Annotated in this window: 53 protein-coding genes, 6 tRNA genes and 1 pseudogene (2 of these 60 only partly in view); 34 read left to right on the forward strand and 26 right to left on the reverse strand. The window is 68.5% G+C overall.

Going from position 1 to position 56,076, the window contains the following annotated elements; translation table 11 throughout:
- Positions 1-356, forward strand: the 3' portion of a protein-coding gene (locus ACOOGH_RS11470; protein WP_420449046.1) for a TIR domain-containing protein. 100 nt of this gene lie to the left of the window's left edge; the window shows 356 of its 456 coding nt (coding positions 101-456); its start codon lies off the left edge, out of view; its stop codon occupies positions 354-356.
- 79 nt (positions 357-435) lie between these two features.
- The gene (locus tag ACOOGH_RS11475; protein ID WP_420449047.1) at positions 436-1,470 is read left to right on the forward strand and encodes a hypothetical protein; all 1,035 of its coding nucleotides are present in this window, start codon (positions 436-438) and stop codon (positions 1,468-1,470) included.
- Here ACOOGH_RS11475 and ACOOGH_RS11480 read toward each other — a convergent pair.
- The 12 genes and pseudogenes from ACOOGH_RS11480 to ACOOGH_RS11535 all read right to left on the reverse strand — a co-directional run.
- A pseudogene (locus ACOOGH_RS11480) lies at positions 1,462-1,914 on the reverse strand (integrase core domain-containing protein); the annotation flags it as partial. The gene ACOOGH_RS11475 and the pseudogene ACOOGH_RS11480 sit on opposite strands and share 9 nt — an antisense overlap.
- A gap of 42 nt (positions 1,915-1,956) precedes the next feature.
- On the reverse strand, positions 1,957-3,189 hold the full coding sequence (locus ACOOGH_RS11485) for an IS256 family transposase (protein ID WP_420438216.1): 1,233 nt from the start codon (positions 3,187-3,189) through the stop codon (positions 1,957-1,959).
- Between the two features lie 48 nt (positions 3,190-3,237).
- A complete protein-coding gene (locus ACOOGH_RS11490; RefSeq protein WP_420447246.1) occupies positions 3,238-3,798 on the reverse strand; it encodes a DDE-type integrase/transposase/recombinase in 561 nt (186 codons plus the stop codon).
- Positions 3,795-4,259, reverse strand: a complete 465-nt coding sequence (locus ACOOGH_RS11495; protein ID WP_420447245.1) for a transposase — start codon at positions 4,257-4,259, stop codon at positions 3,795-3,797. Before ACOOGH_RS11495 ends, ACOOGH_RS11490 begins: the two co-directional genes overlap by 4 nt.
- Before the next feature lie 204 nt (positions 4,260-4,463).
- Positions 4,464-4,838 (reverse strand): hypothetical protein, encoded by a 375-nt coding sequence (locus tag ACOOGH_RS11500; protein ID WP_420449048.1) that lies wholly within the window; start codon positions 4,836-4,838, stop codon positions 4,464-4,466.
- Complete coding sequence (locus ACOOGH_RS11505) at positions 4,835-5,674, reverse strand: hypothetical protein (RefSeq protein ID WP_420449049.1); 840 nt, start codon at positions 5,672-5,674, stop codon at positions 4,835-4,837. Before ACOOGH_RS11505 ends, ACOOGH_RS11500 begins: the two co-directional genes overlap by 4 nt.
- 365 nt (positions 5,675-6,039) lie before the next feature.
- Positions 6,040-6,113, reverse strand: a tRNA-Pro gene (locus ACOOGH_RS11510).
- Between the two features lie 76 nt (positions 6,114-6,189).
- Positions 6,190-6,262: transfer RNA gene (locus ACOOGH_RS11515), tRNA-Gly, on the reverse strand.
- A gap of 61 nt (positions 6,263-6,323) precedes the next feature.
- A tRNA-Thr gene (locus ACOOGH_RS11520) sits at positions 6,324-6,395 on the reverse strand.
- A 76-nt stretch (positions 6,396-6,471) separates the two neighbouring features.
- A tRNA-Ala gene (locus ACOOGH_RS11525) sits at positions 6,472-6,545 on the reverse strand.
- A 23-nt stretch (positions 6,546-6,568) separates the two neighbouring features.
- A tRNA-Asp gene (locus ACOOGH_RS11530) sits at positions 6,569-6,643 on the reverse strand.
- Between the two features lie 17 nt (positions 6,644-6,660).
- Positions 6,661-6,734: transfer RNA gene (locus ACOOGH_RS11535), tRNA-Val, on the reverse strand.
- Positions 6,735-6,965: 231 nt separating this feature from the next.
- On the opposite strand from ACOOGH_RS11535, the gene ACOOGH_RS11540 reads away from it, so the two are divergent.
- From ACOOGH_RS11540 to ACOOGH_RS11570, 7 genes are all read left to right on the forward strand, one after another.
- On the forward strand, positions 6,966-7,775 hold the full coding sequence (locus ACOOGH_RS11540; RefSeq protein ID WP_420449050.1) for a cytochrome c3 family protein: 810 nt from the start codon (positions 6,966-6,968) through the stop codon (positions 7,773-7,775).
- Complete coding sequence (locus ACOOGH_RS11545) at positions 7,763-10,855, forward strand: molybdopterin dinucleotide binding domain-containing protein (RefSeq protein WP_420449051.1); 3,093 nt, start codon at positions 7,763-7,765, stop codon at positions 10,853-10,855. Before ACOOGH_RS11540 ends, ACOOGH_RS11545 begins: the two co-directional genes overlap by 13 nt.
- Entirely contained in the window at positions 10,855-12,222 is a 1,368-nt protein-coding gene (gene nrfD / locus ACOOGH_RS11550; RefSeq protein WP_420449052.1) for an NrfD/PsrC family molybdoenzyme membrane anchor subunit, read from the forward strand. Before ACOOGH_RS11545 ends, nrfD begins: the two co-directional genes overlap by 1 nt.
- Positions 12,209-12,718 carry a DUF3341 domain-containing protein gene (locus ACOOGH_RS11555; RefSeq protein WP_420449053.1) on the forward strand — a complete coding sequence of 170 codons (510 nt, stop codon included), beginning with the start codon at positions 12,209-12,211 and terminating at the stop codon, positions 12,716-12,718. Before nrfD ends, ACOOGH_RS11555 begins: the two co-directional genes overlap by 14 nt.
- Positions 12,715-13,332, forward strand: a complete 618-nt coding sequence (locus ACOOGH_RS11560; protein WP_420449054.1) for a c-type cytochrome — start codon at positions 12,715-12,717, stop codon at positions 13,330-13,332. The genes ACOOGH_RS11555 and ACOOGH_RS11560 overlap by 4 nt, the downstream gene beginning before the upstream one ends.
- A complete protein-coding gene (locus ACOOGH_RS11565; protein WP_420449055.1) occupies positions 13,329-14,609 on the forward strand; it encodes a hypothetical protein in 1,281 nt (426 codons plus the stop codon). Before ACOOGH_RS11560 ends, ACOOGH_RS11565 begins: the two co-directional genes overlap by 4 nt.
- A gap of 151 nt (positions 14,610-14,760) precedes the next feature.
- On the forward strand, positions 14,761-15,060 hold the full coding sequence (locus tag ACOOGH_RS11570) for a hypothetical protein (RefSeq protein ID WP_420449056.1): 300 nt from the start codon (positions 14,761-14,763) through the stop codon (positions 15,058-15,060).
- Between the two features lie 17 nt (positions 15,061-15,077).
- Here the strand turns inward: ACOOGH_RS11570 and ACOOGH_RS11575 are convergent, their stop codons facing one another.
- From ACOOGH_RS11575 to ACOOGH_RS11590, 4 genes are all read right to left on the reverse strand, one after another.
- Entirely contained in the window at positions 15,078-15,392 is a 315-nt protein-coding gene (locus tag ACOOGH_RS11575) for a hypothetical protein (protein WP_420449057.1), read from the reverse strand.
- Positions 15,393-15,543: 151 nt separating this feature from the next.
- Positions 15,544-18,351, reverse strand: coding sequence for a 2-oxoglutarate dehydrogenase E1 component (locus tag ACOOGH_RS11580; RefSeq protein WP_420449058.1), 2,808 nt, complete (start codon positions 18,349-18,351; stop codon positions 15,544-15,546).
- Positions 18,352-19,278: an MBL fold metallo-hydrolase gene (locus tag ACOOGH_RS11585; RefSeq protein WP_420449059.1), complete on the reverse strand. Its 927-nt coding sequence runs from the start codon at positions 19,276-19,278 to the stop codon at positions 18,352-18,354.
- A 102-nt stretch (positions 19,279-19,380) separates the two neighbouring features.
- On the reverse strand, positions 19,381-20,460 hold the full coding sequence (locus ACOOGH_RS11590) for a YncE family protein (RefSeq protein WP_420449060.1): 1,080 nt from the start codon (positions 20,458-20,460) through the stop codon (positions 19,381-19,383).
- 72 nt (positions 20,461-20,532) lie between these two features.
- Here ACOOGH_RS11590 and ACOOGH_RS11595 point away from each other — a divergent pair, with 72 nt between their 5' ends.
- A complete protein-coding gene (locus tag ACOOGH_RS11595) occupies positions 20,533-21,222 on the forward strand; it encodes a hypothetical protein (RefSeq protein WP_420449061.1) in 690 nt (229 codons plus the stop codon).
- A gap of 39 nt (positions 21,223-21,261) precedes the next feature.
- Here ACOOGH_RS11595 and ACOOGH_RS11600 read toward each other — a convergent pair whose 3' ends face one another.
- Together ACOOGH_RS11600 and ACOOGH_RS11605 are read right to left on the reverse strand one after the other, a co-directional pair.
- Complete coding sequence (locus ACOOGH_RS11600; protein ID WP_420449062.1) at positions 21,262-22,605, reverse strand: amidohydrolase family protein; 1,344 nt, start codon at positions 22,603-22,605, stop codon at positions 21,262-21,264.
- 1 nt (position 22,606) lies between these two features.
- A complete protein-coding gene (locus ACOOGH_RS11605) occupies positions 22,607-23,695 on the reverse strand; it encodes a mechanosensitive ion channel family protein (RefSeq protein ID WP_420449063.1) in 1,089 nt (362 codons plus the stop codon).
- A 167-nt stretch (positions 23,696-23,862) separates the two neighbouring features.
- On the opposite strand from ACOOGH_RS11605, the gene ACOOGH_RS11610 reads away from it, so the two are divergent.
- The 6 genes from ACOOGH_RS11610 (at position 23,863) to ACOOGH_RS11635 (ending at position 27,089) form a co-directional block, all read left to right on the forward strand.
- A complete protein-coding gene (locus ACOOGH_RS11610; RefSeq protein ID WP_420449064.1) occupies positions 23,863-24,402 on the forward strand; it encodes a DUF411 domain-containing protein in 540 nt (179 codons plus the stop codon).
- A 5-nt stretch (positions 24,403-24,407) separates the two neighbouring features.
- A complete protein-coding gene (locus ACOOGH_RS11615; RefSeq protein ID WP_420449065.1) occupies positions 24,408-24,887 on the forward strand; it encodes a YybH family protein in 480 nt (159 codons plus the stop codon).
- A gap of 133 nt (positions 24,888-25,020) precedes the next feature.
- Entirely contained in the window at positions 25,021-25,197 is a 177-nt protein-coding gene (locus ACOOGH_RS11620; protein WP_420450168.1) for a hypothetical protein, read from the forward strand.
- The gene (locus ACOOGH_RS11625; protein ID WP_420450119.1) at positions 25,194-26,099 is read left to right on the forward strand and encodes a cation diffusion facilitator family transporter; all 906 of its coding nucleotides are present in this window, start codon (positions 25,194-25,196) and stop codon (positions 26,097-26,099) included. The genes ACOOGH_RS11620 and ACOOGH_RS11625 overlap by 4 nt, the downstream gene beginning before the upstream one ends.
- A gap of 19 nt (positions 26,100-26,118) precedes the next feature.
- Positions 26,119-26,445 carry a hypothetical protein gene (locus ACOOGH_RS11630; RefSeq protein ID WP_420449066.1) on the forward strand — a complete coding sequence of 109 codons (327 nt, stop codon included), beginning with the start codon at positions 26,119-26,121 and terminating at the stop codon, positions 26,443-26,445.
- Between the two features lie 29 nt (positions 26,446-26,474).
- Positions 26,475-27,089, forward strand: a complete 615-nt coding sequence (locus ACOOGH_RS11635; protein WP_420449067.1) for a hypothetical protein — start codon at positions 26,475-26,477, stop codon at positions 27,087-27,089.
- 30 nt (positions 27,090-27,119) lie between these two features.
- Here the strand turns inward: ACOOGH_RS11635 and ACOOGH_RS11640 are convergent, their stop codons facing one another.
- Positions 27,120-29,393 (reverse strand): PBP1A family penicillin-binding protein, encoded by a 2,274-nt coding sequence (locus ACOOGH_RS11640; protein ID WP_420449068.1) that lies wholly within the window; start codon positions 29,391-29,393, stop codon positions 27,120-27,122.
- Between the two features lie 195 nt (positions 29,394-29,588).
- Here ACOOGH_RS11640 and ACOOGH_RS11645 point away from each other — a divergent pair, with 195 nt between their 5' ends.
- The gene (locus ACOOGH_RS11645; protein ID WP_420449069.1) at positions 29,589-31,943 is read left to right on the forward strand and encodes a TonB-dependent receptor; all 2,355 of its coding nucleotides are present in this window, start codon (positions 29,589-29,591) and stop codon (positions 31,941-31,943) included.
- A 42-nt stretch (positions 31,944-31,985) separates the two neighbouring features.
- Here ACOOGH_RS11645 and ACOOGH_RS11650 read toward each other — a convergent pair whose 3' ends face one another.
- The 3 genes from ACOOGH_RS11650 to ACOOGH_RS11660 are packed head-to-tail and all read right to left on the reverse strand — an operon-like array spanning position 31,986 to position 34,250.
- Positions 31,986-33,077 carry an ABC transporter substrate-binding protein gene (locus tag ACOOGH_RS11650; RefSeq protein ID WP_420449070.1) on the reverse strand — a complete coding sequence of 364 codons (1,092 nt, stop codon included), beginning with the start codon at positions 33,075-33,077 and terminating at the stop codon, positions 31,986-31,988.
- A 43-nt stretch (positions 33,078-33,120) separates the two neighbouring features.
- On the reverse strand, positions 33,121-33,252 hold the full coding sequence (locus tag ACOOGH_RS11655) for a hypothetical protein (protein WP_420449071.1): 132 nt from the start codon (positions 33,250-33,252) through the stop codon (positions 33,121-33,123).
- Positions 33,249-34,250 carry a threonine ammonia-lyase gene (locus tag ACOOGH_RS11660; protein WP_420449072.1) on the reverse strand — a complete coding sequence of 334 codons (1,002 nt, stop codon included), beginning with the start codon at positions 34,248-34,250 and terminating at the stop codon, positions 33,249-33,251. The genes ACOOGH_RS11655 and ACOOGH_RS11660 overlap by 4 nt, the downstream gene beginning before the upstream one ends.
- A gap of 281 nt (positions 34,251-34,531) precedes the next feature.
- Here ACOOGH_RS11660 and hisG point away from each other — a divergent pair, with 281 nt between their 5' ends.
- From hisG to hisD, 6 genes are read left to right on the forward strand one after another with little or no spacing between them, the layout of a single operon-like run.
- Entirely contained in the window at positions 34,532-35,395 is an 864-nt protein-coding gene (hisG, locus tag ACOOGH_RS11665) for an ATP phosphoribosyltransferase (protein ID WP_420449073.1), read from the forward strand.
- Positions 35,392-36,426, forward strand: coding sequence for a pyridoxal phosphate-dependent aminotransferase (locus ACOOGH_RS11670; RefSeq protein WP_420449074.1), 1,035 nt, complete (start codon positions 35,392-35,394; stop codon positions 36,424-36,426). The genes hisG and ACOOGH_RS11670 overlap by 4 nt, the downstream gene beginning before the upstream one ends.
- A complete protein-coding gene (gene hisB / locus ACOOGH_RS11675; protein ID WP_420449075.1) occupies positions 36,419-37,108 on the forward strand; it encodes an imidazoleglycerol-phosphate dehydratase HisB in 690 nt (229 codons plus the stop codon). The genes ACOOGH_RS11670 and hisB overlap by 8 nt, the downstream gene beginning before the upstream one ends.
- Positions 37,105-37,788 carry an imidazole glycerol phosphate synthase subunit HisH gene (gene hisH / locus ACOOGH_RS11680; protein ID WP_420449076.1) on the forward strand — a complete coding sequence of 228 codons (684 nt, stop codon included), beginning with the start codon at positions 37,105-37,107 and terminating at the stop codon, positions 37,786-37,788. The genes hisB and hisH overlap by 4 nt, the downstream gene beginning before the upstream one ends.
- Complete coding sequence (gene hisF, locus ACOOGH_RS11685; RefSeq protein WP_420449077.1) at positions 37,782-38,549, forward strand: imidazole glycerol phosphate synthase subunit HisF; 768 nt, start codon at positions 37,782-37,784, stop codon at positions 38,547-38,549. The genes hisH and hisF overlap by 7 nt, the downstream gene beginning before the upstream one ends.
- Positions 38,546-41,167: a histidinol dehydrogenase gene (gene hisD / locus ACOOGH_RS11690; protein ID WP_420449078.1), complete on the forward strand. Its 2,622-nt coding sequence runs from the start codon at positions 38,546-38,548 to the stop codon at positions 41,165-41,167. The genes hisF and hisD overlap by 4 nt, the downstream gene beginning before the upstream one ends.
- On the opposite strand, the gene ACOOGH_RS11695 is transcribed toward hisD, so the two are convergent.
- Entirely contained in the window at positions 41,118-41,567 is a 450-nt protein-coding gene (locus ACOOGH_RS11695; protein ID WP_420449079.1) for a hypothetical protein, read from the reverse strand. The two genes, hisD and ACOOGH_RS11695, sit on opposite strands and share 50 nt — an antisense overlap.
- 150 nt (positions 41,568-41,717) lie before the next feature.
- Between ACOOGH_RS11695 and ACOOGH_RS11700 the strand changes: the two genes are divergently transcribed.
- The 7 genes from ACOOGH_RS11700 to ACOOGH_RS11730 all read left to right on the forward strand — a co-directional run bounded on the left by ACOOGH_RS11700 (position 41,718) and on the right by ACOOGH_RS11730 (position 48,261).
- Positions 41,718-42,293 (forward strand): RNA polymerase sigma factor, encoded by a 576-nt coding sequence (locus ACOOGH_RS11700; RefSeq protein WP_420449080.1) that lies wholly within the window; start codon positions 41,718-41,720, stop codon positions 42,291-42,293.
- Complete coding sequence (locus ACOOGH_RS11705) at positions 42,286-42,756, forward strand: hypothetical protein (protein ID WP_420449081.1); 471 nt, start codon at positions 42,286-42,288, stop codon at positions 42,754-42,756. Before ACOOGH_RS11700 ends, ACOOGH_RS11705 begins: the two co-directional genes overlap by 8 nt.
- The gene (locus ACOOGH_RS11710; RefSeq protein WP_420449082.1) at positions 42,753-43,073 is read left to right on the forward strand and encodes a YbjQ family protein; all 321 of its coding nucleotides are present in this window, start codon (positions 42,753-42,755) and stop codon (positions 43,071-43,073) included. The genes ACOOGH_RS11705 and ACOOGH_RS11710 overlap by 4 nt, the downstream gene beginning before the upstream one ends.
- Before the next feature lie 2 nt (positions 43,074-43,075).
- Positions 43,076-44,482: an alpha/beta hydrolase gene (locus ACOOGH_RS11715; RefSeq protein WP_420449083.1), complete on the forward strand. Its 1,407-nt coding sequence runs from the start codon at positions 43,076-43,078 to the stop codon at positions 44,480-44,482.
- Between the two features lie 76 nt (positions 44,483-44,558).
- On the forward strand, positions 44,559-45,926 hold the full coding sequence (locus tag ACOOGH_RS11720; protein ID WP_420449084.1) for a M20/M25/M40 family metallo-hydrolase: 1,368 nt from the start codon (positions 44,559-44,561) through the stop codon (positions 45,924-45,926).
- Positions 45,923-47,293: an APC family permease gene (locus ACOOGH_RS11725; RefSeq protein ID WP_420450120.1), complete on the forward strand. Its 1,371-nt coding sequence runs from the start codon at positions 45,923-45,925 to the stop codon at positions 47,291-47,293. Before ACOOGH_RS11720 ends, ACOOGH_RS11725 begins: the two co-directional genes overlap by 4 nt.
- On the forward strand, positions 47,290-48,261 hold the full coding sequence (locus ACOOGH_RS11730) for an EamA family transporter (protein ID WP_420449085.1): 972 nt from the start codon (positions 47,290-47,292) through the stop codon (positions 48,259-48,261). The genes ACOOGH_RS11725 and ACOOGH_RS11730 overlap by 4 nt, the downstream gene beginning before the upstream one ends.
- Positions 48,262-48,276: 15 nt before the next feature.
- Here the strand turns inward: ACOOGH_RS11730 and ACOOGH_RS11735 are convergent, their stop codons facing one another.
- A complete protein-coding gene (locus ACOOGH_RS11735) occupies positions 48,277-48,663 on the reverse strand; it encodes a hypothetical protein (RefSeq protein ID WP_420449086.1) in 387 nt (128 codons plus the stop codon).
- 205 nt (positions 48,664-48,868) lie between these two features.
- Here ACOOGH_RS11735 and ACOOGH_RS11740 point away from each other — a divergent pair, with 205 nt between their 5' ends.
- The 4 genes from ACOOGH_RS11740 (at position 48,869) to ACOOGH_RS11755 (ending at position 54,472) form a co-directional block, all read left to right on the forward strand.
- A complete protein-coding gene (locus ACOOGH_RS11740; protein WP_420449087.1) occupies positions 48,869-50,341 on the forward strand; it encodes a serine hydrolase domain-containing protein in 1,473 nt (490 codons plus the stop codon).
- The gene (locus tag ACOOGH_RS11745) at positions 50,325-51,815 is read left to right on the forward strand and encodes a serine hydrolase domain-containing protein (RefSeq protein ID WP_420449088.1); all 1,491 of its coding nucleotides are present in this window, start codon (positions 50,325-50,327) and stop codon (positions 51,813-51,815) included. The genes ACOOGH_RS11740 and ACOOGH_RS11745 overlap by 17 nt, the downstream gene beginning before the upstream one ends.
- Before the next feature lie 81 nt (positions 51,816-51,896).
- Positions 51,897-54,206, forward strand: a complete 2,310-nt coding sequence (locus tag ACOOGH_RS11750; RefSeq protein ID WP_420449089.1) for a zinc-dependent metalloprotease — start codon at positions 51,897-51,899, stop codon at positions 54,204-54,206.
- A gap of 8 nt (positions 54,207-54,214) precedes the next feature.
- Complete coding sequence (locus tag ACOOGH_RS11755; RefSeq protein ID WP_420449090.1) at positions 54,215-54,472, forward strand: hypothetical protein; 258 nt, start codon at positions 54,215-54,217, stop codon at positions 54,470-54,472.
- 30 nt (positions 54,473-54,502) lie between these two features.
- On the opposite strand, the gene ACOOGH_RS11760 is transcribed toward ACOOGH_RS11755, so the two are convergent.
- Positions 54,503-55,849 (reverse strand): YfcC family protein, encoded by a 1,347-nt coding sequence (locus ACOOGH_RS11760; RefSeq protein WP_420449091.1) that lies wholly within the window; start codon positions 55,847-55,849, stop codon positions 54,503-54,505.
- Positions 55,849-56,076 carry the end of a 6-bladed beta-propeller gene (locus tag ACOOGH_RS11765; RefSeq protein ID WP_420449092.1) on the reverse strand. The gene runs 1,065 nt beyond the window's last position, so only the last 228 of its 1,293 coding nucleotides appear in the window; its start codon lies beyond the right edge, outside the window; it ends in the stop codon at positions 55,849-55,851. Before ACOOGH_RS11765 ends, ACOOGH_RS11760 begins: the two co-directional genes overlap by 1 nt.

Here is a 56,076-nt window from a genome sequence, read left to right on the forward strand (position 1 = left end):
AGGCCGCTCGCTTCGTCGACAAGGCCGACTTTGAGGCCGTCAAGAAGAAGGGCGAGAAAGCGCTCAAGAACTGGATCAATAAGCAGATGAAGGGGACGACAGTAACCGTCGTCCTGATAGGATCCAAGACCTGTAACCGAAAATGGGTCAAGTACGAAATAGACCATAGCATCGACAGAGGGAACGGGCTTCTGGAGATCGACGTCAGCAAGATCAAGAACCTCCAGAGAAAGACAACCACCCGCTGTGGCTGGATGTTACCCGCGGAGTATGCGGACTATCTATGGAATAAAGACAAGGGATACGATAATCTAGGCGACTGGGTCGAGGAAGCGGCCAAGCAGGCAGGTCACTGAAGGCGCCGTCATATTTCGCGAAGATCTAGGCTAGGGTCGATTGTGGCCAAGTCGGCTTGACCCTAACGAAAGGCACCAGATGTACGGAAAGCTCGTCCAGCTGAGCAAGGATCTCACCGCGAGAACAACCTGGCAGCACATGCCCGTTGCATCCGCTGGAGGCGAGGGTCCCATCGACGAGGGCCGCCTGCAGGAAGTCCTGTTCCGGCACGCGGACATCCTGCCGCTCGGCGGGATCGACCCAGCGTACGTCGATCCGGTCCCGGTCTGCATGGAACTCGCCACGCGGGCGGGGTCCGCTGACGCTTTATACCTGACGCCGACCGGGAGGATCATTCTTGCCGAGTTCAAGCTCTGGAGGAACCCGGGCGCGCGCAGAGAGGTGGTCGGGCAGATCCTCGATTACGCCCGTGTACTCGCGTCCTGGGACTACGACGACCTGGAACGAGCCGTTAGAAACCGCACCAAGCGGTCGCCATTTGACATCGTTTCCGACGCGCACGGCGGCGTGCAAGAGCAGGCTTTCGTCGACAACGTCGCTCGCCGGCTCAAGCGCGGCGAGTTTCTGCTCCTGATTATTGGCGACGGAATCCGGGAGGGCGTCGAGGACATCGTCTCCTACGTGCAGGAACACAGCGGACTCCGCTTCAATCTCGCGCTCGTCGAGGCTGCCGTGTTCCGTCGTGCGGACGGAGAAGATCTGATCATCCAGCCGCGCGTCCTGGCACGGACCGAACTCATCCCCCGCACGGTTCTCATTCGCAAGACGATTCTGGAGGAGCCCGACGACCACCCGATTGAAGAGCATGAACCATCCCCGATGGAGGACGAGAACGAGCGATTCTGGCGGGCAGTGCTGAAAGACTTCGCCTTTGACGATCCTGAGCCCGAGGTGCCTCAACTTTCGGAAGACCCGAGCGTCTACGTGTTGGTCGAAGGATCAGGGTTCGGAGGCTGGGGCCTCTCGTTCGGCGCCCAAGTGAAGCGCAATCAGACCATGATCGCATGCTATCTGACACGACGGGCAGGCTTGCCGGAGTGCGAGAGAGCCTACGATGAGATCGTCAGGGCGGAACCTGCCAACGATTGTGAGACACTTGCCGATTCAGTTTAGTGAGCCCTCCATTTCCCCGCCGGCGGCCGGTCCTGCGGCGTTGGCCGACGTGATGGGGAGTGCGCGGTTGATCCAGACTTCGTCCGGGAGTTCGGCGGCCCTCGGCGGGCCTCCCACGAAGCGGTCGGGGCGGGCGGCGTAGGCCGCGGCCAGCACGTTCTGCCGGTGCGCGATCACCTCGGGGGCGCGGCCGAGGTGGACTTGCCGGGGCGTGAGCAGGCCGATGCCGCCGTGGCGGTGTTCGGTGTTGTACCATTGGAAGAAGGTGCGGCAAAAGTCCTTCGCCTCCTCGATGTCGGCGAACCGGCCCGGGAAGCCCGGGTGGTACTTTACGGTCTTGAACTGCGCTTCCGAGTAGGGATTGTCGTTCGAGACCCGGGGACGACTCAGCGACTGGGTGACGCCCAGGTCGGCCAGGAGCTGCGCCGTGCACTTGGCCGTCATGGGAGGGGACTGTCAGATTTTCTGTGTAAATGGCCCTCGCACTCATACGGGCACTCGGCCCTCGAACACGATCGACAGGTGGTTCAGGGCGCCGGTCCAGTCCTGAACGGGCCGGGTCCAGCGCTGTGACGCCCTCTCGATCGCAAGGTACAGCACTTTCCTGACCGCCTCCGGGGTTGGGAACGCGCCGCGCTTCCTCGTCACCTTCGTGAGCTGCGCGTTCAGGGCCTCGATCGCGTTCGTCGTGTACATGACCTTGCGGATCTCGGGCGGATAATCGAAGAACGGGGTCAGGTTCGCCCAGTTCGCCCGCCACTTCCGGCTGATCATGGGGAAGCGCTCGTCCCAGCGCTGAGAAAAGGCCTCCAGCGCCGTCTCGGCCGCCTCCAGGCTCGGAGCCCTGTAGATGGCCCGCAAGTCCCTGGCGACCGCCTTGCGCTCCTTCCAGGCGACGAACCGGAGCGAGCCGCGCACCAGATGCACGATGCAGAGCTGGACCTGCGTCTTCGGGAACACCGACTCGATCGCCTCGGGAAAGCCCTTGAGGCCGTCGATCGCTGCGATCAGGATGTCCTCGACCCCCCGGTTCTTGAGTTCGGTGAGGACCGAGAGCCAGAACTTCGCCCCCTCCGCTTCGCCCACCCACAGCCCCAACAGCTCCTTGTTGCCCTCGAGCGTCAGGGCCAGGGCAAGGTAGACCGCGTGCGTCCGGACGTGGCCCCGGGAACGCACCTTCACGTGGATCGCGTCCAGATACACGATCGGGTACACCGTATCCAACGGCCGGCCCTGCCACGCCTTCACGTCCTCCAGGACCGCGTCGGTCACCGCCGAGATCAGCGACGGTGAGACCTCCACCTTGTACAGCTCCTTCAGGTGACCCTGGATCTCCCGCGTCGTCATGCCCCGCGCGTACAGCGCGATCACCTTCTCGTCGAACCCGCCCAGCCGACGCTGGCCCTTCCTGACGAACTTCGGGTCGAACGTCGAATCACGGTCCCGAGGCACCTCGATCTCGAACTCCGACGTGTCCGTCTTCACTCGCTTCCGCGTACGGCCGTTGCGCGAGTTGCCGCCGTTGCGGCCCTCTCTCGCGTGCTTCTCGTAGCCCAGGTGGTCGGTGAGCTCTCCCTCCAGCGCCCGCTCCACCACCCGCTTCGTCAGCGCCTCCAGAAGACCGCCTCCGCCCATGATCTCTTCCGGGCTGCGGCCCTCCAGCAGGCTGTCGAGAAGCTCGTCTACCTCCCGCTCCGTCGCATCCTTCTTCCTCGCCATGGTCTCCTCCCGCTTCCAGAGTCTACTCCATGGCCATTTACACAGAAATCAGCACACTCCCCGCACACCGTGCTTGAGACACGTCTCCCCGATCAAGTGTCCGGCCAGCCCCGCGGTCTCCCGCTCCGCCACCATCCATCCGGTGGCGTAGCGGCTGTAGATGTCCAGGATCACGTACAGATGGAAGTACCGCCACTTCTCCGGCCCCAGCAGCCGGGTGATGTCCCAGGACCACACCTCGTTGGGTGCCCTGGCCACCACCTCGGGCTTCGGGTGGTTGGGATGGCTGCGCTGCGCCCGCCGCTCCCGAACCGCCTCCTTCCCGGCCAGGATCCGGTACATCGTCCGCTCCGAACACAGATAGACGCCCTCGTCCAGCAGCGTCGCGTACACTTCCGCCGGCGCGCGGTCGGCGAAGCGCGGCGAGCACAGCACACGGAAGACCTCCGCCCGCTCCGTCGCGTCCAGGGCCCGGGCAGGAGCCGGCCGGGGCTGCCGCTGCCCGGTCTTCGGCCTCCGGCGACGGTAGAACGTGGCGCGCGCGACCCCGAGGGCCTCGCACGCCGCGCGTACGCCCACGTGCCCGGCCAAGCCTCCGGCCGCGCTCAAGAGCGCTTCCCGTCCCCGGGGCTCACGCCCAGCAGCCCCGCAACTTTTCCCTGGACATCGATGATGATGCGCGCCTTGCGGAGTTCCTCGCGCAACCGCGCAACCTCCCGCTCCAGCGTCTGCACCTTCCTCGCCTCCCGCTTCCCGCCCGAGGGCTTCGGTCCGCGTCTCTTCGCCAGCCCCCGCAGCGACCCCTCCCGCGCCGCCTTCCTCCACATCGAGAGGTGCGAACTGTACAGTCCCTCGCGCCGCAGCAACGCTCCAATCTCCCCCGGCGTCTCGCAGGCGTCCGCCTCCTCAACGATCGACAGCTTGTACGCCGCGGTGAAGCGCCGCCTCGTCGCCTTCGCCGCAACCTCCGGATCCGGCGCCGGCGGGCGGGCCGCGGCCGTGACCCCGTGCCGCTCGTCGCTACGCTCCTCGCGTCCCGGGGTCACCTCCTCCATCTTCGACGATGTCATCCCATTCCTCTCTCCGTCCATCGTTCTCCACCCTTCGCCCTCCTTCAGTAATCTCCAAGGTAGCGAATGCCTCACCGAGGTTGGCAGAGAGGGACGCCCGCTCCTCGCCAGTTCCACCAGCCGCTCCCTGTACTCGGACGGATACCGCCCCTGCCGGCCCGCCATAGGACACCTCCTTGCTTGACCCCAATGGATAGGTGTCCGTCAAAGCGGGGCAACTCCAAGAAGCCCACCGTATTGCCCCCATGCGATGGTTCGGCTTTCTCCTGGCGCAAGGTAGGGTATTCCCGTAACCAACGCCCCGTCGCTCATGCTTTCTATACGTTCCGTCTTCTTACCCGTGGGCTTTATTCCCGCTACGAATTTCGGGATGTCCCTGGACAGCTTGAATTTGACGTTGTGGGCCACACCTCTCCCAACGTTCTCGATCATGATGAGCAGGAGGCTGACCCGGCTCTCCGCATCGTGTCGTACGTAGACAATCACATGCGGATCTGAGGCTATTCTGACCAACAGATAGGCTGCGACCGCCGCGATGGCAGCAACGAACAGTCCGGCTACCTGAAGTATCGTACTCATGCTTCCCCTTCGTCCCGCTTCGCTGTTGGTGTTCGCGTCAATTCACCAAGCATGAGAAGCAGCGCCTCGCAGAGTCTCACGAGAGCCAAGGCTTCGGGGCGAGTGAACGCGCTGTCCTGTCCGAAATGGTGGTGGTCCAGGCTGGCCAGCTGCTTGAGAGAAGAAACGATGCTGCTGTATTCCTTGCCGCGTCGCTTGTCGGTACAGGCCGTCAGATGCTCGGGGATCTTGCCATACCCTCGATCCTTCAGTGCCTGTTCCGAGGCTTCGATCACCAGGCGGCAGATCCCGACCGCCCTGGGAGGGTCGCTCGAAACCAACCTACGTGCTGCGTTCAGGTGGTCTATTGCGGCCTTAAGGCTCCCGCCTTCCTTCAAGACCCACCGGAGCTCGACTACATCGAACTCCTCATAGCCGGATGCCGCCAAGAACGCGAGCCACATGTCGGTAGGTACGGTAAACTGCCATGGGGCTTGGTGGATGGGTTCGATGCCGCCGTCTATTATCCACGAGCCGGCCAAGTCCATCCAGAAGACGGGCGGCGCCCCACCCCGTTCGGCTTCCATACGACTCAAGACATCGTGCGGCACGTCACAGCACATCGTGAACTGGTGCTCTAGGGAGTGCGTTGCCGAACGGAGATGCTCTAAGCCCCTCGGAATGGATAGGTCCCCGACTACCGGGCCGGATTTGGATCCCCAGCGTAGCTGGCCGCCCAGAACGGCGATCCTCAACCCTCGAGCACCCTTCGGGAAGGTCTCACTCGCCGATATTTCCCGGATCTCACACCCTGCCGAGAGCTTGATGCGCGGGCGAAATGCGCGCTCGGCTTTCACATCCCGCACCCACACCGAGCCGACGCGGTGAGTGCTCAGAGATAGGTCCCCTTGGCCAAGTCGAGACATGTCCGTGCCCTACCGTGGATCCGTGCTAGAGTTCAAAGGGAACTGGGTTTGCTCGTCATGGTTAGCACCCTAACGCAACCACGCAGAAGGAGCCAAAACGGGACAATGCGGCGGCCAAGCGTACCGCGACCGCTGGGGCGGTCGACGGGTGGGCATGTAACTGCGGCACGTTGACCGGGCCGAGGCGCCCGGATTTCGCTACGACCGCCTGCGGCGGCCCGCGTAATCCGGGGGGTTATCGGATAGCCCGGTCGGGCGAAACAGTACGCCCAGCGCGATGGGCCAGGGGAATTTAGTCGGGGCGCCCGGATTTGAACCGGGGACCTCTGCGTCCCGAACGCAGCGCTCTACCGGACTGAGCCACGCCCCGAGGGGTACTGCGGACCGCGCGCCAGGCGCGGGGCCGGGCTCGCGCTCGCTAAGGGAGCGGCGAGTCGGCTTTCGAGAGCGGGTGACCGGATTCGAACCGGCGACCTCAACCTTGGCAAGGTTGCGCTCTACCAGCTGAGCTACACCCGCTTGTGTTGTTCCCTCCGGCTTGCGGCCTGCGGGGCCGGCCAAGGCGGAGGGGTGCTGCCAGAGCCACCGGTCGGATTTGAACCGACGACCGCCGCATTACGAATGCGGTGCTCTACCCCTGAGCTACGGTGGCGAGCCGTCGGACGCTACCCGGGGCGCCCTTGGCGAGACGTCTCGCGGGGGTTGCCGGGGGTGGACGCGACGGGGAGTGGAGCCGGCGGGACTCGAACCCGCGACCTCTTGAGTGCGATTCAAGCGCTCTCCCAGACTGAGCTACGGCCCCTCGCTCGACACGTTGTTTGGAAACGGGGCTGACGGGATTTGAACCCGCGACCTCCGGTGTGACAGACCGGCACTCTAACCAGGCTGAGCTACAGCCCCCTGTAGCGGCGTTTCGATGGGGCCTACTGGACTCGAACCAGTGACCTCTACGATGTCAACGTAGCGCTCTAGCCATCTGAGCTAAGGCCCCTCCGAAAGACACGACGAGCGGACCCCGGGGGGGAGCCCGCTCGGACGACACAATGCTAAAGGAACGGCCTGAATCGGTCAACCTTGGCGGGTGCTTCGGCGGGCGTTGGATGGGCGGTCCCGGGAGACGGTTGCATCCACCGGGACGGGCTTTACCTTGTTCGCGACCCGCGCCTCCGCCGGCGGAGGCTGCCGGGCGACTCACATCGTCGATTCCCCCTCCGAGAGGCGGATGAAGATAAGCTCTCGCGCGGCCGCGGGCGTCCTCGCTGCGGCCCTCGGCGCCACCGCTCTGGCGCTGTACCGGCCTTCAACCGGCGAACTCGAGATCGCTGCGGCGAGCCTCGATCCGTCCTCGTTCCTGCACGTCCAGGAAAGTGCGGATCCGCAGGCCGCGGGCGAAGGGGAGACGGCCGCGGCAGCCGCCCAGTTCGCCCTGGAGCAGGATCTCGCGACGATGCCGGCGCAGTGGCGCGCGATCTACGACCACGAGAACGCCCGCCGCGGACCCGAGCAGCCGATCCCGTTCAACCACCGCTTCCACGTCACCGATCTTCAGATCGACTGCATGTACTGCCATGTGGGGACGGAGCGCTCGGTGTCGGGCATCGTGCCCTCGCTCGAGGTCTGCATGGGGTGCCACAGGATCGCGGGCACGGGGCTGCCTCCGGTCGAGGAGTTGAGGGAGTACGAGGCGCGCGGGGAGCCGGTCGAGTGGGAGTGGGTGTACAAGCTGCCGGAGTTCGTGCAGTTCAGTCACAAGTCGCACCTGCGGAACCTCGAGTGCCAGGACTGCCACGGGCCGGTCGAGGAGATGGACCGGGTCTACCAGTGGGCGCCGCTGACGATGGGATGGTGCCTCGAGTGCCACCGCCAGGCGCCGTCCGAGGCTGACTTCGCGACCGATTACACGTTGGCGCGGGACAACCCGCCGCCACGGGCGCCGGCGCCTCGTCAGCCTGAAGGGTTCTACCCGAGGGACATCGATACCGATTACGGCCGGACCAGGGCCCCCACGGATTGCGCGGCATGTCACTTCTAGACGGGGGCAACGGCGGCTGCGGCTGTAACGGGAACTGCTCCGGCGGCGGCGCACCCGAGCCGGAGGCCCTGAACGGGGCGACGTCGAACGGGACGGGGACATCACGGCGCCGCTTCCTGAAGGTGCTGGGGACGTCCGGCGCCGGTGCGGCGACGATGGCGGCCTGCGGCCCGCCGGACTTCGCCGACAAGCTCATCCCGCACCTGGTCGAGGAAGAGGGGATCACACCGGGCGTTTCCGACACCTACGCGACGGTGCTGCCGGACGCGGGGCCGGAGCCGGTGCCGGTGCACGCGCAGGTGCGTGACGGCCGCGTCCTCGGCCTGAGCCCCAACGCCCGGTTCGGGGGCGGCACGAACGGCCTGTCGTCGCTGACGCACTCCACGCTCCAGGACCTCTACGATCCGGATCGCGTGAGCCAGCCGCTGCAGCGAAATCCGTCGACCGAGGAGGGAGCGCCTCCCTTCCAGTTCGCGAACTGGGAAGATGCGACGGCGGCGCTCACGAATGCGGTGCGCGTCGGGGGCGGGGTGCTCCTCACCGGACGGGTGACGGGCACGACGGGCCGCTTCATCGCCGACTGGGCGCGCGTGATGGGGGTGGAACACATCGCGTGGGAGCCGTTCTCGAACGATGCGCTGGCCGCGGGCACGGCGGACGTGAGCGGCGGCGCGGGCATGCCGCGCTTCGACCTCTCCTCGGCCGATAAGGTCGTCTGCTTCGGGGCCGACTTCCTCGGCACGTGGCTCGCTCCGACGCAGATGTCGGCGGGCTTCGCGGCGGCGCGCGACATCGAGGCCCATCACCACGCGAAGTTCACCTTCGTCGGCCCGCGCCTCTCGCTGACGGGCGCCAACGCGGACGAGTGGATCGAAGCGCGCGCGGGCACGGAGGGCGCCGTGGCGCTCGCTGTCGCCGGCGTCGTGGCCACGGCGCGAGGCGCGGCGCTTCCGGACGGCGCGGCGAGCGTGTCGCCGGAGGCGGCCGCGGAGGCCGCGGGCGTTTCGGCCGATGCGATTCGCGCGCTCGGGGAGGAACTCGCCGCCGCCGAGAGCGCGGTCGCGATTCCGCCGGGGCTCGAGTCGCAGGGCGCGGATGCGCGGCAGGCGCACCAAGCGGTCGCGGCGCTCAACCAGGTACTGGGCGCGGTCGGCACCCGGGTCCTCCCGGGGAGCGGCGCGCCCGAGGGCACATCGGCGAGCTTCGCGGACATGCAAGCGCTCATCGGGCGCATGCGGGCCGGGCAGGTGCGGACGCTGATCGTCGCCGGGTGCAACCCGGGCTACGCGCTCCCCGCCGCGGCCGGGTTCGCGGAGGCGCTGGCGAACGTGGCGAACACGGTCGCGATCGGCCCGCACCTCGATGAGACGGCGGCGGCCTGCGGCTGGGTGCTCCCGTGCCACCACGCGCTCGAGTCGTGGTGCGACGCGGAGCTGGCGGACGGCGCGATGGCGCTGGGACAGCCTCTCATGCACCCGGTGTTCGACACGCGCCAGCGCGAAGACCTGCTGCTCGACGTCGCGAACGCGGCGGGACAGGGCGGCGCCTTCAGCGCGGCGGACTACGCGACCGTGCTGCGGAACACCTGGACCGAGCGGCTCGGCGGCGACCCGGCGTGGCTCGACGCCCTCCGGCGGGGTGGCGCCACGGCCGACGCGTGGACGGCCGGCGCGGACGAGGACGCTGGCGCCGACGAGGCACCCGCGGGCGGAGCCGGCGGCTTCGCGCTCCCGCAGGCGCCCTCCGGCACGCAACTCGTCGTCTATCCGACGGCGCAGTTCTACGACGGCCGGGGCGCGAACCGCTCGTGGATGCAGGAGCAGCCCGACGCGATCACCAAGGCCGTGTGGACCTCGTGGGTGGAGATGCACCCCGACATGGCGGCCGAACTCGGCGTCGACCGCGGCGATGTCGTCCGCGTCGAGTCCGCCCAGGGCGCCATCGAGGCCCCGGTCTACGTGTACCGAGGCATCCGCCCCGACACGGTGGCGATCCCGCTCGGACAGGGGCACACGGAATACGGCCGCAACGCGCGCGGCCGCGGCGTGAACCCGCTGGACCTGCTCGCGGCGAGCGCGGACCCCGGCTCCGGCGCGTTGGCATACGCCGGGACGGCGGTCGACGTCACGGCCACCGGGGAGAGCGCCCGGCTCGTCATCACGCAGGGCTCCACCGACGACCTCGACCGCGAAATCGTCCACGCCATGAACGTGGACGACGCGCTGCACGAGATCGAAGCCCACGACATCGACCTCGTCGAATTGGTCGAGGCCGCGTGGGACTCGGATCCGAACAGCCCGTACCGCTGGGGCATGGTCATCGACCTCAACTCCTGCACCGGCTGCGGCGCCTGCGTCACCTCCTGCTACTCCGAGAACAACATCCCCACCGTGGGCGAGGAGCAGGCGGCCCTGCGGCGCGAGATGTCGTGGATGCGGATCCACCGCTTCGAGGAGGAGACGGAAGACGGCGGGTTCCAGACGGTGCAGCAGCCGATGCTGTGCCAGCACTGCGGCGACGCGCCGTGCGAGCCGGTGTGCCCGGTGTACGCGACGTACCACAGCCCCGAGGGGCTCAACGTCCAGGTCTACAACCGCTGCGTGGGCACGCGCTACTGCGCGAACAACTGCCCCTACAAGGTCCGGCGCTTCAACTGGTTCAACCACGACAGCGAGCGCGGCCGCGGCGAGGGCGGAGCCTTCGCCTGGCCCCTGAACCTCCAGCTCAACCCGGACATCACCGTCCGCGAGGTGGGGGTGATGGAGAAGTGCACGATGTGCGTGCACCGGATCAACAAGGCGAAGATCGACGCCAAGGACGAGGATCGGACCGTGATGGACGGCGAGGTGACGACCGCCTGCCAGTCCAGCTGTCCGTCGAACGCGATCACCTTCGGCAACCTCAAGGATCCGGAGAGCGAGGTCTCCCGCAAGGCGAAGAGCGCCCGCGGCTACCACGCGCTCGGAGAACTCGGGGTCCGCCCCGCCGTCACCTATCTCGAGGACGTCACGCACAAGCACATGGCGGCCGGCGGGCACGGTGAGCCGGCGGCGGCCGGAGAAGGCGAAGAGGCGCACTGATGGCCACCGCGGAGAAGCGGGTGCCCGCCCACCCGACGCTGGCCGACGCGAACCGCGACATCACGCGGCCGATCGCGATGCCGGAGAAGCGCTTCTACCTCGTGCTCGGGGTCGCGGCCGCGGGTCTCGCCCTCATGTTCGGGGCCTGGTTCTACCAGATCGGGGCCGGCATTGGCGTCGCGGGCATCACCCACCCCGTCTTCTGGGGCGTCTACATCACGACCTTCGTCTTCTGGGTAGGGATCGCCCACTCCGGGACGCTGATCTCCGCCATCCTCTATCTCTTCCGTTCCGGCTGGCGCACGACGATCAACCGGACCGCGGAGGCGATGACGATCTTCGCGGTGATGACGGCGGGGCTCTTCCCCCTCATCCACCTGGGTCGCGTCTGGTACTTCTACTACCTGATGCCGTACCCGTCGCAGCGGCAGATCTGGCCGGATTTCCGGTCGCCGCTCGTGATGGACGTGTTCGCGGTCTCGACGTACCTCACGATTTCGGCGCTCTTCTGGTACACCGGCCTCATCCCCGATTTCGCCGTGCTGCGCGACCGGGCGAAGGGCTGGATGTACAAGATCTACGGCGCGTTCTCGCTCGGCTGGCAGGGGACGGTGAGCGAGTGGCGGCACTACCGCCGCATCTACCTCTACATGGCGGGGATCGCGACGCCGCTGGTGCTGTCGGTGCACTCCGTGGTCTCGTGGGACTTCGCGCTCTCGATCGTGCCGGGGTGGCACTCTACGATCTTCGCCCCCTACTTCGTGGCCGGCGCGATCTTCAGCGGGGTCGCCCTCGTGATCACGATCATGATCCCGCTGCGCTGGGCGTTCGGTCTCGAGGCGTACATCACCGAGAACCACTTCGAGAACATGGCGAAGCTGGTCCTCCTGACGTCGCTCATCGTCGGCTTCTCGTACGGGACTGAGTTCTTCCTCGCCTACTACTCGGCGGATCCGATCGAGATCGAGAGCTTCCGCTGGCGGGCGATGGGAGCCTATGCCCTGCCCTTCTGGGTCATGGTGTTCTGCAACGTCGTCGTGCCGCAGGCGCTCTGGTTCAAGAAGGTGCGCACGACGCTGCCGGCCCTGTTCACGCTCACGATCTTCGTCAACATCGGGATGTGGTACGAGCGCTTCGTCATCATCGTCACCTCGCTCGCCCACGAGTACGAACCGGGGGGCTGGGGCCTGTACACGCCCAGTTGGGTGGAGATGTCGATTCTCGTCGGCAGCTTCTGCTGGTTCTTCTTCTGGTTCCTGCTCTTCTCGCGCAGCCTGCCGGTGATCTCGATCGCCGAGGTGAAGGAACACCTCGCGCACGAACACGCGCACGCACACGCGGATGACCCCGGGGATGACAATGAGTAGCGGCGTTCTGGGGCAGTACGACACGCTGCCCGGCACGCTCGACGCGATCGCGCGGCTGCGGGAGGCGGGCCACCGGGACATCGAGGTCTTCTCGCCGATTCCGTCGCCGGAGATCGAGGAGGCGATGGACATCCACTCCTCGCCGGTGCGGGTGTGGGCGCTGACGGGCGCGATCACCGGCTGCACGCTCGGGCTGCTGCTCACGGCGGGCACGTCGCTGGCCTATCCGCTCGTCACGCAGGGCAAGCCGCTCGTGTCGCTGCCCCCGTTCGTCATTTTCATGTTCGAGCTCACGGTGCTGCTGACGGGGATCTTCGGCCTGGTCGCGCTGCTCGTGCACACGAGGCGGCCGGTGATCAAGCTCGATCCGGCGTATCGCACGTCCTTCTCGGTCGACCGCTGGGGCATCTTCGTTCCGGCCAACGGCGAGGGCAGCGCCGCCGCCGAAGCGCTGGTGCGGGAGACCGCCGCCGTGGACGTGGAGGTGCAGGAATGACCCGCCGGACCGCCGCGGTCGCCGGGGTGCTGGCCGCCTTCGCGCTGGGCGCCTGCGACGACCAGATCAAGCATCTGGAGCAGCGCACGCCGTTCTTCAACACGATGTCCTGGCAGCCCTCGGTGGAGGCTTTCGAGGAGCGGGCGCGCACGCCGGTGCCCGGCACGATGCCGATCGACGGCGAGCGCACGTACGACCTGATGGCGGCCGACACCATGCTCGTCAGCCCGCTCGCGGGCACCGAGGCCGACCTGGCCCGGGGCGCGGAGCTGTACAGCCAGTTCTGCACTCCCTGCCACGGCGTGACGGGGGCGGGCGACGGCTCGGTCGTAGGACAGAACCGGATCCCGGACATCCCCCTGCTCAACATCCGCGGCGAACTCACGCGCGGGTACACGGACGGCTACATCTGGGGCATGATCGGGAACGGCCGCGGGCTGATGCCGGCCTACCGGCGGATCCCGGCCATGGACCGCTGGTACCTGGTCGCGTACGTGCGGCAACTGCAGGCCGAAGCGATGGCCGAGGAAGCGGCGGCGGCCGAGGCTGAGGCGGCGGCCGAAGCGGCGGCGACCGAAGCGGGCGAGACGCCCGGCACGGGTGGGGGTCAGTGAGCGGCGACGACGGCCGTCCGACGCTCACCACGGGCGAGGCGCTGAAGACGATCAGCGGCCGCATTCCGATGCTGTGGCTCGCCGTGTGGCTAGCGGCGGTCGCGGTCGGGGCCGTGGGCTTCATGACCACGGTGGGCGGGGACGCCCAGCGTGCCTGGATGAGCGTGTGGTCGAACTTCCTCTTCTGGACGGCGATCTCGATGGCGGGCGTCGTGTTCGGAGCCGTCCTCCAGGTGGCGAAGGGGCACTGGGGCAAGAAATTCCGCCGGTTGGCCGAGGCCGCGGGCGCCTTCCTCCCCATCTCCCTTGCCCTCTTCTTCACGCTCCGGCTCGGGGCCGAGCACGTCTTCCCCTGGATCGGACCCGTGGAGACATCGCACCTGAACCGCGACTGGCTGACGCTCGAGGGCGTCTTCCTGCGGAACGGAGTGCTGCTCGCTGTGCTCTACCTGCTCGCCTTCGTGTGGCTGTTCTACTCGATCCGGGCCGACGCGCCGCTGGTCGCCGCGGAGAATCGGGGCTGGCGCAGGGCCGTGATCTCCCTCTTCGCCCGCGGCTGGCGGGGAGACGAGGTCGAGGTCGAGCGCTGCCGGAGCCGGATCGGCCGCTTGTCCGCCGTGCTGATCCTGAGCTGGGCCATCGTCTTCTCGCTCCTGTCGTTCGACTTCGGGATGTCGCTCACGCCGGGCTTCATGAGCATGGTGTGGGGGCCGTACTACTTCATCGGCGGCTGGCTCGGCATGCTGGCGCTCGTGGCGATCGTGGCCCACCGAACCAACGGACGGGCCGGCGGGATCCAGCTGTGGGGGAAGTACGATTTCCACGATCTCGGCAAGCTGACGTTCGCCTTCGTCGCGTTCTGGACCTACCTCTGGTTCGCCCAGTATCTCGTGATCTGGTACGGCAACATCCCGCGCGAAGCGAACTTCTTCATGCCGCGCTCGACGGGCGCCTTCGGCTGGATGTTCTGGCTCCAGATGGTGCTCATCTTCGCGCTCCCCTTCCCTTTCCTGCTGGGGCGGAGCCCGAAGATGAGCTCGCGCTGGCTGGCCTTCGTCGGCTCGCTGATCCTGCTCGGCTTCTGGGTCGAACGCTGGAACATGGTGGCGCCGTCGATCTGGCACGGGGAGGGACTGCCGCTCGGCGTGCCCGAAGCGATGATCTCGGTCGGCTTCCTCGGCCTGTTCGCGCTCGCCTACAGCGCCTACTCGACGACCTTCCCGAAGGTCCCGATGCGCGAGACGATCGCGCTGGGGAGTCCCGGCCGCGGGCCGTAAGCCGTCGCCCGGCACCGCCCGCGAAGGACAGGGGGTGCCCCGGCCGGCCTCCGGCCTCTATTTTCAAATGCTGACAGTATGAGGTGACGGTGCGAACCATGCCGGTGTGGCGTGGCGTCGCACCGCGCAGTTCTTGACCGAGGCGGTTTGGATGGAGCTTTCCGACAACTACGAGCAGATGCTGCAGCGGACGACCGCGACGGTCGAGAAGTACCGCGAAGGGGCCGAGGAGCTGAGGGTGAAGCTCCGGGAGGCCCGCGCCGGCCGAAAAGTGCAGATCATGGCCATGATCGACCGGCTGGAGCGCAAGTACGATGGAGCGAAGACGCGCCTGGAAGAACTCTCCGACTCCGAGGAGGACGGCAACAGCCGGGCCCTCGGCGTACTCCACCAGAAGGTGGTCTCCGAACTCTCCGACATGAAGCGGACGATCCAGACCCGGATCCGCTGACCTTCCAGACTGGCCGGTCAGGCCGGATCCGTACCGGTGTCGGGTAGCGGAACGCCCAACACGCTGCCCTCGATCCTGGCCACCGCTATGCGCGTCCTGGTCAGTTCGGCGGCGACCGCGTCGATTCGGCCGACGAGTTCGGCCCGCACACCCTTGATGTCGCCTCGAAGCTCGGCGCGCATGGTCGCCATCTCACCGCGCACGCCTTTGATGTCGGTTTGCAGCTCGTCGCGCACGCCCTTGATGTCGTCTCCGAGCTTGCGCGTGAGCCCAGCCAGCGCGACGCCAACGCCGACGATAGCCACGAATATGGTAACGAGCGCGATGATCACATCCAGCCCCATCCTCTGACGACTCCCGTTGGAGGTTCCGTGCGGCAAGCGGCCCACCGGCCCAAGCCTCGATCCCACGAACCTCCAGCTGCAGATCAAGGTGCTATCAAGCGGTCGGCGGTTTCAAGCCAGGCGGCTCGTCACGCGCGTCTCAGTCCAGACGCAGCGCGGTGCGGAGGAGGAGGCGCTGGCGCCGCATGTGCTTGCCGAAATAGCCCTCCGCCGGGCTGGCGCGCTCGGGGCGGCCGATGTAGAGCGGCTCGCGGCCGATGAGTTCGCGCAGGTGCGGGCGCACGGACGTCCAGGCGCCCATGTTTTCCGGCTCTTCCTGTACCCAGCAGATCTCCGCCTCGCGGGGATACGGGGCCAGGGCCGCGGCCAGTTCCTCGGCCGGGAAGGGATACGGCTGTTCCACGCGCAGGATCGGGATGTCGTGCGCGGGGGGAGCCTCGGCGAGGAGGTCGAAGTAGACCTTGCCGCTGCACACGACGATCCGGCTCACGCGCGACGGATCGGCCTTGAAGTCGGGGTCCGGGAGGACCGGGCGGAAGGCGCCGCCAGTGAGGTCTCCGATCGTGGAGCGGGCCCGCGGATGGCGCAGCAGGCTCTTGGGCGTCATCACGATGAGGGGGCGACAGGTCGCGCGCAGCGCCTGCCAGCGCAGGGCGTGGAAAAACTGCGCGGGCGTCGTGCAGTTCGCGACGCGGATGTTGCCCTCGGCGGCAAGTTGCAGGAAACGCTCCAGCCGGGCGCTCGAGTGCTCCGGCCCCTGCCCCTCGTAGCCGTGCGGAAGGAGCAGGACGAGCCGCGACTCCAGTCCCCACTTGGTGCGGCCCGACACGATGAACTGGTCGATGATCGCCTGTCCGACGTTGGCGAAGTCGCCGAACTGCGCCTCCCACATGACGAGCGCGTTGGCGGCGATGGTGGAGAAGCCGTACTCGAAGCCGAGCGTGGCGATCTCGGACAGGGGACTGTTCGCGATCCTGAACGCCGCCTGCCCATCATCAAGGTGGGCCATGGGCGTGTAGGGGCGCCCGTCCTCGGCGTCGTGCAGCACGAGGTGGCGGTGGCTGAACGTGCCGCGCTCGGTGTCCTCGCCGGTGAGGCGCACGGGGACGCCCTCGGTGAGCAGGCCCGCCAGCGCGAGCGCTTCGGCATGCCCCCAGTCGATCCCCGCATCCAGCGCGGCCCGGCGTCGTTCCAGCTGTCGCCCGAGCTTCTGGAAGGGGGTGAAATCGTCGGGCCAGCGGTGGATCGCCTCGTTGAGTTGGCGCAGCCGCGCCTCCGGAATGCCGGTCGGCCGCGCCGGTTCCGCCGGATCCATGAGCCGCTTCGGGTCCGGCGCCGTTCCCCCCTGTGCGTCCGCTTCCTTGTGCGCGGCGATCGTCCCCCTCGCCGCCTCGAGTTCGGCGTTCACGTCCGCGGCCATGGTGTCGACCTCGTCGCGGGAGAGGAGCCCCCGCTCGACGACGACATCCGCAAACTGGGCGCGCACGCGCGGGTGCGAGGCGACCCGTTCGTACATCATGGGCTGGGTATACGAGGGTTCGTCCCCTTCGTTGTGCCCGTAGCGCCGGTAGCCCACGAGATCGATGACCAGGTCCTCTCCGAACTCGAAGCGGTAGTCGATGGCGAGCCGCACGGCGGCCATGCAGGCCTCGGGATCGTCGGCGTTCACATGCACGACGGGGAGGCGGAAGCCGAGCGCCAGGTCGCTCGCGTAACGGGTCGAGCGGCTGTCGCCGGGCAGCGTGGTGAAGCCGAGCTGGTTGTTCGTGATGATGTGGAGCGTGCCGCCCGTCTCGTAGGCCCGCAGCCGGCACAGGTTCAGCGTCTCCGCCACGACCCCCTGTCCGGCGAAGGAGGCGTCGCCGTGGATGATGATGGGGAGGATCGCCGAGGAGTCGGAGGCCTCGCCGGTGAAGCGCGCCGCCCGGGCCATGCCGAGCACGACGGGGTTCACATGCTCGAGGTGGCTCGGGTTGGGGGCGAGCCGCACGTCCAGTTCGACCTCGTCCTCCGCGACCTGCGACCGGCCTCCGACGTGGTACTTGACGTCGCCGGAACCATGCTCCGGGAGGGCGGTCATGATGCCGCGCGCGGCCTGTTCCTCGAATTCGGCCACGATCGACTCGTAGGACAGTCCCATGACGTGGGCCAGCACGTTCAGGCGCCCGCGGTGCGCCATCCCCACGAACACCTGCCGCGCCCCGCGCCGCCCGGCGCTCCCGATGATCCCCCGCATCATGGGCACGAGCATGTCGAGTCCCTCGACGGAGAAGCGCTTCTTCCCGAGGTAGGTGCGGTGCAGGAAAGTTTCGAGCCCTTCCACGCGGGTCAGCCACTCGAGGCACGCCTGCGCCCGCACGCGGCTCATGAGGAGCCGGTGGCGGTGCGACTCGATGTAGTCCACGAGCCAGTCGCGCTGGGTCGGGTTCTCCATCTGATCGAGTTCGTAGCCGATGGGGCCGCAGTAGATCTCCTCGAGGCGGTCGATGACCTCGGCGGCGTTGTTGCCCAGGTGCTTGAGCCAGACGGCGGAGGCGGGCACGCGCGCGAGTTCCTCGCGGCGGATGCCGTGGTATTCCGGCTCCAGCAGGGGGTGCCTCGGAGGCTCGGAGCGGAGCGGGTCGATGCGCGCCCCGAGGTGCCCGTAGGCCCGGTAGGCCTCGACGAGCGCCCCGGCGATGGCGGCGAGGCGCAGGTCCTCCGTCGCCACGACCTCCGCCTCGGCAGGCGTGGGTGCGGGCGGTGGAGGAGCGGGGGGAGGAGGAACGACTATCCTCGGGGGCGCTTCAACGACCGCTCCGGCGGATGGATCCCAGCCGGCCAGCGGGGGCGGGATCACGCCCCGGTCGCGGAACGTCCGTTCGACCAGCCCCTCCGCGTACCCCGCGTTGTAGCCGTCCGCGACCCAGCCGCGCTCGTCGGCGGAGCGGCCCCCGTCCTCGCTCACCTAACGGTGTCCGGCGCCGGTGCCGTGGCCGTGCTCGACATCCTCGGCGCCCGCCGCGCCGGAAAGGCTGCGGTGCACGGTGTCGAGCCAGCGTTCCGTCGAGATGAACCCGGCGCCCCAGTCCGCCCACTCCTCGGCGACGCCCTCGCCCTGGACCTCTTCGCTGCTCATCCCCGCGTCGATCTTGCCGCGCACCATTGCGATCGTCTCGGTGATCATGCGGTGGTACGTCCGCAGGTCGTCGACAGAGGAGAGCGGGCCGTGGCCGGGGATGATGTCGATATCCGCGGGCACGTTGTCCAGCACCCCCGAGATCCCGCTTGCGAGCCCTTCCACGCTGCCGCCGTTGTCGATGTCGACGAAGGGGAAGCGGCCGGCGAAGAAGTCGTCGCCCATGTGGAGGACGTTCGAGCCGGTGAAGTAGATGAGCGCGTCCCCGTCCGTGTGTCCGTGCGGGATGTGGAAGGCCCGGATTTCCTCGCCGTTGAAGTGGATGGAAACCGCGTCATCGAAGGTGACGACGGGCAGGGCCACCTCGGGCGATCCGCCCGCCACCAGCCTCGTCCGCACGTTCGTGTGCGCGACGATGGTGGAGGCGTCCCCGAACTCGACATTCCCGCCCGTGTGATCGCCGTGGAAATGGGTGTTGAGGAGGAACTGCGGCTCCGCGGCCTCCTCCGACTGTCCCACCTCGCGCAGCGCGTCGCGAATCTTGTCCGCCAGCGGCGCGAACTGGTCGTCGACCATCAACACTCCGTCGGGGCCCGAGGACACGCCGATGTTGCCGCCGCTCCCGACCAGCATCCAGACGCTGCCGGCGACGTGCGTCGCTTCGATCTGGACAGCCGAGAAATCACGCTGCGCGAGGGCGGGGGTGGAGAAGAGACCGGTGCACAGTGTCGCGAGGAACAGAGATCGAGCTTTCATGGGATGCACTCCTGAATGCTGACGCCGTGTAGCGCCGGACGCGTACCGCCGGGCGCCCGAAGATGGGGTCATGCCTGAATCAATGCCAACTTCGGTCTTCTCTCAGTTGGAACCCTTCGGCAGCAGCGTGCCGCCAAACGGAGTCACCCCCGCGGGATAGCGGGCCGCAATGGCGCCCGAACCGTCCGCCTTCAGGTCGATGACCGCGACCTCTCCTCTTCCGCGCACCATCACATAGAGCCTCTTGCTATCGGGTGAGAAGAGCGGGAAACCGGGACCCGGGCCGAGCGTGACGTAACCCGCCACCTCCCGCTTCGCGACATCGATGATGGCTACGTTCTCCGTGTCGTTTCGGGTGGACGCCGCGTATCGCCCGTCGGGTGAGACCGCGATGCGGCCGGCGCCCCAGCCGCCGGTGTCGATCGTCGCCACGACCTCGTCGCTCGAGGTGTCGATGACCGTGACGGTGCCGTCGTAGTCGGAATGCACCCACGCCTCCCCGTCGGGCGTGAAGTCGACGCCGACCGGGCCGCCGGCGACATCGATGATCTTGACGATCTCGTCCGTGCGCGTGTCGATCACGACGACCCGGTCATCGTCGCGGTGCGGGTAGTACAGCTTGTCGGTCCGCCGGTCGGTCGCGAGGAAGTGCCCGCCTTCGAGGAGCAGGTCGATCTTCCCCGCCACCTCACCGCGCGCCACGTCGTAGACGACGAGGCCGGGCACCTCGGCCCACTCCACGCCCACGTAGAGCTTCGTCCCGTCCCGGTTGAGCGCGACCCCGTGCGGGAGAGCCGAGCGGTTGGCGATCAGCTCGGACCCGTACGGCCGCATATCCGGAGTTCGCTGGAAGTACTCCGACTCGATCCGCCCCTTCTCCTCGAAGGTCTCCGCGTCCAGGATCACGACGTAGGCCGGCTCGCGGGGGATCGCCACGAAGATCGTGCCGCCATCGGGACTCACCACCGCTTCATGCGGCTGGTTCTCGGCCGTGAATTGGTGGACGATGCGGCCGGTCGCCGGATCGATCTCGTAGGCCGTGAAGTCGTCGTGGCTGAGGGCGATGATCGTGTGATCCTGCGCCGCGGCGGGGCCGGGAGTGCAGAGGCCGACTCCCACGCCCGCGGCGAGTATCAGCGCCCCCAGCGACCCCCCGACCGTTCTCCGACAGACTCGGAACATGCCGTTCTCCTCCTCCGGCCGAAGCGCCGGAACTCTTGACCGCCCGCCAATCCCGGAACCACACTGCGCGAAATGCGCAGCTATATCGTCTTTCTTCTTCTCTTCTCGATCAAGGTCGCGGGCAAGGCCTTCTGCCGGGTCCGGCTGGAATGGGTTCGAGAAGCCGACGAACCATGGGCAGGCCTGCGCGTGATCGCCCTGCTCAATCACACGAGTCTCTTCGAGCCGGTGTTCCTCGCGGCGGTACCCAACCGCCTGCTCTGGCAGCTCGCGACGCACGGGGTCCTGCCGCTGGCGGACAAGACCGCGGCTCGACCGATTCTGGGACGGCTCTTTCTGCTCATCACCAAGCATGTGGTGCCGGTCACGCGCGAACGCGATGACACCTGGGAGGAAGTGCTGCGGCAGGTTCGGGATCCGGAGGCCGTGCTCCTCATCCTTCCCGAGGGGCGGATGATGCGCCGCACCGGGCTGGATCGCGAGGGAAATCCGATGACGGTCCGCGGGGGGATCGCGGACATCCTGCGGGCGATGCCGGACGGCCGGCTATTCGTTGCCTACAGCGGGGGGCTTCATCACATCCAGGCGCCGGGGGAACGTTTCCCGCGACCCTTCCGGCGCGCCTGGCTGGGTGCCGAAGTCGTGGACATCGAGGAGTACCGCGGAGCACTGGGCGGCTCGGAGTGCGCGGAATCCTTCAAGGCGGCCGTGATCGAGGATATGACGCGCCGGCGGGACACCTACTGCTACCGCACCCGATAGCGGCGGATCGGGACGCGCCTCGGAGGATCGGGACGCGCCTCAGTTGAAGCGGACGCGTCTCCAGGTGTCATTGGGACCGAGGGTCCAGGCTCGCCCGTCCACCACGACGAGCGAGATGCGGCGCGCGTTGCGGATGTCGGCGACGGGGTTCGCCTCGAGCACGAGGAAGTCGGCGCGCTTCCCGATCTCGATCGTCCCCCGCTCGTGCAGTTGGCCGAGCGCAATGGCGCCGTTCCTCGTGGCCATGCCGAGAACTTCGAGCGGGGGGATGCCTGCCTCCACGAGCAACTGCATCTCGCGGTGGAAGCCCTCGCCCCAAGGCGTCGTGCGCGGGGCATCGGACCCCACGAGGAGGCGCACCCCGTGGCCGTGGAAGGTCTGGACCAGCGCCTCGGCCTTGGGCCACACCGCTTCGAGCGCAGTCCGCCCGGCGGCGGACAGGGGCGCGCAGGTAGCGGCTTCGGCCGGGCAGTCGAGGGGGGCGGACGCGCCGGCGAGCAGCGGCAGCAGCGCCGAGTCATTCGAGAGGAGCGCGGTGACGGCACGGTCGACGTCGGGTCCGTGTGGATCCAGCCGCTCCAGCCAGGCGGCCTGGACAGGGACCTGTCCCGCATCCGCGAGCGCCTCGAAGGGCGCACGCTCGCTCTCCGGAAGCAACTCGGCGTCGCCGGAGACCAGCGGACTCGCGACAGCGGACCCGGCACGGAGGGCTAGCAGCCAGCCACCGTCCCGGCGGTCGGCCCACAGCGGCACATCCGCCCGGCGCGCGGCCCGCGCGATCCCGACCAGCCACGATGGGGGCACGCTGGAGGCTACGGAGACGAAGCCGGCCCCATCCGCGGCCTGGCGCGCCACCTCGGCGATGGCGGCGGCTTCCGAGTCCGGCCCCGCGCCGCGCGTCCCGCTCCCGGCATCGAGGACCGGCCCGCCGATGTAGACGGCGGGGACGGGGTCTTCCCCAAAGCCGCCACGGCCGCGCGCCTCGAAGGCGGCCAGCGACGTGGCTCCGTCACGCACTCCCGTGATCCCGGCGGCCAGGAGCGCCCGCAGGTCATCGGTGGTTCGAGGCGAGGCGTGTGCGTCGATGAACCCGGGGATGAGGTAGGAGCCCGAGAGGTCCACGACGATGGTGCCTTCCGGGGCGGGCACGGAGCCCTGGGCGCCGATGCCCTGGATTCGGCCACCCCACACGAGCACCGACGAGGAAGGCCTGGGTGGCCCCCCGCGGCCGTCGATCACCGTCACATTGGTGAACAACTCCGACTGCAGCGTGAGGAACATGTCCTGGCCGGCGCCAGCCAGTCCGCCGGGGAGAACCGCCCCCGCGACTGGCGCGGAGATCGCGAGGAGCAGCCGGCGGACCGGCGTCCCGGCGCGTCTCAACTCAGACCCCGTCGACCGGCAGCCCATCCGCGGACCGGATGTAGAGTTCCCGCTTCGGGTAGGGGATCTCCACGCCGGCCTCCGCGAAGGCGGGGAGCGCCCTCTCGCTGATGTCGTCGGCGATGCGCCGTCTCGCCCTCGCCTCCAGAATCCAGACGCGCAATTGGAGGTTGACCTCGGACGGGCCGAAACTCCGGGCGATGACGATCGGCGCGGGATCGTCCTTCACTCCCTCGACGCTCAGGGCGATGTCCACCAGCAGCGACTTGGCCCGCTCGATGTCCGAGTCGTAGGCGACGGAGAACGGGATGCGCAGCCGGATGTCCTGACCCGACATCGTGTAGTTGATGATGTCGCGCTGCATGAGCTGACTGTTCGGGACGACGACGACGAGATTGTCGGGATTGCGGATCTTCGTGGCTCGGAGCCCGATCTCGATCACGTCGCCCCAGGACCCCGTTTCGTTGGGCGCGGACCACAGTTCGATCCGGTCGCCGACCTGGAAGGGACGATCGACGACGAGGAGCACGCCCGCGATCACGTTGGAGAGCGTGTCCTTGGCCGCGAGCGAAAGGGCGAGGCCCATGACGCCGGCGCCGGCGAGGAGCGGCGCGATATTGATGCCGAGTTCCGCCAGCGCGAGCACGATGCCGAGCCCGATGACCATGAAGCGGATCGCCTTGTTGATCATCGGGAGCGCCGTCTTGTCCATCGGCGTCGAGGTGCGGGCGACGACCTCGGCCTCGATCGCTACCAGGAGATCGCCGACGAAGCGGCTCAACGGGAAGAACAGGATGCCGATCCAGATGGCCCAGACCCACTGGGCCGCGGTGGGGAGGGTCCAGATGTCAAGCAGGCGCCAGACCGCGAACGTCACGCTCGAAATCAGAAGGACCTGGCGGAGCAGCCGCACGGCGAGATCGTCCAGTTGCGTCGCGGTTCGCGTGACCCAGTGCTTCTGCGCGCGGCCCAGCACCATCAGCGCCACGAGGTAGACGAGGCCGGCGACCGCGATCACGATCAGGCTGGGCAGCCAGCGCGGAGCCATGAAGGCGACCGCCTCGCTCCACAGTTGTGACAGTCTGTCCATCACGCCTCGCCTCTCTCAGGCTCTTGCCCGCCCCCGCGCGTGGCGCCCACATCCCCGCGCTTGATAGCCGGATGATGCCGCGCACCATGGTATCGTAATGGTACCGTGCCAGCCCCTTCGTGGATAACTTGGGGGATCGAGCGGCAGGAATCGAACCGGGAGTGAAGATGTTGAACGGAAAGTTCGGAAAGATGGGCGTCGGAGCGGCCTCGATCGGCCTGGCGCTGCTCGTCGGCGGGTGCGCGCCGGAGGCGGCGGCCGAAAGCGGACAGACGGCGACCGCGACGCCCGCGAACGCCATGATCGATGCGACGTTGGCCGCGACCATCGCGGAAACGCCGACGATCAAGGTCTACAAGTCGCCCACCTGCGGGTGCTGCGCCCTCTGGGTGGACCACATGCGGGAAGCCGGCTTCCAGCTCGACGTGGAGGACACCGACGATATGATCGGCATCAAGCTCGACGCGGGCCTGCCGCTCCAGCTGCAATCGTGCCATACGGCGTTCGTCGGCGACTATGTGTTCGAGGGACATATCCCGGCCGACGTGTTCGCCCGCTTCCTCGCCGAGGCGCCCTCCGCGCGCGGGATCGCCGTGCCGGGGATGCCGATCGGTTCCCCGGGCATGGAGTTCGGTGACCGGGTCGATCCGTACGACGTGATCCAGTTCGACGCCGAAGGCAACACGTCGATCTACGAGAGCCGCTGACTCCCGTGTCCCGCCGAACAGCGCCGAGGGCGGGGCGGTGGGTCGGGCTTGCCGCCTCCCTCGCCCTGGCGCTGGCTGCCTTCGCCCCGTCGTACGTGCGGGCCCAGGACGAGGAACAGGAGGTCATCGACACGCTCGTCGCGATGTGGGCGGCGATCGAAGCGGGCGACCTCGACGCCTACGCTCAGTACCTGCACCCGGAATTCACCGCTTTCGGGGAGAACGATGTCTACCTCGCGGAAGGTCGCGCGCTTGAACTCAGGAGTTATGGAGACTACTTGAGGCGCGCGCGTGACGTGCACACCGAGATGCACCAGCCCGAGGTCACGATTCGGGGCGATGTGGCCTGGATCACCTATTACTGGACGGACTCCGGCTACACCGATGGGGGACGTTTCACGAGCAGGGGGAAGTCGACGAGGATCTTCGTGCGGGAGGACGGCCGCTGGCTCTGCATCCACGGCCACTACACCGCGGTCCCTTGACGACATTTGTCGAATCACCCTTCTTTTCTGGGGGGTGGTTGGATCCACTCGCCTCGGGATAGGTTCCCGACCCGACTGCAGGCTGATGTTCAACCCCGGATGGGCATGGTTCCCATGAGCCACGGCGGCGGTCATGACGATCATGATCACGACCATGATCACGGTCATGGGCACGATCATCAGCACGACCATGATCACGATCACGACGATGATCACGACCACGATCACGGCCACCATCACCACGGCCATGACCACGATCACCATCATCACCACGGGATTTTCGGCGCCCACGATCATTCGGAGGAACTGAGGAACGCCAGCAAGCGGGACCTCACGATCGCGCTGGTCATCATCGCCAGCTTCATGTTCGTCGAGGTAATCGGCGGCTTCCTGTCGGGAAGCCTGGCGCTCATAGCCGACGCGGGACACATGCTCACCGACGCGGCCTCGATCGGTCTGGCGCTATTCGCCGTGCATTTCGCGACGCGTGCCGCTTCCGTGGAGCGCACCTTCGGATACCATCGGCTGGAGATCCTCGCCGCCCTCATCAACGCCCTCACGCTGTGGCTGATCTCCGCCTGGGTGATCTTCGAGGCCTACCACCGCTTCCGGGAGATACCCGAGGTCGAGGGCGGCCTCATGCTGATCATCGGGGTTCTCGGACTGCTGGCCAATCTCGCCGCTGCCTGGGTACTCCACCGGTCCGCGAAGCACAGCGTGAACGTCGAGGGCGCCCTGGCTCACGTGATCGCCGACATCCTCGGCTCGGTTGCAGTCATCATTTCCGGGGTGCTCGTGTGGGCCTTCGGCTGGTACATCTCCGACCCGATCCTCAGCGTCCTCATCGGGATCCTGATCCTGCTCAGCACGTGGCGCCTGCTGGCCAAGGTCGTGCACGTGCTGCTCGAAGGGACGCCGGAACACGTCGACGTGTACAGTCTCTGCCACCAGATCGAAGACCTCGAGGGAGTCACGGTCATCCACGACGTTCATGTGTGGACGCTCGCACCGGGCTACGACGCGCTCACCGCGCATGTTCTGGTGGACCCCGAACACGAGAGAGATTCGGCGAAGCTGTTGCAGGAGATTCAGGAGATCGCGTACAACAAGTTCAACATTCAACACATCACGGTTCAGGTGGAGAGCACGGCCGCGCACTGCAACGAGGACCACCACGTCGACCACCTCGTCGCCACCGCGCGGGCGCACTAGAACCAACAGGAGCAAGATCATGGGCGGGCACGACCACGACTGCGAACACCACGACAGCGACCATACGCACGGGGAAGGCTGCGGCCACGAGGCCGTCGAGCACGATGGCCACACGGACTATGTCGTCGACGGCCACCTGCACCACGTTCACGGGGACCACTGCGACGACCACGGTCCGGCGCCGGGGCACGGTCACGATTGCGAGGGCCACGACGACGGGCACGTACACGGCGAGGACTGCGGCCACGAGGCGGTGGAACACGACGGGCACGTCGACTACGTCGTCGACGGCCACCTGCACCATCAGCACGGCGATCACTGCGATCACCACGGTCCTGCGAACTGACGATCCTGGAGCGTGCCCGGGCGGTCTGAATGACCGCATTCATCGCTGCGCTCGTCGCGCCGGTGGCCGGCGTTTTTCTGTACATCTTCCTGCACCACCGGCCGCAGACGATGCGGCTGATCGACATGATCGTCTTCGTGGCGCTACCGTTGCTGGTGGCCTGGCAGATCTTCCCGCATGTCTGGTTCGAGCGGCAGATCACACCGCTGATCGCCGTCATCGCGGGCGGGGGCATTCTGTATGTGATCGAGAAGGTCTCCCGCAGACTGGCCCAGCACACCGACAACCTCACCATCATCCTGGGTGTGGCATCGATGGTGCTCCACGCGCTCCTGGAAGGCGGCGCCCTGATGCCCGCTACCGCAAGCGCCCCGTTCGCCTTCGCGGTCATCCTGCACCGGGTCGCCGTCGGCCTGTTGATCTGGTGGCTACTCGAGCCCCGGCACGGCGTCGTGGTCGCGGCGGCCGGGGTGGGCGCGATTCTGCTGGCGACGGTGATCGGCCTGGCGGCGGGCACCGAGCTGTTGCCCGAAGAGCACACTGCGATTGAACTCTACCAGGCCTTCGTGGCGGGTTCCCTGCTCCACGTCGTCTTCCATCAGGGGCGCCACGATCACGCGCACCACGATCACCACGCGCACTGAGGGATAGCGCTCGCCCGAAGCGGGTCGTGCCTACCGCGTCGCGGGCGACATGGCCGTGCGGCGGCGCGGCACTCTCCAGTAGCCACAGGAAGCTTCGGGCGCGGTGCCGGCGAGGAAGAGTTCAGGCTCCCCGCGGCAGCCCCAGCCCGCGCGCAGACCGGTCTCCGGCTGGATTTCTATCCACTCCACTCCCGCCGGCAAGCGGAATCTGCGACCGCCATGGGGACCGAGAACGCGGATCATGAAATCCGCGAAGATCGGGAGCGCGGCCCTGGAGCCGGGGAGACCGACCGGAGTGCCGTCGTCGAATCCCACCCACACGCCGACCGCCAGTTCCGGTGTGTAGCCGACGAACCAGGCGTCGCGGGAGCGGTTCGTCGTCCCGGACTTCGCCGCCACGGGACCGAAATATCCGGCGTCACGGACCCCGCTCCCGGTCCCGCGCTCGACCACGCCGCTCAGCGCGGACGTGATCAGGTACGCCTCCGCCGGGCTGATGACCGACTCGCTGCGGCCCGCGGACTTTTCTCGCAAGGCGCCGTCCCGGCCGAACACGGCGATCACCGAGCGCGGAGACGTGCGCCGGCCCTCCGCCGCCAGCACCGCATAGGCCGCCGTCAATTCGAGCAGCGTAACCTCGGAAGCGCCCAGCGCCAGGCTCGGATATGGCGCGAGGGGACTCTCGACGCCGAGCCGGCGCGCTGCCTCGATGATCCGCTCGGGACCGACGGCCAGACCCAGGCGGGCGAACGGCACGTTGCGTGACCCCTCCAAGGCCTCGCGCAGCCTGACGGGGCCGAGGAACGCGCGGTCGGCGTTCGCCGGCTTCCACACGCCGGCCGGTGTGTCGAGCACCAGCGGCTCGTCCTTCAGCACGGAGGCCAGGGTGAAGGGAGGGTCGGATCCCGGAGTGAGGGCGGCCAACGCCACCACCGGCTTGAAGGCGCTTCCCGGCTGACGCCGGGCGTCGGCTGCGCGATTGAACTGCGACGTGCCGTACGAGCGACCGCCGACCATCGCCAGGATGTCACCGGTTCGCGGGTCGAGGGCGACCAGCGCCGCCTGGACCGGACCGGCCTGTTCCTTCAGACGGGGACGCCGGCGCTCCATGCTACGGATCCCCGTTGACACCGCGGTCTCGGCGGCCTGTTGAAGCTCCGGTGCAAGCGAAGAAATCACCGTCGGACCGCCGCCGTCCGTTTCCGGCGGAGCAGCGCCGGCCGCCATCTCCCGCCGCAAAAAATCCAGGTACCAGCGGGCATCGAAGTTCCGCTCCTGTGGATGTCGAATCTCCGGATCGGCTTCAAGTTCGGCGTCCCGCCGAGCGTCGTCCAGGTGCCCTACGGCGTGCATCTGCCGCAGCACGATGTCGCGTCGGGCCCGGGCGCGGTCCGGGTGGCGATGGGGCGAGTACACGCTCGGCCCCCTGACAATCCCGACCAGCATCGCCGACTGGCCCAACGTCAACTCCGAGATGTCCCGCCCGAAGTAGAACTGCGCGGCGCGCCCGAAGCCGTGGATGGCGGTGCCCCGGTGCTGCCCGAGATAGATATGGTTCACGTAGGCCTCGAGCAGGCGCCGCTTGGAGAAACGTCTCTCCAGCGCCACCGCGATCGCCGCCTCACGCACCTTTCGGAGCACGGTGCGGTCCGTCGACAGGAAGAGCGTGCGGGCCAGCTGCTGGGTGATCGTGCTTCCCCCCTCCGCGACCCGCCGCTGCCGGAGGTTCGAAAGCGCGGCGCCGGCGATGCGGCGAGGATCCAGCGCGCCGTGCTCGTAGAAACGGCGATCCTCGACGGTCAGCAACGCGGCGACCAGGTGCTCCGGCACCTCGTCGAGCCGGACGGGCACCCGGTCCCGACTGCGCTCTCCGAGGGACGTCCCGATCACCTCGGGATCGAGCAGTAGTTGGGCGAGGCGGTCCCCCTCGGCGTTCCGAATCGCGGCGATGCGCCTGCTGCTCCGGAAGCTCACCCGCGCGCGAACGCCGGGGTCGACGAGTCCCCCGATACGAAGCGCGCGGCGGCCCACGAGAAGGTCGCGGCCGCGTGTGCTGAACTCTCCGGTCTGCGGCGTTCTGCCGGAGACCGGTCGGTAGCCGACCTTCTTCAGGTGGTCGATGAGGCGCTGCGGGTCGACCCGGTCACCGACGCGGAGGGTCCACGGCCGTGCCAGGATGCGCGCCGGGGAAGAGGAGTCGAGCGCGGCGAACTCGCGAGCCACCCGGGCTTCGAAGGCCAGATAGCCGAGGCCGGCGGCGAGAATCGCCACGGCCAGGAGCATGAGCCACCGACCCTTGTGCATCTTCTGTCTCGACGGGAGCCACCGCCGAGCCCTTCTTCTGTCTCTCACACCGTCTTTGACGCCCAGGGAGCACCAAAGGGTTTCCACCGCCGCACGAGGTTGCCCGAAGCCGCGACGCCGGCCTAACGTCCCGGGCCCGCGATGCAGCTTTGTGGCCATTGCACACGCCCCGGACGCACAGGCGTGGGAGGAACCATGCCTTCAGCGTACCCCGCCGAAAATGCCATCGGGTCGGCTTCGCGCTGGCTCGGCCCCGCTCGATCCGACGTCCGGCCGGCCGCTCGTTCGATCGCCGGGCGTCTCCTCCTTCTAGCGCCAATGCTTGCGGCGGTTGGCCTCTCGTGGCCCGCTCTCGCCAACAGCGGCGACCTGGCGGCGCAGGGGCCGGGGCAAGCGTATGTGTTCGAGGGCAACGTGCGCGACGCGGGCACCGGTGAACCGCTGGCGGGCGCGAACGTATCGGTGGTCGGGAGGGAAACCAGGGCGGTGACCCGCGGGGACGGGACCTTCCACCTGACCGGGCTGGCCGCGGGCGTGTACACCGTTCGAGCCGAGCGCCTGGGGTACCGGGGCGCCATCGTGGAAGTCACCGTGGGGACCGTGCGCGCCCGTCGAGCGGTGGCGGAGTCGGCAGAGATCGTGATCGAGCTGGTACCGTCTCCCTTTGGGCTGGCGGACCTGGTGGTGACGGCGACGATCAGCGAGCGGACCGCGGCCGAGGCGATCCGGCCGGTCAACGTGATGGCGGGCGATGACTTGCAGCGCCAGCTGACGGCGACCGTAGCGGGGACGTTGGCGTCAATGCCGGGGCTGGCCGCCACCAGGATGGGTCCATCGGTTGCGCAGCCGGTGATCCGGGGAATGACCGGAGATCGGGTGTTGATGCTCGAGGACGGGTCGGCGGTCGGGGATGCCTCCAGCTCGGGCTCGGACCACACCACCGCACTCGATCCGTCCTCGGCACGGCGGATCGAGGTTGTGCGGGGTCCCGGTGCACTGCTCTACGGGGGCAACGCGCTGGGCGGGGTCATCAACGTGATCCGCGATGAGATTCCGACGGCCATGCCGCACCGCCTGACGGGCGCGGCGACACTGCAGACGGAGACCTCGACCGGCGCGCTGGCCGGCAGCGCGTCGGCCGTGTTCCCCCTCGCGGGGCGCGTGCCGCTGCGGGTGGAGGTGGCCGCACGGACGGCGGGAGATCTGAAGACCCCCGTCGGCACGCTTCTCAACACCGACGGCGAACTGTTCAGCGGGGGTGCGGGGACAGCCTACGTGGCCGATTGGGGTCGCCTGGGGGGGGCCTTCCGCGGCTACCGCAACTACTACGGCATCCCGGGTGGCTTCGTGGGTGGGCACCAGGAGGGCGTGCGCATCGAGATGGAGCGAGTGTCATCGAAGTTCCGGACCGTGGTCGAGGAGCCGGTCGGGCCCTTCCACAACCTCCGCTTCGACGCGACTCACACCTGGTACACGCACCGCGAGCTCGAAGCTTCGGACATTCTGGGTACGCTCTTCGAGCAACAGCGCGCGAGCGCGGATGTCCTGGGTCGGCATGAGGGGTGGGGACCGTTCACGGCGGGTGCGATGGGCGGCCGTGCGTCCTGGGAGGACTTCGGATACGGGGGATCGCTGCACACGCCGGACACGCGTCGGCTCAAGGCGGCCCTGTACCTGCTCGAGGAGGTCGACCTGGGCTCCGTCCTGATCGAGTCGGGGCTACGCTACGACTGGACCCTGGCCGATCCGGCGGAAGATCGGGTTTCGGACATCGGTGAGATTCGTGACCGCACATTCCACTCGATGTCGGGGTCCCTGGGGGTCCTTTACAAGTCCGCCTCGGGGCTGGTGCTCGGTGCCAGCGTTGCCCGGGCGGTTCGCACACCCGACGTCCCCGAACTCTATTCGGAAGGGCCGCATCTGGCGGCCTACGTCTTCGAGGTCGGAAACCCATCTCTGGAGAGCGAGGTCGGGAGGGGGCTCGACGTCTTTCTCCGCTTCGAGTCCGACCGGCTGAGGGCCGAGGTCACCGGCTTCCACAACGACATCAAGAACCACATCTACGGGGAGGACACGGGCCGCCTGAGCCGCGTGCGCCTCCCCATTTATCAGTTCCAGGCCAACGACGCCGTGTTCAGCGGCTTCGAAGCCGGCGTGGACGTTGACGCCGGGCGGGGGCTGGCGCTGGAGGGAGTGGCCTCATTGGTGAATGGCAGTCTCAAGGAGACCGACCAGCCTCTGCCTCTCGTTCCTCCGCTCAAGGGACATGTGGCCCTGAAGTACGAGCGGCCGTCGTGGTATGTCCGGGCGGAGGCCGAGATGGCGGACGGGCAGGACCGGGTCGGCGAATTCGAGACGCCGACGCGCGGGTACACCGTCTTCAACGCCACCGCAGGGGTGCGGCTAACGCTCGGCGGGCGTCTGAACGTCCTGACCGTGAGCCTCGTCAACGCCGGGAATACCGAGTACCGCAACCACCTCTCCCGGGTCAAGGAGATCATGCCGGAGGCCGGGCGGGGTCTGAACGTCAGCTATCGGGTGGTGTTCTGACGCGCGCGTTTACAGAGCCCCGGTGCTCCCCGACATCGCCATCTAGCGCGCCAGCCAGGCGCTGAAGCGCTCGTTCAGTTCGTCCTGGTAGTCGACCCAGAACGCCCAGTCGTAACGAAGCGCACGATCCGCGTTGCCCGCGCCGGCCGGCATGTGGGGCGCCATGTCGACCCCTGTGACGACATGGGTCGTCACCAGTGGCATGCCCGATCTGCGCGCCGGGGAATAGGAGATGCGGCGGGCGATCTGCGCCATGGACTCGGCGCTGGTGCTGAAGGCCAGGTATCTCATCGCCTCTTCCAGCCTCGGTGTGCCCGCGACGATCCCGACCTGACCCACATCCAGCAACTGTCCGTCCCACACGATCACGAGCGGTTGGTTTTCCAGGACCTGGGCATTGAAAATGCGGCCGTTGTACGCCGTGCTCATGACCACTTCCCTGTCGGCCAACATCTGCGGTGGCTGGGCGCCGGCCTCCCACCAGACCACCTCGTCCTTGATGGTTTCGAGCTTGGCAAAGGCCCGGTCCAGGCCCTCCGGAGTGGCCAGCGTGGCGTACACCTCGTCGAGCGGCACGCCATCGGCGATCAGGGCGAACTCCAGGTTCACCTGCGGTACCCGCCGCATCCCGCGGCGGCCCGGGAAATTCTCCAGGTCGAAGAAGTCGACCATGGTCGTGGGCTTTTCGCCCGGGAAGCTCTCGTCGTTGTACGCGTACACGGTCGACCAGTACAGATTGCCCACCCCGCACTCGGTCTGGCTCTCGGCCACGAAGTCGTCGGCCGCGGGCGTGCCGTCGGGCCCGGGAGGCAGATCGTCGATGTCTATCAGCTCGAGCAGTCCCTCGTCGCAACCGCGCACGGCATCGGCGATCTCCAGGTCGATCACATCCCAATGGACGTTGCCGACATCCACCTGGGCCCGTATCTGGGCCAGGCCGCCGTTGTAGTCCTCCATGCTGATTCGGATGCCGGTCGCCTCGGTGAAGGGAATGTTGGCGCCCTCGTTGATGGCGCGGCCGTAGGAGCCGCCCCAGGACACGACGGTGATCGACTGCCCGGCGGCGGGGAGGAGCGGGACGCCTGAAAGGAGCGCAATGAGCCCCAGGGTGGTCACCGTCGGAATACGTCTCACGATTCCCTCTCTCATTCCGTCTCTCCAGTACTCGCGGAAGTCCTCAACGGTCCTCAGGGGGCGCCCGGGTCTCCGAGAAGTACCGGCGCACCTGATTGTATTGGTTGATCCGGTCCCGGACGACGGTCACGAGTTCTTCGAGCGAGCCGGCGATCGACCTGTCACCGCGCGTCACCCGGCGGCTCGGATGTGCTCGGCGAAGGTGTCGAGATCGATGTTCGAACCAGACAGGACGAGCCCTGTGCTCAGCCCGGCCAGTCGTTCGCTGAGCGGACCGCATGCCGCGGCCAGCGGCGCGGCGGAGGCGGGTTCGGCGACCAGCTTCGCGTCTACTAAGAGGGCCCGCATCGCGGCACGGATCGCCTCATCGTCGACGAGCACGACGTCGTCCACGTAGCGCTGCACGAGTCCGAAGCTGTACGGCGCGGCGTGGGGTGCACCGAGGCTGTCCGCGATCGTGTCGACCCGGTCGATCGCCACCGGTTCACCAGCATCGAGGCTGCGGCGCATGGAGTCGGCGCCGACCGGTTCCACTCCGTAGACGCGGCACTCCGGAGAAAGCTGTTTGACGATGCTCGCAGTCCCCGAGATGAGCCCCCCTCCGCCGATCGGAACCACGAGCGCGTCGAGCGAGGGCAATTGCTCGACAATCTCCAGGCCCACCGTGGACGTCCCCAGGACCGTGTGCTCGCCCTCGAACGGATGGATCTTCAGCCGCCCCTCGTCCCCGGCGATCTCCTCCATGCGCTCGAATCCGCGCGCGCCGTCGTCCGCGAACTCGATCTCGGCGCCGAAGTTCCTGCACCGCGCGACGCGGGCCGGGTTGGCCGAGGCGAGCATCACGACCTTGGCGCTGGTGCCCGCGGCTCGAGCCGCGTAGGCCACGGAAATGGCGTGGTTCCCGGCGCTGACCGCCGTGACGCCCCGGGCCAGCGTCGCCGCGTCCGCCTGCAGCACGTTGTTCAGGGCGCCGCGGACCTTGTAGGAACCGGTACGCTGAAACAGCTCGAGCTTGAGGAAGAGTTCGGACCCTTCCGGAAGCGACACCACGCCCCGGTCGGGCCTCCATCGCCTCACGGGGGTCCGCTCGACCCAGGGCTCGATCCGCGCCCGCGTGTCCCTGCTGGACTCGGGGGTCGGGGTCCGGCGGGCCGGTGCCGGAGAGTCGGTCATTCTCGCGTCCAGGGCTGGCGTTTGGTTCGACAATCCGGGCGGGGCCGGACTCGACGCGACACAGCATACGATCTTGACAGGCGCGCGACAGGGTGCGATGCTCCGCGCACTATGACAAACCGGCATCCTTTTTTCCGCCACTATTATTTCCATCGCGCAAGCGGAGGCCGGTGATCGTCTAGCCATTTTCTGAACACAGGTTGCGAACGATCGATGCCGGCCCGGGTGGCCGGCTTTTTTTTCGCTGCCTGCCCCCTCCGGTGTCGGCACAGAGAGCCGACATGACCCACGAAGACACCAGACTGGCCCTTCCGAAGGGCCGCATGCAGGCGGGCGTGCTCGAGTTGTTGAACGCCGCCGGCGTGCGCGTCGACCTCGGGGAGCGCCGCTATCGCCCGACCGTTTCGGTGCCGGGGTTCAGCGCCAAGCTCCTGAAGCCGCAGAACGTGGTGGAGATGCTCCACGCGGGCTCGCGCGATCTCGGGTTCGCGGGAGCCGACTGGGTGGCGGAGCTCGACGGGTCGCTCGTGGAACTCCTGGACACGGGTCTCAACCCGGTGCGGGTGGTCGCGGCCGCCCCGGCGGCTCTGGCGGAAATCGGCCTCCGGAACCCACGTCCCCTGACGGTCGCCTCGGAATACCGCCGCCTCACGTCGCGCTGGATCGAGGGGCGCCGGCTGGACGCGACGCTCGTGCGCTCCTACGGCGCGACCGAAGTGTTTCCGCCCGAAGACGCGGACGTGATCGTCGACAACACCGCGACGGGCGCGACGCTGGAGGCCAACGGGCTCGAGGTGGTGGACGAGTTGATGACCTCGTCGACCCGCCTCTACGCGAATCCCCGCGCGCTCGAGACTCCGCCCCACCGAGACCGGATCGCCGACCTGGTGCTGGTGCTGGAGTCCGTCCTGGAGGCCCGGAAGCGCGTGATGCTCGAAGTCAATGTGGACTCCGGGCGTCTGGATGAGCTGGTGGCGATCCTGCCGTGCATGCGCAGACCCACTGTGTCGCGTCTGCACGAAGACGGGGGGTACGCGATTCGCGTCGCGGTCCTTCGCGACGCCCTGCCGACCCTGATCCCGCTGGTGAAGGCGCGGGGCGGCACGGATCTCGTCGTGACCGCGCCGGGACAGATCGTCGCATGAACGGGCCAGCCGTGGCCGCTCCGCCGAGGGAACTTCTCAGGCTCGACCACAACGAGCGTCTCTTCCCTGCGCCCGAACTCGCGGCCCTGCTCGCCGGAGTGCCATCCACGACCCTGACGCGATACCCGGACGCCGCGGGCCTGGAGGGGCGTCTGGCCGACATGTGGGGGCTCGAGCCCGAGCGCGTCCTGGTCACCGCGGGGGCGGACGACGCGATCGACCGCATCTGCCGTCTCCAGCTCGCGGGCGGGCGGGACATGATCACCGTGGCGCCGACCTTCGAGATGATGCCGTTCTTCGCCACGCTCGCGGGCGGACGCGTGCGCGAGATCCCGACGCTGGCGGACCCCGCGCCCGGGGCGTCGATCCTCGAACGACTCGGCGACCGTACGGGACTCGTGACGGTGATCTCACCGCACAACCCCACCGGCCTCGTCGTTCCGGCGTCCCGCCTGCTGGAGATCGCCGATCGCCTGCCCCCCGATGCGATGCTGCTCGCCGACCTGGCGTACGTGGAGTTCGCCGATTCCGATCCCGCGCGGGCCCTGCTCGAGCGGGACAACATCCTCGTGGTGCGGACGCTCTCGAAGGCGTGGGGGATGGCCGGGCTCCGGGTCGGGTGCGTCCTCGGCTCTCGCCGGGCGATTGACGCCCTCCGGACGTGCGGGCCTCCGTTCCCTCTGTCGGGCCCGTCGATCTGGCTCGCCGAGCGGGCGCTGGCGCTGGGTGACCGGATCACGGCGACGTACGTGGCCGCTGTCCGCCACGAGCGCGACCGGCTGCGCGCCGCGCTGCGAGCATGGGGCGCCGAGCCCTTCTCCTCCGAGGCGAACTTCGTGCTCGCCGCCAGCGACGGGTCGGCCGGGTTGTACCGCCGTTTCCACCGCGATGGGATCGCCGTGCGGCGTTTTCCGGACCTCCCGGACCTCATCCGGATCACACTCCCGGGAGACGAGGCGACGTTCCGCCGCGTGCTCGCGGTCCTCGATACGACCTTTGGAGAACCTCGCGGAGAGGACACCGATGGATAGCCACGACAGAGAGACTTCACGGGACGGCCGGCGCACGGCCAAGCGGTCCCGGCGCACGCTCGAGACCGTCATCGAGGCGCGACTGAATCTCGACATGCGCGGACCGAGTCATGTCAAGAGCGGGTTGCCGTTCCTCGATCACATGATCGCCGCCGCGGCCTTTCACGGCGGCCTGACGCTGGACCTCCGCGCGCGCGGCGACCTCCACGTCGACGACCACCACACGGTGGAGGACTGCGGGATCGTCCTCGGTTCCCTGATCCGGGACGCCCTGGGCGAGAGGAGCGGGATCCGCCGCTTCGGCTACGCCTACGCGCCGCTCGACGAGGCGCTCGCGAGGGCCGTCGTGGATCTGTCGGGCCGTTCGTCCGCCACCGTCGATCTGGGCCTCCGGCGCGAGATGCTGGGCAGCGTCGCGACCGAGAACCTGGCGCACTTCTTCACCTCGCTCGCGGCCTCGGCACGCCTCACGCTTCACCTCGACGTGCTGAGGGGAGACAACGACCACCACCGTGCGGAGGCGGCCTTCAAGTCGTTCGGGCTCGCCTTGGGCGAAGCGGTCGCCCGGCGAGCCGGGGTCGGAGTGCCGAGCACGAAGGGCGTCCTCGGGTCGGAAGCGACCCCTGACCCTTGCACCGAAGAGGATTCGAGGGAACGCGCCCTCGAACCGGCGGTCCGATGAGCGCCGCGCGCGTCGTGAGGCGACCGGACGAGGTGGGCATCATCCCGACGGGAGTGGCGAACCTCGAGGCGGTGGCGGCCGCGTTTCGGCGGCTGGGCAGGACGCCGCGACTCCTGGATTCCGCAGCCGGTATCGCGGGCGCCGCGTATGTCGTGCTCCCGGGAGTAGGGTCGTTCGCCGGGGGCATGGCCGAGCTTCGGCGCAGGGGATGGGCGGATGCGATACGCCGGCGAGTCGAAGAGGGGCGGCCGACGCTGGGCATCTGCCTGGGCCTGCAGCTGCTGTGCGAGGCAAGCGACGAGGCGCCGGGGACCCCGGGCCTCGGCTGCGTGCCGGGCCGGGTCGTCCGGCTGGAGGGCACGGGGCGGGTGCCACAGCTGGGGTGGAACAGCCTTTCGGCTCCCGCCGGCGCCGTCTTCCTCCGGTCGGGCATCGTCTACTTCGCCAACTCCTATCGGCTGGCCGCCGCGCCGGACGGCTGGGCTACGGCCATGAGCCGGCACGGGACCCGTTTCGTGGCGGGGCTCGAGCGGGGGGGCGTGCTGGCGTGCCAGTTCCACCCGGAGTTGTCGGGGCGGGTCGGCGCGGGGCTGCTCGCCCGTTGGCTCGAACGATCTCCAACCGCGGCCGCCGCTGCCGAAGCGCCCGCCGTGCCCATGAGGGTCGCCGCTGCATGTTGACGGTTCGCGTGATCCCGTGCCTCGACGTCAAGGACGGTCGGGTCGTCAAGGGCGTCCAGTTCGCGAACCTCGCGGACCAGGGGGAACCGGCGCGGCTCGCGCGACGCTACGAGCGCGAGGGCGCCGACGAAATCGTGATCCTCGATGTGTCGGCCACCGAGGACGGACGGCTGGCCCGCGCCGAGACGATCGGCCGCGTTCGCGACGAGATCTCGATTCCGCTCACCGTGGGCGGCGGCGTGCGCACGGTGGAGGACGCGGGCGCCCTGCTGGGGGCGGGGGCCGACCGGGTGGCGGTGAACACGGCCGCCGTCGAGCGACCCTCCCTGCTGTCGAAGATCTCGACGCGCTTCGGCGCCCAGTGCGCCGTGCTGGCACTGGACGCGGCCGGCACGTCGGCGACCGGGTGCCCCAGCGGGTTCGAGGTGCTCACGCATTCCGGCCGGACACGCACGGGACTGGACGCGGCGCAATGGGGGCGGCGAGCGGTGGAGTTGGGCGCCGGCGAGATCCTCCTCACGAGCTTCGACCGCGACGGCACGCGGAGCGGCTACGACCTCGGGTTGATCTCGACGATACGCGGTGCGGCGGACGTGCCGATCGTCGCCTCCGGAGGCGGCGCCAACCCGGGGCACATGTGCGCGGCGGTGGGCGCAGGGGCCGACGCGGTGTTGGCGGCGTCCATCTTCCACCAGGGGGAGTGGTCGATCGGTCGCCTGAAGGACCGTCTGCAACAGCTCGGCGTCGCGGTACGGCGATGATCGTTCCGTCAATCGACCTCATGGGGGGTCGCGCCGTCCAGTTGCGGCAGGGCGCGACGCTGGAGATCGACGCCGGGGATCCGCGCCCCCTGGCGGAGAAGTTTTCGGTCGCGGGCGAGGTCGCGGTCATCGATCTCGACGCGGCGCTGGGCCGGGGCGACAACTCCTCTGTCATTCGGGAGCTGCTGTCGCTCGCGCCCTGCCGGGTCGGCGGCGGGATCCGGTCGCGCGAAGCCGCGCTAGACTGGCTCGACGCGGGGGCGCGGCGGGTGATTCTGGGCACGGCAGCCGATCCGGACGTGTTGAGCGGCCTGCCTGCCGATCGTGTCATCGCCGCCCTCGACGCGCGAGACGGGGAGATCGTCGTCGAGGGCTGGAGACGGGGGACGGGCCGCGGTATCCGCGGACGGATGCGGGAACTCGATGGCCTGACCGGGGGCTACCTGGTCACCTTCGTCGAAGTCGAGGGCACGCTGGGAGGGATTCCGCTCGACCGGGTCCCCGCTCTCGTCGCCGCCGCGGGGTGTGCCCGGGTCACGGTGGCCGGCGGCGTCCGCGACGCGTCCGAGATCGCGGCTCTCGACCGCCTGGGGGCGGACGCGCAGGTCGGGATGGCCATCTACAGCGGTCGCATGAAGCTGGCGGACGCTATCGCGGCCCCCATGACGTCCGACCGGGCCGACGGGCTGTGGGCGACGCTGGTGGAGGATGAGGCCGGCCGCGCTCTCGGCCTCGCGTGGTCGAGCGCTGAGAGCCTGCGGGCCGCGGTCGAGGAACGGCGCGGGATCTACCAGAGCCGCTCGCGGGGACTGTGGCGGAAGGGCGAGACCTCGGGCGCCACGCAGGAACTGCTCCGGGTGGCGCTCGACTGTGACCGGGACACGCTGCGCTTCACGGTGCGGCAGGGCGGGTCCGGCTTCTGCCACACCGGTGCGGCGGGTTGCTTCGATTCCGAGGTGTCCCCGTCGACGATGGATCTCTCCGACCTCGAGACACGGCTTCGCGCGCGGCTCGCCGACCCGGAACCCGGGTCGCTGACCGCACGCCTCGCCCGCGACCCCGGTCTGCTGAAAGGAAAGTTGGTAGAGGAGGCCGGCGAACTCGCCGACGCCGATTCGAAGACCGAGGCGGTGTCCGAATTTGCCGACCTCTGCTATTTCGCCCTCACACGGCTGGTGGAAGCCGGCGGGTCGCTCGCGGATGTGCGCCGCGAACTCGCTCGGCGGGCCCTGAGGATTCGGCGTCGGGCGCCTCGCACACCGCCGGCGATGCCGACCGGGCAGCCGGCCGGAGCGGGAGATCGGCCGGTTGGCCCAATCCTGCCGGCGATCGGTCTCGACGAAGCCGTGCGGACGGTGCGCCGGGCGGCGCTCGATAGCGAGGCGCTCGATATGGCCCACTCGATCCTCGATGACGTCGAGCGGCGGGGAGAACCCGCCCTTCGCGAACACGCGCGGCGCCTCGACGATCTGGGGCCCGGCGATGATCTGCTGCTCGACCGCGCGGCTCTCTCCCGAGCCGCCGACGAAGTCGATCCGGAGGTCCGCGACCTGCTGCAACGCGTCGCGGGGAGAATCAGGACCTTTTCCGAGGCTCAACTCGCCACGGCCTCCGAACTCGAGACTCCCGTGGCCGGCGGGCGCGGCGGCCACCGGCTCGTCCCTCTCGAGAGCGTCGGCTGCTACGCGCCCGGGGGACGGTTCCCGCTTCCCTCGTCCGTCCTCATGACGGCCATTCCGGCGCGCGTGGCGGGCGTCGGTTCGGTCTGGGTCGCTTCACCGCACCCGACACCGGTCGTCAAGGCCGCGGCGCTGATCGCCGGCGCGGATGGCTTGCTCGCCGCCGGAGGGGCGCAGGCGATGGCCGCGTTCGCCTTCGGGGTGGGCGGGGTGCCGCGCTGCGAGAAGATCGTGGGGCCGGGCAACCGGTTCGTCACCGCGGCCAAGCGTCTCCTGTACGGCCGGGTCGGCCTCGACACCATCGCCGGCCCTTCCGAATTGCTCGTCGTCGCCTCGCCGGATGCCGATCCGGCGCGCGTCGCGGCCGACCTGCTCGCCCAGGCCGAGCACGACCCGGACGCCGTCCCGCTCCTGTGCGCCTTCAACGAGGCGACCGTCGAGGCCGTCCGCGAAGAGGCCGGTCGGCAGCTGGCCACGCTCCCGACCGCACCGATCGCGCGTCAGGCCCTGGCGGCCGGCGGCGCCCTCCTCGCGGCCAGCCCCGACGAGGCCGCCGCCATCAGCGACGCCGTGGCGCCGGAGCACCTGCACCTGCACGGCGATCTGGCCGAGTCGCTCGCTCCCCGCGTCCACCGCTACGGATCGCTCTTCCTCGGCGCGGCCACGCCCGAGGCGGCCGGCGACTACGGAGCCGGACCGAACCACACGCTCCCCACATCCGGAGCGGCGGCGTTCGACTCGGGACTCTCGGTGTTCTCGTTCCTGCGTCGACCGACGTGGCTGTCGCTCTCACCCGAGGATGACGCCTGCGAGGGCCTCCTCCGCGACACCGCGGCGCTGGCCAGACTGGAGGGCCTGGAAGCGCACGCGCGCTCGGCGGAACTCCGGCTCACGGCAGCGGCCCGGGAGGATCCCGGTCGGAGGGTCCGCGCCTCGTGAGGTTGTCGAGGGCACGGTCCACGGCGTCCTTCGTCGAGGCCGTGATCCCGCCCCGCTCGTACTCCTGCACCACCAGCCGTTCCAGACGGTCGACGAGCGTATCGACCCCCGGCCGCGGGGACGACACCAGAGGTCGGACATGGTCGGTGGCGCCAAACAGGTTGATCCAGTACTCCGTCCGCCGCCCCCACTCCAGCAGGTGGTAGAACTGCCGGCCCGCCCGGGGCCCCACGCCGAGCACGTCGAGTACGGCGACGAACAGGGAAATCGGGAGCAGTAACGCGTCGCGCAGCCCGTCGAGGAGCAGCTTGAGCTGAAAGACCGCCACGTCGCGGATGAGCGTCCAGCGCGAGGGAACGATTTCGGGCTGCAGGCTTGCTCCGACCGGGAACTCGCTCATTCTGTGTCTCGATTCGTTGATCCCGGAATACCGGGAATAAGGGTCGCGACTCCGTGTAACCCACGCGTCAGCGAACAGAGCACCACGGATCTACGCGGGTGTCCGCGACAATGGGAGCCATAATTGAACAGCTCGGAGGCAACCGACCGCATGCTCGTTCTACGCGCGCAGCGCGGCGAACGTGCGGCCTTCGGCGAACTCGTCACACGATACATGCAACGTGCCTACTATACGGCGCTCGGACTCGTCGGAAACCACGACGACGCGCTGGACCTCTCTCAGGAGGCCTTCGCCAGGGCGTTCCGCGCGCGCGCCCGGATCGACCCCGAGCGTCCCTTCTTTCCCTGGCTGTACCAGATCATCCGACGACTTTGTTTCAACCATACGCGGGACCAGCGGTCACGCCGTCTCAAACTCGAGACGGCGGGCACATGGCTTGCCGATACGACGATGGGACGACGCCCTCTCAGCCCCGATCAGGCGGTCATTCGGGCCGAACTGCGCGAACAGGTCGGCTCCGCCATCGAACGTCTGGCGGAGCGGGAACGCGAGACGCTCGTCCTGCGCGAGTTCGAGGGACTGCGTTACAGGGAGATCGCCGAGTTGCTGGGCATCCCCATCGGCACGGTGATGTCGCGCCTCTATCGGGCGCGGCGATCCCTCGCGCGCGAGATAGAAACAGCGAGAACCCGGCCAGGCCAGGAGGGAGGTGCGGGCGATGAGTGAGAAAGAGTTGAACCCGCCCGGCGACGAGCGGGTGCGCCATCTGATGATGGCCGAACTGGACCAGGAGATTTCGGGAGAGGGACGGCGCGAACTCGAGTCCGCGCTGGGGGAGAGCCCGGATCTTCGCGACGAACTGGCGACATACCATCGCCTGAAGGAGGTCACCGACACCATGACTCCGCTCAAGCCGCCGGAGGAAACCTGGGACAGCTACTGGGAACACGTCTATCGCCGGCTCGAACGCGGCATCGGCTGGGTCCTGCTCTCGCTGGGAGCAATCGTCGTGGGGACGTGGGCCCTGTGGACCGCCGTCAGTGAGTTGATTCGGGATACGACGATGCCCGGTTACGTTCGTTGGGGCGTGCTGGTGCTCATCGCCGGGTTCGTGATCCTCTTCGTCTCGGTCGTTCGCGAGCGTCTGTTCATGCAGAAGAAAGACCCCTACAAGGACGTGGTCCGATGATCAGCACTTCCCGAAACGACCTCGCCGGACACCGCATCGTAGAGGAATTCGGCCTCGTCCGCGGCAGCACGATCCGCGCGCGCCACCTCGGCCGCGACATTCTCGCCGGCCTCAAGACCATCGTGGGAGGCGAGATCCAGGAGTACACGAAGATGATGGCCGAAGCGCGCGAACAGGCGATCGATCGCATGGAAAGCGAGGCGGCGGCTTTCGGCGCCAACGCAATCCTCTGCGTCCGCTTTTCGACCTCCTACATCCTGGGGGGCACGGCGGAGATCGTCGTCTACGGCTCCGCCGTGCGGGTCGAGGAGAACTGAGCATGGCCCTGAGAATGCTGGTAGCCGCCGGCTGCGTGCTCGCCTCTCCGGCGCTGGCGCAGGAACCGGTCGCGGTGAGCGGAGGGAGCATCGAGGGGAAGTGGACCGGCGCCGTGGTCCTGCCCACGGGAGGCTTGCCCTTCTCGGTCACGTTCGAGCGCGCCGACGAGGGGCTCTCCGCCGCCATGGACATCCAGGGTCAGCTCGGCCTGCCCCTCACGGCCGTGTCCTACGTCGACGGCCGGGTGCATTTCGAACTCGATTCTCCCATCGGACTCGCCGCGTGGGACGGAGCCCGGGACGGCGACACCATCGAGGGCGAATTCAAGCAGGGAGTCGTGACGACCACTTTCTCCCTCACGCGAGCCGATGTTGCGGAGCCGGGGACGGAAGAGCCGGCACCCTACCGGGCGGAAGAGGTTTCCTTCGAGAACGGGGACATCCACCTGGAGGGCACGCTGACGCTGCCGGAGGGGACGGGACCGTTCCCGGGCGTCGTCCTCATCACGGGATCGGGGCCTCAGGACCGGGACGAGGTCGTGGCGGGGTTCCCCATCTTCCGGCTCCTCTCCGATCACCTCACCCGGCAGGGTATCGCCGTCCTCCGGTACGATGACCGCGGCGTCGGCGGCTCGACGGGCAGCGTCTCTGCCTCCACGACTTCCGACTTCGCGGGGGACGCGCTGGCGGGCATCGCGCGACTTTCGGAGCATCCGGACGTGGACCCCGCGCGCGTCGGCCTCGTGGGGCACAGCGAGGGGGCCGTCGTGGCGTCGCTGGCAGCCTCGCGCTCGGAGGCCGTCCGCTTCGCCGTGATGCTGGCGGGCTCAACCGTGCCCGGCACCGAGATCCTCTACGTGCAGTCCGCGGCCATTCAACGGGCGAGCGGCGTGCCCGAGGACCGCATCGCATGGAACACCGACTTCCAGCGCCGTCTGTTCGCGGCCCTGGAGGCGGGGGAGGATCTCGAGGCGCATCGCGAAGAGCTCGGGGCCGCGATCCGAGAGGGCATCGAGGCCCTGCCCGAGGCGCAGCGCGCGTCGATCGCCGACCTGGACGGCTACGTGCGAACTCAGGTCTCCCAGCAGATCGACGGCCTGCAGAGCCCCTGGTACCGCTATTTCCTCACGTACGATCCGGCCGAATCGCTCCGGGGCACCCGGGTGCCGGTGCTCGCGCTCTTCGGCGAACTCGACCTTCAGGTACTCCCCGAGCAGAACCGGGGGCCGATGGAGGAGGGGCTGGCCGGCAATCCGGACGCGACGATCCAGGTCCTGCCGCGCGCCAACCATCTCTTCCAGGCCGCGACGACCGGATCCCCGGCCGAGTATGCGATGCTCGAGCAGGATTTCGTCGACGGCTTCCTCGACACGGTCTCCGACTGGATCCTCGCCCGCTTCGGCAGCTAGTGTAGGCGGGACCTTCGCGCCCCGAGTGGCGGATGGAAGCCGCCCTCGATGTCCAAGTCCGGGAGACCCGCAAGCCATGCCTTCACCTGACGCCCTGACCCGACCGAGATCCCTCGCCTCCACCCTCCCGGGAAACTTCAGCCTCGGAACCATCTTCGGCGCCATCCTCGTCGCGGGGACACCGACCGGGCTGACTGGCCAGACGCCGGGCGAGGAGGTGCGAAGCCTCGCCGAACACCCTGCGGTGCAGAACGCCTTCAGAATCATCGAGGAACTCGATCCGAGGACGATCCGCGAACTCATCGAACTCACGCAGGTTCCGGCCCCTCCCTTCATGGAGGAGGAACGCGCCCGGGTCTACGCGGAATGGATGCGCGAAGCCGGCGCCGACTCGGTCTTCATCGACGAGGAGGGCAACGCCGTCGCGATCCGTTACGGCCGGGGCGGCGAGCGCGGACGGACGCCGGATGGGGAGCGACGCACGGTCGGATTCTCCGGGCATCTGGATACGGTGTTCCCGGCGGATGTCGACGTCACCGTCACGCAACGCGGGGACACGCTGTTCGCACCCGGCATCGGCGACGACACGCGCGGGTTGATGGCGGTGCTCACCGTTCTGCGGGCGCTCGAAGCCGCCGGCATCGAGACGGAAGCTGACGTTCGGTTCATCGGGACGGTCGGAGAGGAAGGACTGGGGGACCTGCGCGGGATGAAGTACCTGTTTCGCGAGGGGGCGGATCCGATCCACACCTGGATCGACGCCGACGGCACGGGGCTGGGGCGCATCGTGAACAAGGGGCTCGGCTCCCATCGCTTCCGCGTCACCTTCCGGGGCCCCGGCGGCCATTCGTGGGGAGCGTTCGGGCTCGCGAACCCGGCCCACGCGCTGGGGCGCGGGATCCGCCATTTCCAGGACGTGGCGGACACGCTCACGCGCTCGGGGCCGCGCACGAGCTACAACGTGGGCCGGATGGGAGGCGGGACGTCGGTGAACGCGATCCCCTTCGAGGCGTGGATGGAGGTGGACATGCGTTCGGAGAGCGAGGAGAGCCTCGGACGCATCGACGCCGCGTTCCGGGACGCGATGCAACGGGCGCTCGAGGAGGAGAACGCACTGCGCCGCGACGGACCCGAGATCGAAGTCGAACTCGACCAGATCGGAGACCGCCCGTCCGGCGAGGTTGACGACAATCACCCGCTTGTCGATCGGGCGATCGAGGTCATGCGCGTGTTCGGGGCCGTGCCCGCGCTGACCCGGTCGTCGACCGACTCGAACATCCCGATCTCCCTGGGAATCCCCGCGGTGACGATCGGGAGCGGGGGCATCGGGAGCGGCGCCCACTCGCCCGGCGAATGGTGGATCAACCGTGACGGCCACCTCGGGATCCAGGCGAACCTCCTTCTCCTGGTGAGCGAGGCGGGCCTGGCCGAGCCCATCCCCTGAAGACCCCCAGGGCCGGGTTCGGCCTCCACACGGCGGCGGCGGTCGTCGTCGCCAACATGATCGGCACCGGCGTCTTCACGAGCCTCGGCTTTCAGCTCGAATCCCTGCGGTCCGGTTTCGCACTGCTCATGCTGTGGGTCGTAGGCGGGGTAGCGGCCGTGTGCGGCGCTCTCACCTACGCCGAACTGGGATCGACGATCCGGCGCTCGGGCGGCGAGTACACCTTTCTGTCGCACATCTATCACCCGGCGGCCGGCTTCGTGTCCGGCTGGATCTCGGCCACGATCGGGTTCGCGGCGCCCACGGCGCTGGCCGCGATCACCTTCGGGACGTACCTGTCGTCGGTGTTTCCGGCGCTGCCCGCCCGGTGGCTGGCGGTCGGGCTCGTCGTCCTGGTCTCGGTCGTACATGCCCGCACGCACCGCACCTCGGGCGGCTTTCAGCGCTGGACGACGACGGCCAAGGTTGTGCTGATCCTCGCCTTCTGCGCGGCCGGGCTGTTCCTCGTCACGCAGCCGCAGGAAATCGGCGTTCTCCCCTCGGCGGACGGCGTCTCGAATGTGTTCTCCGCCGGGTTCGCGGTGTCGCTCATCTTCGTGTCGTACTCGTATTCCGGATGGAACGCCGCGACCTACGTGACGGGAGAACTCCGCGACCCCCGCCGCACCCTGCCGCGCGCGCTGGCGCTCGGCACACTGCTCGTGCTGACGCTCTACGTCGGGCTCAACTACGTCTTCCTGCGCGCCGCCCCCGCGGAGGCAATGGTGGGGCGCCTCGAGGTGGGATACATCGCGGCGGGATACATCTTCGGGCCGCTGGGGGCCGACCTGATGGGGATCACGCTCGCGCTCCTCCTCGTTTCCACGGTGAGCGCCATGGTGCTCGCGGGTCCGCGGGTGCTGCACGCGATCGGCGAGGATTACCCCACCTTCCGCTTCCTGGGTTCGATCAACGCACGAGGGACCCCGGGCCTGGCGATCTTCACGCAGGCCGCGATCAGTCTCCTCTTCATCCTCACGGAATCGTTCGAGACGATCCTCGTCTTTTCGGGCTTCACGATGGGTCTCAACACGTTCATGGCCGCGGGCGGGGTGTTCCTCCTGCGCCGGCGTCAGGCCGCGGGCCGGACTCCGGCACAAGACTCGGGGCATCCGCCGGCGTCTGATGGGGGATCCGGGGCGGACGAACCGTACCGGGCCTGGGGCTACCCTGTGACGCCACTGATCTTCCTGTCGGTGACCGGGTGGACGCTGGCCTACATCCTGCGCGACCGACCCTTCGAAGCGGGGCTGGGCCTGGGGCTCATCGCGGTCGGCCTCGGCATCTATGCCGTCACTCGGGCACGCGATCGACGGACGCGCGCGTGAACCCGCACGCTGCGCCCGCCGCGCCCACCAGGCACCTGCTACTGGCGTTCGCGGCGGTGTATGTGGTGTGGGGGTCGACGTACCTGGCGATCCGTTTCGGGGTGGAGACGATCCCGCCGTTCATCCTGGGCGGCGCCCGGTTCCTGGTGGCGGGTCTCATACTCACGGCCGTGTCGCGCCTGCGGGGTGCGCCCGCCCCGAAGCCCACGGAGTGGAAGGCAGCGACGATCTCCGGCGTGTTCATGGTCGTCGGCGGCAACGGGCTCGTGTGCTGGGCGGAGTTGTACGTGCCTTCCGGCCTGACGGCGCTGCTGGTGGCCACGGTGCCGCTGTGGCTGGTCGCGATCGCGCGCCTGGGGCCGGACCGCGAGGTGGCGCGACCCCTCGAGATCCTGGGGCTCCTGTTTGGCCTCGGAGGCGTCGTCGTGCTGGTCGGCGGCTCGAATTCGGAGGTCGGCGTAGGCGGCGCGAGCTCGGAACAGGTGCTGCTCGGCGCCCTGGTCATCCTCGCCGCCTCGCTGAGCTGGGCCATCGGTTCCATGTACAACCGGCGGGCGGCCCTTCCCTCGCCCCCGCTGTACGGCACGGGGCTTACCATGGCCGCGGGCGGAGCGGTGCTCCTCCTGATCGCCCTGGGGACCGGCGAGTTCGGCCGCCTGTCCCTCGGCGACATCTCGGCCAGGTCGTGGTGGTCGCTGGTCTACCTGACGCTGTTCGGGTCGATCGTCGCCTTCTCGGCCTACATGTGGCTTCTGCGTAACGTCCGGCCGGCGGCGGCGGGGACCTACGCCTACGTCAACCCGGTCGTGGCGCTGTTTCTGGGGTGGTGGCTGGCGAACGAAACCTTCACGCTGCCGATGCTGGCGGGGACGGTGATCATCGTGGCGGCGGTCGTGCTGGTGCAGCGGGGGCGGGCGCCCAAGGGCGGCCCGAGGCCGGCGACCGTGCGGGCACCGGCCTCGAGGTAGGCCCTCGAACGCCGATCAGAACGGCGGATTTCCGCGCTGCTGCTGCTGTTCGGCCACGTACTCCCGATACTTCTCCATCTGCTCGTCGCTTAGCACTTCGGCGAGCTGGGTCTCGGTCTCCTCCTGCAGTTCCTGCATCAGCTGCAGCATGGCGTTCCGGTCCCCCGAACCGCGCGCGCTCTGGAACCGCTCGCGGCGGGTCTCCGTCTGTGCCTGCAGGATCTCGCGGACCTTCGTGGCCTGCTCCTCGTCCAGCGTGAGCCGCTCCGTGAGGGCCGTCATCTGATCGTCGAGGCTCATGCCGAACCCGCGGCCTCCCCGCTGGGCCTGCGCCTCGAGCGGCTCCGCGACGGCAAGCGCCGCCAGAATGAGAGCGAATGCTCCGATCATCTTTCTCATCATATCCTCCCTTTCCTGCCTGCTTCCGGTTACCGCTTCCGGCGCCTACTTCCGTTTGGTGCTCCCACCTGCGTTTGCGAACAGCCACGTCACTTCAGACGACACGGATCGCGCCGCAAACGTTATGGGCTCTTGCGCCGAACGCTCCCCCCGCGCTCAGCTAACAGCGGCGGCCATGGACCGCCTGGACAAGGCAATGGGGGTTCGCATGAAGATTGAGTCCGAGATCCGGCAGGGGTTCCGGTCCCGCATCACGGTGGGCGCCATGCTCCTGGTCACGGCGTGCGCGGGAGAACAAGCGGTGCCCGCAGAAGACGAGGCGGCCCACGAGCGCTCGCACGTCGCCGGGATGGCCGCGCACCACATCTGCTCGGGCGTTTTCGTAGTCGGGCGCGACCACGAGCGCTCCGTCGATGAGGTCGTGGCGCAGGACATCCGGCGCTTCCCGCTGTTCAACTGGCAGGACGATTTCGAGTACGCGGTGAACTTCGAGACGCGCACCGCGTCGGTCTCGGGAGCGGACTTCGGTTCGCGGTCGGCGGAGTACAACGGGGATCAGGGATGCACGATCCTCCCGGCCGGCCTCGAGGATGTCGCGTACGAGCCGCAGGTCGTCGAGCGGCTCAGCCCCGACCCGGCGACGACGCTCTGGCCAACGGGCGACGTCGGCGCGTACCACGATCCGCCGCCTCCGGAAGTCGACATGGAGGCGCTCGAAGCGGCCCTCGACTGGACGATGGCGCAAAGCGAGCACAACACCCGCGCGCTCGTCGTCATCTACGCGGGGAAGATCCTCGGCGAGCGCTACGCCCCCGGCTTCACGCGCAACACACCGCAGATCTCCTGGTCTCAGGGCAAGAGCGTCGCGAGCGCCCTCGTAGGCGCGGCGATCCAGGCCGGGCACCTCGACGCCGGGCTCGACGACCCCGTGCCCGTGCCTGAATGGCATGGAGAGGACGACCCGCGCGGGGAGATCCGCATCCGGGACATCCTGAACATGAGTTCGGGCCTCGACTTCCTGAACCTGGGCCTGACGGACTCGCTGTCGTGGACGCACACGAACGAACACTTCCGGATCTACTTCGAGGGGATCGATGTGTTCGAGCACGCCATCGACCAGCCGATGGATCGCGCCCCCGGGGAGATCTTCCGCTACCGGAACTCCGACCCGCTGACGGCCAACCACATCGTGCGGGAGGCGGTCGAGGCGCGCGGCGAGGGCTGGCTCACGTATCCGCAGCGCATCCTGTTCGACCGCATCGGGGCGAGGAACTACGTCCTCGAGACGGACGCGTGGGGCAACTTCATCATCACCGGCTACGACTACGGGAGCGCCTGGGACTGGGCGAGGTTCGGCCTCCTCCACCTGTGGGACGGCGCATGGCCGACGCCCGCCGGCGGATCCGACCGCGTTCTCCCCGAGGGCTGGGTCGATTTCGTCAGCACGCCCGCGCCGGGAGCCGAACAGTTGAACTACGGCGGTCTGTTCTGGCTCAATCGCGGCGGCTCCCTTCCGCGAGCGCCGGAGGACGCGTACTGGGCCGCCGGATTCATGGGACAGTACACGGCCATCATCCCGTCGTACGATCTCGTCATCGTTCGGCTGGGGCCGAGTCCCGGTGACACCGGCGCCTATCTGTCGGACATCATCGGCGAGGTGACCGATGCGATCGACCGCTAGCCTGCCGGCTCCCGCTCGTCGCTGTCGGATCCTCGTCGCGGCCGGGGCCGTCCTCCTGCTGCCGGGCTGCGCGCCGGAGCCGGACGCGCCCATTCAAACGGAAGAGGAAGGCGAGGCGCACATCCGCGGACACGTGGCCGGGATGTCCGCGCACCACCTCTGCGCCGGCGTCTTCGTCGTGGGACGGGACTACGAGCGGTCCGTCGAGGAGGTCGTGGCGCAGGACATCCGGCCCTTCGACCGGTTCGACTGGCAGGACGATTTCGAGTACGCCGTGAACTTCGAGGCCCGCACGGCATCGGTTTCGGGAGATGGAGTCCCGACGCAGTACGCGGAATACAACGGCGACCAGGGCTGCACGCTCCTTCCGGCCGGGTTCGAGGATGTGACCTTCGAGCCGACCGTCGTTCAGCGGCTGAGCCCGGATCCGGCCGTGACGGCGTGGCCCACGGGTGATGTGGGCGCCCACCACGATCCGCCGCCCGCGGAGGCCGACATGGCCGCGCTGGATGCGGCTCTCGACTGGGCGATGGCGCAGAGCGAGCACAACACCCGCGCGCTCCTCGTCATCTACGCAGGGAAGATCCTCGGCGAGCGCTACGCCCCCGGCTTCACGCGCAACACGCCGCAGATCTCGTGGTCCCAGGGGAAGAGCATCGCGAGCGCCCTGGTCGGCGGCGCCATTCAGGCCGGCCACCTCGACGTCGGACTCGACGATCCCGCGCCGGTGCCCGAATGGCAGGGAGCCGACGACCCTCGCCGGGAGATCCGCCTGCGCGACCTCCTGAACATGAGTTCGGGTCTCGATTTCCTGAACCTGGGCGGGGATCTCGAACTCCGCTGGACGCACGCCCACGAACACTCCCGGATCTACTTCGAGGGGATCGATGTGTTCGAGCACGCCATCGACCAGCCAATGGACACCCTGCCGGGCGCGATCTTCCGCTACCGGAACTCGGACCCGCTCACGGCGACGCGCATTGTGCGGCAGGCGGTCGAGGCCCGCGGCATCGAGTGGCTGACCTACCCGCAGCGGATCCTGTTCGACCGCATCGGGGCGAGGAATTACGTCCTCGAGACGGACGCCTGGGGCAACTTCATCATCACCGGCTACGACTACGGCAGCGCTTGGGACTGGGCCCGGTTCGGCCTCCTCCACCTGTGGGACGGCGAGTGGCCGACGCCCGACGGCGGATCCGACCGCATTCTCCCGGAGGGGTGGGTGGAGTTCGTCCGCACGCCGGCTCCCGGCGCGGCATCGCTCGAATATGGCGGACTGTTCTGGGTGAATCGCGGCGGGGCGTTTCCGAGAGCCCCGGAAGACGCGTACTGGGCAGCGGGCGCCATGGGCCAGTACACGGCCATCATCCCGTCCCGGGATCTGGTCATCGTCCGCCTAGGCCCGAGCCCCGGCGACCACGGGGCGTACATGTCCGACATCATCGGCGAGGTGACGTCGGCAATCGCCCGGTAGCCGTCCCGCGTCGTAATGTGTAGGCCCTCTCCCTCGAAGCCGGGGGGCGAGTCGTCCAATCCCTGTCGCCAGGAGGCGTCCGTGTACTCCGTCACCCGTTTCCGGGAACTGTTGATCGCGTCCTTCTTCATCCTCATCCCCGCCTCCGCCTTAGCGCAGGATGCCGGGGGCGGGCTCCCCTCGATCGAGGACAAGACGGCCGCGATGACTGCCATCGATGGCTTCATCCCCATGTACTGGGAAGCGTCGAGCGGCAAGCTGTGGCTGGAGATCTCGCGCTGGGACACCGACATCCTCCACATGACGGGGCTCGCCTCGGGCCTGGGCTCCAACGACATCGGCCTCGACCGCGGGGCGCTCTCCGGATCCCGACTCGTACGCTTCCACCGGGTCGGGCCGAAGGTGCTGATGATCCAGCCGAACCTCGACTTCCGGGCGAGCAGCCCGAACCCGCGCGAGGTGCGGGCGGTGACGGACGCCTTCGCGCCCTCGACGCTGTGGGGCTTCACGGCGGCGGCGGAGACGGACGGGCGCGTGCTCGTCGACGCGACGGACTTCGTGGTCCGGGACATGATCAACTGGGCGCAGCGACTGCGGCCGGGGACGTACCGGTTCGACGCGAGCCGGAGCGCCGTGCACCTGCCCATGACGATGGGCTTCCCGGAGAACACGGAGATCGAGGCGGCGCTCACCTTCGTCCGCCAGCCGGCGGGGGGCGGCGGCTTCGGCGGTTTCGGGGGCGGCGGCGGTTTCGAGGGGGTCGGGAACGTGGCCTCGACGGGTGAGGCGGCGACGATCCGGCTGCACCATTCCTTCGTGCAGCTGCCGGAGCTGGGTGAGTACACGCCGCGGGCGTTTGACTCGCGGGCCGGTTACGGCGCCATGAGCTACGCGGACTACTCGGCGCCGCTGGGCGAGGACATGCGGCGGCGGTTCATCCGGCGGCACCGGCTCGAGAAGCGGGATCCGTCGGCGGCGATGAGCGAGCCCGTCGAGCCGATCGTGTACTACCTGGATCCGGGGGCGCCGGAGCCGATCCGGACCGCGCTGCTGGAGGGCGCGCGGTGGTGGAACCAAGCGTTCGAGGCGGCGGGCTTCCGCGACGGCTTCAGGGTGGAGATGCTGCCGGATGGCGTGAGTTCGCACGACGTGCGCTACAACGTGATCAACTGGGTACACCGCTCGACGCGCGGCTGGAGCACGGGTGGCTCCGTCACGGATCCGCGCACGGGCGAGATCCTCAAGGGGGTGGTGACGCTCGGCTCGCTGCGCTGGCGGCAGGACTACCTGATCGCCGAGGGCCTCCTCTCCCCGTACGCGAACGGCGACGAGGTGCCGGAGGACATCGCGGAGTGGGCGCTGGCGCGGATCCGGCAGCTGTCCGCGCACGAGGTGGGGCACACACTCGGCCTCGGCCACAACTACTACGACAGCAGTCGCGGCCGGATCTCGGTTCTGGACTACCCTCACCCGCTCGTGACGCTGGACGACGACGGGCGTCTCGACTACTCCGAGGTCTACGACGTGGACATCGGAGAGTGGGACAAGGTCGCGATCGTGTACGGGTACTCGGACTTCCCGGAGGGGACCGACGAAACCGCCGAGCTACAGCGGATCCTCGACGAGGCTTGGGACGAGGATCTCATCTACTTCACGAACCAGGACATCAGCATCCACGCGCGTGCCGACCAGTGGTCGAACGGGGTGGACGCGGCGGCCGAACTCGAGCGGATGTTGGACGTGCGACGGCACTCGCTGGACCGCTTCGGGGAGAACGCGATCCGCGCGGGGCGGCCGATCGTGACGGTCGAGGAGGCGCTGGTGCCGCTCTACATGCACCACCGCTACCAGGTGGACGCGGCCGCCTCGCTCCTCGGGGGGCAGGAGTACGTCTACGCCTTCCGCGGGGACGGGCGGACGCCCATGCAGCGGGTCTCGGGAGACGCGCAAAGGGCGGCGCTCCGGGCGCTGGGTAGGACGCTGGCGGTGCGAGAACTCGCGGTTCCGGCGGGGGTCATCGATCTGTTGCCGCCCCGGCCACCGGGCTTCGGGCGCTCACGGGAGACGTTCCCTCGCTATACCGGGCCGGCCTTCGATGCGGTCACGCCGGCCGTGGTGGCGGCGGACCACACGGTGTCGCGCGTCCTCGAGCCGTCGCGGGCCGCGCGGCTCGTGCAGCAGCACGCGCTCGACCCGAGCCTGCCGGGGCTCGCCGAAGTGCTGACCGCGCTGGTCGACGCGGTCCGTCCCGAGCCCGACGAGACGCTCTATCACACGGAACTGCGGCTCGCAGCCTACCGTGTGCTCGTGGACCGGATCATGGCGCTCGCCGATGGGGCCTCCATGCCGCACGTGCGGGCCCTCGCCCAACGCGAAAGCTGGTCGATCTGAGAGCCGAGATGGCCGCGAATCCGCCGCCGGAGAGGGACGTGGCCTTCGTGCAACTCGTCGACCGCGACATCGAGCGCTTCCTCGAGAAGCCCTCGGCGCCCTACGAGATGCCGGGGACACCGAACGCGCCGCCTGGCGCACCGATTGGGGAGCCCGCGATGGACTGGCTCGCGGGCGACACCTGGACCGCGGCCGGCCCCGCAGGTTGGGCGACGGCGTGGCTCGGGACTTCGCCTGCCTGTTCGGCCGATCGAGAAAACTTCTGACTCGCACGTTCCCGCGGGAACGCGTGGGGGTCAGCTGTAGCCGATGGCGAGGGCGATGACGAGGGCGACAGCGCCGAGCGCCATCAGCATGAGGTAGCGCGTTATCACGAAGCGCAGCCACGACTCGTAGCGCACGCCGCTCGCGGCCAGAATCGCCATCAGCGCGCCGTTGGTCGGCGTGATCAGTTCGCACAGCCCGGCACCGTACTGGTAGGCGAGGATCGTGATCTGCCGCGAGAGTCCGAGCAGATCCGACAGGGGGACGAGCACGGGTAGCGTGAGCACCGCCTGGCCGCTCACGCTGGGCACGGCGAAGTGCAGCACGCCCTGCGCGGTGGACATTCCGATGGCCGAGAGCGCGAGCGGCAGATCCGCGAGCGGGATGAAGAGCCCGCGCACGATCGTGTCGATGACGCGCCCGTCGACCATGACCACGTAGATCGCATGCGCGAAGCCGATGAGGAGCGCCGCGTACCCCATCGAGCGGAAGCCTTCCGCGTAGGCCTTGGCCGTTCCCGTCACGCCGAGTCGCCCGATGAGCCCTACCACGACTCCCATGATGAAGAAGAGCGCGGACATGTGGTCGAAGTCCCACTTCAGCCAGACCAGCCCCCACACCAGGATGCCGAAGGTGGAGGCGACGATCGCGAAGATGGTCCCGTCCCTCCATCCGAACCCGGCGTCCGGCTCAGAGGCGTCCGCTTCTTCCGCGGGGACCCGAGTGCGGGCCGCGTACCGCATCGTCCACCAGATCCAGAGACCCAGGGCGATGACGAGGAATACGATCCGGAAGAGGCTGCCCGAGAGCGGCGGCACCTCGGCCACCTGCTGGGCGATCAGAACCTGGAACGGGTTGATGGGACTGAAGGCCGACCCCACGAACGCGGAGCCTGCGCTGACGGCCACCCCCACCATCGGAGAGTAGCCGAGCCGCTTCGTGAGCAGCATGAGCGCCGGAACGAGGGGGATGATCTCCTCCTGCATGTTCTCCGTCACGCCGCCCGCCGCGAAGGCGAGACATACGACGGGGATCGCGAGGATTTCTCGTCCCTGGAGCGCCTCGACGAGCCACGCGATGCCGCGCCGGAGCGCACCCGTCGCATCGAACACGGCGAACGCCCCGCCGATGAGGAAGATCAGGAACACGACATCGGCGCGGTCCGCCATCCCCCGCGGGATCGCGACGATGGCCTCGAAGGCGCCGATCCGGTTGGGCTCGACCTCGTGATAGGTCCCGGGCACGACGACGGTGCGCCCCGTCACCGGGTCGTCCCGCCGGTCGTACTCCCCCGCCGGCAGGACATAGGACAGCGCCGCGGCCGCGAAGATCGCGACCGTGAGCAGCGTCAGCGGATGCGGAAACCGCAGCTTCCGCATCAGTAGGGACAGGCCTCCCTGGTCGGCGGCGCGCCGCCCTCACTCTCCAGGCGGAGGCGGAGCACGTAGCTCAAGTCCAGAGTGTCCCGCGCGACTCCGTGGACCACGCCTCCCGCACCGAGATCGATCGGATCCACCATTTCACCGCCGAACCGGATCGTCGCGATTCGCGCCGGCGCGGAGACTTCGCCGCGATAGCGGCCGCAGTTGTCGAACAGATCCCATGT

This window comes from Candidatus Palauibacter sp. (assembly GCF_965213655.1).
GTDB lineage: Bacteria > Gemmatimonadota > Gemmatimonadetes > Palauibacterales > Palauibacteraceae > Palauibacter.

Bases quoted from the DNA above. Each gene is read 5' to 3' on its own strand.
- ACOOGH_RS11475 (WP_420449047.1), top strand. From the start codon at position 436: ATGTACGGAAAGCTCGTCCAGCTGAGCAAGGATCTCACCGCGAGAACA.
- ACOOGH_RS11485 (WP_420438216.1), bottom strand. From the start codon at position 3,189: ATGGCGAGGAAGAAGGATGCGACGGAGCGGGAGGTAGACGAGCTTCTC.
- ACOOGH_RS11495 (WP_420447245.1), bottom strand. From the start codon at position 4,259: ATGACATCGTCGAAGATGGAGGAGGTGACCCCGGGACGCGAGGAGCGT.
- ACOOGH_RS11500 (WP_420449048.1), bottom strand. From the start codon at position 4,838: ATGAGTACGATACTTCAGGTAGCCGGACTGTTCGTTGCTGCCATCGCG.
- ACOOGH_RS11540 (WP_420449050.1), top strand. From the start codon at position 6,966: ATGAAGATAAGCTCTCGCGCGGCCGCGGGCGTCCTCGCTGCGGCCCTC.
- ACOOGH_RS11545 (WP_420449051.1), top strand. From the start codon at position 7,763: ATGTCACTTCTAGACGGGGGCAACGGCGGCTGCGGCTGTAACGGGAAC.
- nrfD (WP_420449052.1), top strand. From the start codon at position 10,855: ATGGCCACCGCGGAGAAGCGGGTGCCCGCCCACCCGACGCTGGCCGAC.
- ACOOGH_RS11555 (WP_420449053.1), top strand. From the start codon at position 12,209: ATGACAATGAGTAGCGGCGTTCTGGGGCAGTACGACACGCTGCCCGGC.
- ACOOGH_RS11560 (WP_420449054.1), top strand. From the start codon at position 12,715: ATGACCCGCCGGACCGCCGCGGTCGCCGGGGTGCTGGCCGCCTTCGCG.
- ACOOGH_RS11570 (WP_420449056.1), top strand. From the start codon at position 14,761: ATGGAGCTTTCCGACAACTACGAGCAGATGCTGCAGCGGACGACCGCG.
- ACOOGH_RS11585 (WP_420449059.1), bottom strand. From the start codon at position 19,278: ATGAAAGCTCGATCTCTGTTCCTCGCGACACTGTGCACCGGTCTCTTC.
- ACOOGH_RS11590 (WP_420449060.1), bottom strand. From the start codon at position 20,460: ATGTTCCGAGTCTGTCGGAGAACGGTCGGGGGGTCGCTGGGGGCGCTG.
- ACOOGH_RS11595 (WP_420449061.1), top strand. From the start codon at position 20,533: ATGCGCAGCTATATCGTCTTTCTTCTTCTCTTCTCGATCAAGGTCGCG.
- ACOOGH_RS11605 (WP_420449063.1), bottom strand. From the start codon at position 23,695: ATGGACAGACTGTCACAACTGTGGAGCGAGGCGGTCGCCTTCATGGCT.
- ACOOGH_RS11610 (WP_420449064.1), top strand. From the start codon at position 23,863: ATGTTGAACGGAAAGTTCGGAAAGATGGGCGTCGGAGCGGCCTCGATC.
- ACOOGH_RS11620 (WP_420450168.1), top strand. From the start codon at position 25,021: ATGACGATCATGATCACGACCATGATCACGGTCATGGGCACGATCATC.
- ACOOGH_RS11630 (WP_420449066.1), top strand. From the start codon at position 26,119: ATGGGCGGGCACGACCACGACTGCGAACACCACGACAGCGACCATACG.
- ACOOGH_RS11635 (WP_420449067.1), top strand. From the start codon at position 26,475: ATGACCGCATTCATCGCTGCGCTCGTCGCGCCGGTGGCCGGCGTTTTT.
- ACOOGH_RS11640 (WP_420449068.1), bottom strand. From the start codon at position 29,393: ATGCACAAGGGTCGGTGGCTCATGCTCCTGGCCGTGGCGATTCTCGCC.
- ACOOGH_RS11645 (WP_420449069.1), top strand. From the start codon at position 29,589: ATGCCTTCAGCGTACCCCGCCGAAAATGCCATCGGGTCGGCTTCGCGC.
- ACOOGH_RS11660 (WP_420449072.1), bottom strand. From the start codon at position 34,250: ATGACCGACTCTCCGGCACCGGCCCGCCGGACCCCGACCCCCGAGTCC.
- hisG (WP_420449073.1), top strand. From the start codon at position 34,532: ATGACCCACGAAGACACCAGACTGGCCCTTCCGAAGGGCCGCATGCAG.
- ACOOGH_RS11670 (WP_420449074.1), top strand. From the start codon at position 35,392: ATGAACGGGCCAGCCGTGGCCGCTCCGCCGAGGGAACTTCTCAGGCTC.
- hisB (WP_420449075.1), top strand. From the start codon at position 36,419: ATGGATAGCCACGACAGAGAGACTTCACGGGACGGCCGGCGCACGGCC.
- hisH (WP_420449076.1), top strand. From the start codon at position 37,105: ATGAGCGCCGCGCGCGTCGTGAGGCGACCGGACGAGGTGGGCATCATC.
- hisF (WP_420449077.1), top strand. From the start codon at position 37,782: ATGTTGACGGTTCGCGTGATCCCGTGCCTCGACGTCAAGGACGGTCGG.
- hisD (WP_420449078.1), top strand. From the start codon at position 38,546: ATGATCGTTCCGTCAATCGACCTCATGGGGGGTCGCGCCGTCCAGTTG.
- ACOOGH_RS11695 (WP_420449079.1), bottom strand. From the start codon at position 41,567: ATGAGCGAGTTCCCGGTCGGAGCAAGCCTGCAGCCCGAAATCGTTCCC.
- ACOOGH_RS11700 (WP_420449080.1), top strand. From the start codon at position 41,718: ATGCTCGTTCTACGCGCGCAGCGCGGCGAACGTGCGGCCTTCGGCGAA.
- ACOOGH_RS11705 (WP_420449081.1), top strand. From the start codon at position 42,286: ATGAGTGAGAAAGAGTTGAACCCGCCCGGCGACGAGCGGGTGCGCCAT.
- ACOOGH_RS11710 (WP_420449082.1), top strand. From the start codon at position 42,753: ATGATCAGCACTTCCCGAAACGACCTCGCCGGACACCGCATCGTAGAG.
- ACOOGH_RS11715 (WP_420449083.1), top strand. From the start codon at position 43,076: ATGGCCCTGAGAATGCTGGTAGCCGCCGGCTGCGTGCTCGCCTCTCCG.
- ACOOGH_RS11720 (WP_420449084.1), top strand. From the start codon at position 44,559: ATGCCTTCACCTGACGCCCTGACCCGACCGAGATCCCTCGCCTCCACC.
- ACOOGH_RS11735 (WP_420449086.1), bottom strand. From the start codon at position 48,663: ATGATGAGAAAGATGATCGGAGCATTCGCTCTCATTCTGGCGGCGCTT.
- ACOOGH_RS11740 (WP_420449087.1), top strand. From the start codon at position 48,869: ATGAAGATTGAGTCCGAGATCCGGCAGGGGTTCCGGTCCCGCATCACG.
- ACOOGH_RS11745 (WP_420449088.1), top strand. From the start codon at position 50,325: ATGCGATCGACCGCTAGCCTGCCGGCTCCCGCTCGTCGCTGTCGGATC.
- ACOOGH_RS11755 (WP_420449090.1), top strand. From the start codon at position 54,215: ATGGCCGCGAATCCGCCGCCGGAGAGGGACGTGGCCTTCGTGCAACTC.
- ACOOGH_RS11760 (WP_420449091.1), bottom strand. From the start codon at position 55,849: ATGCGGAAGCTGCGGTTTCCGCATCCGCTGACGCTGCTCACGGTCGCG.